The organism is Micromonospora endolithica (assembly GCF_003626595.1).
In the GTDB taxonomy this organism is placed as follows: Bacteria; Actinomycetota; Actinomycetes; order Mycobacteriales; family Micromonosporaceae; genus Micromonospora; species Micromonospora endolithica.
On sequence record NZ_RBAK01000012.1, the window covers coordinates 1 to 56764 of the forward strand.

The window sequence follows — 56764 nt, forward strand, 5'->3', positions numbered from 1 at the left end:
TCAAGCAGCCCGTCGAGTGGCTGGTGGGGGCGCTGCGGCAGCTCGGCGTGCGACCCTCGGCCCTGCCCGAGCAGCGCCGCCGGCAGGTGCTCGCCGGCCTGAACGCGATGGACCAGGTGCCGTTGCGCCCGCCGAGCGTCGGCGGGTGGCCGGCCGGCACCGCCTGGTTGACCACCTCGTCGTTGCAGGCCCGGCTCCGGCTGGCCACCCTGCTGGCCACGGTCGCGGCCCCGGCCGCCCTGGACCGGCTGGCCGCCGCGCCACCGGACGGGCGGCCGGACGCGCTGGCCCGGCTGCTCGTGGTCGACGCCTGGAGCGCGCGTACCCGGGCCGCCCTCGCGCCGCTGGCCAAGGAGCCCCGCAGGCTGCTGGCCGCCGGCCTGGTCAGTCCCGAGTACACCGTCAGCTGAGCCGGAGGAGAGCAACCGATGGACACCGTGACCCGACGGCGGTTCCTGGTGGCGAGCGGCGTGGTCGGTGCGACCGCCCTCGCGGCCGGCGCCGCCGCGTACCGCCTCGACGACCTGCTCGCCACCGCCGGCGACCGCGACCCGGACGCCCGCACCCTGGTCCTGGTCACCCTGTACGGAGGCAACGACGGGCTGAACACCGTCATCCCGTACGCCGACCCCGCCTACCGGGCCGCCCGCCCCGAACTGGCGTACCAGGGCGAGCAGGTGAAGCGCCTGGACGACCAGGTGGGCCTCAACCCGGCGCTGACCGGGTTGCACCGCCTGCACGGGGAGGGCCAGCTGGCGGTGGTCCGCGGGGTCGGCTACCCGAAGCCGGACCGCAGCCACTTCCGGTCGATGGACATCTGGCACACCGCCGACCCGGAGCGCCCCGGCACCACCGGCTGGCTCGGCCGGTGGCTGGACACCGCCGGTGGCGACCCCCGGCTCGCGGTGTCGTTCGAGCCGGCCCTGCCGCCGCTGCTGGCCGGCGAGCGCGGCGCGGGCGCCTCGGTGCCGGTGACCGAGCGGAAGACCGGCCGAGGCCTGCCCGAGCCGGCACTCGCCGCGCTCGCCGCCGCCGAGGCGGGCGAGTCGGCCGCGCGGGCCCGGGCCGCCGCCTGCTTCGCCGACCTGCGGTCCGTCGACGAGATGGTCCGGGAGGTACGCGACGCGGCCGGCGCCGACGAGCAGGAAGCGGAGGGCGAGTCGGCCCCCGCCACCGCCACCGGCGGCGCCCGCACCCCGCTGGACGCCCAACTCGACCTGGTCGCCCAGTGCGTCGAGGCCGGGGTGGCGACCCGCGCGTTCTCGGTGTCCCTCGGCGGCTTCGACACCCACGCCGACGAGAAGCAGTTGCAGGAGGTCCTGCTCGGGCAGGTGGACCGGGCGGTGACCGCCTTCGCCGACCGGATGGCCCGGACCGAGGCCGGCCGGAAGGTCGTGGTGGCCGTCTACTCCGAGTTCGGCCGGCGGGTCCGCGCCAACGCCTCGGACGGCACCGACCACGGCACCGCCTCGAACGTGCTGCTGCTCGGGCCCGGCGTGCGGGGCGGCCTGTACGGGGAGGCGCCGAGCCTGACCGACCTGGACGACGGTGACCTGAAGTTCACCACCGACTTCCGGGACGTCTACGCCACGCTGCTGGAGAAGGTGCTGGACACCGACCCGGGCGCGGTGCTGGCCGGCTGGCGCGGCCGGCTGACCGGCGTGCTGTGAGGACGGGTCAGTCCTCCTCCTCCGGATCCTGGTTGGCCTGTGCGCCCAGCACGAACGCCTGCATCGCCAGCTCGTCACCGGACGGCGAGACGAAGGCCGGCAGTTCGCGCGGCCCCAGCTCCTGCACGTAGGCCCAGAACAGCCGGACCGCCTCGGCCGGCGAGTCGGCCTCGATCGGCAGGTCCAGGCTGACCAGCCAGGACCGGCGGTGCGCCGGTGGGCCGACCTGGTCGGCGAGCGCCCGGAAGGCCGCCGGGTCCAGCGCGGTGACCGGCCCGTCGAGGGCCAGCGCGTCGGCCGGTACCGGCTCGTCGAAGACCCGCCGGGTGTACGCGACCACCAGCGTCCCGCCGAACCGGTCGGTCTGCGGGTCGTCCGGGTCCTCCCGGTGCTGCCCGCCGCCGGTCACCACCCGGCCGAGGGCCACCAGGCGGGGCGGCGCGTCGGCCAGCACGGCGACCTCGTCACCCCGCCGGGGCCGGGCCGCGCCGTCCAGCCCGGTCAGCTCCAGCGTGTCGTGGTGCACGAGTCGCTCGGCCTCGTAGCGCCCCGACGGCAGCAGCACGGCCCAGGCGCCCGGCTCTCCCGCCGGGCGGGTCGGCTCGGCCCGGTACGCGGTGTCGGTGCTCATGCCCCCATCCCATCACGCCATCTCAGGTCGCCACGACGTGGCAGCCGACAAGGTGGTCGTCCACCATCCCGGTGGCCTGCATCAGCGCGTACGCCGTGGTGGGGCCGACGAAGCGGAAACCGCGCTTCTTGAGCGCCTTGGCCATCGCGGTGGACTCCGGGGTGAGCGCCGGCACCTGTGCGAACGAGTCGGGCCGGGCCGGCCGGGGTGGCGGCGCGAAGGACCAGAGCAGTGCCGACAGCCCCTCGGGCAGTTCCCGCGCGGCGCGGGCGTTGGCCACCGCCGCCTCGATCTTGGCGCGGTTGCGCACGATGCCGGCGTCGGCGAGCAGCCGGGTGGTGTCCGCCTCGGTGTAGCCGGCCACCGTCTCGATGTGGAAGTCGTCGAAGGCGAGTCGGAACGCGGGCCGCTTGCGCAGGATGGTCAGCCAGGACAGGCCGGACTGGAACGCCTCCAGGGTCATCCGCTCGAAGAGTGCGTCGTCGCCGCGCAGCGGTCGCCCCCACTCCGTGTCGTGGTAGACCGCGTAGTCCGGGGTGCTCGCGCCCCAGGCGCAGCGGGGCAGGCCGTCGGGGCCGGTCACCAGGTCAGTCACCCCCTCACGCTAGGACACCCCACCGACAGGGCCATTGCCCCGGACCCGAACGCTGCCTAAGGTGCGTGTCACCCATCGGCAGCGGTGGCTGCCGGCACCGGACGGGGGAGGTCGTGGCATGCGGGATTTCCCGGACGTGATCGCCTGGTCCATCCCCGCCTTCCTGCTGTTGATCGTGCTGGAACGGGTGTCGTACCTGCTGCACCGCGACGACGACGAGGCCGGCTACGGCGCCGCCGACACCGCCACCAGCCTGGCGATGGGCCTGGGCAGCGTCTTCACCGACCTGCTGTGGAAGATCCCGATCGCGGCGGCGTACGCGCTGCTCTACACGCTCACCCCGCTGCGGGTGGCGGAGGTGTGGTGGAGCTGGCCGCTGGTGCTGCTGGCCCAGGACTTCTGCTACTACTGGTCGCACCGCAGTCACCACGTGGTCCGCGTCCTCTGGGCGTCGCACGTGGTGCACCACTCGTCGCAGCGGTTCAACCTGTCCACCGCGCTGCGCCAGCCGTGGACCGGGTTGACCAGCTGGGTGTTCTACGTACCGATGATCCTCGCCGGGGTGCACCCGGCGGTGGTCGCGTTCTGCGGCTCGGTCAACCTGCTCTACCAGTTCTGGATCCACACCGAGCGGATCGACCGGATGCCCCGCTGGTACGAGTTCGTCTTCAACACCCCGTCGCACCACCGGGTGCACCACGCCTCGCAGGGCGGCTACCTGGACCGCAACTTCGGCGGCATCCTCATCGTCTGGGACCGCCTCTTCGGCTCGTTCGCGCCGGAACGGGACCGCTGCGTCTACGGGCTGACCAAGAACATCGGCACGTACAACCCGGTCCGGGTGGCCTTCCACGAGTACGCCTCGATCGCCCGGGACCTCCGCGCGGCGCGGACGTGGCGGGAGCGGGCGGGCCATCTGTTCCGTGGACCCGGCTGGCAGCCCACCGGATCCACCGCCACGACGCCGGCGTCCGACCCGGCCGTCGATCGGCTCCGGGTGTCCTGACGCCGGGGTGTCAGGGGATGCGGCCCTGCTCGACCATGCGGCCGAACTTCTTCAGCGCCTGGGTGAGGCTGACCTTCGAGCCGGGCCAGAGCAACGGCCAGGCGAGCCGGCCGGCGGCACCGCCCGGCAGGTGGAACCACTCGTGCCAGACCACCTGTGTGCGGTTCCGCTCCAGCGGGGTGCAGCGCAGCACACCGGGCCCGCGCAGCAGCCTGCCGCAGTGGACCACACCGACCTCGTACGGCGCGTCGACCCGGACCACCCGCATCTCGTCCCGGAGGACGGCCGGCCCGATCGCGGTGACCGCCTCGATCAGGCTGCCCTCGCCGCCGTCGCCCTCGACGACCTTGACCGTGGTGAACGGGATCCAGTCGGACTGCCGCTCCCAGGCGACCAGGGCGGCGAAGACCCGCTCGGCCGGCGCGTCGACGATCACGGTCGCGGTGATCTCACCGGCACCCGGTTGGGCGACCTCGCCGAGGTCGTCGGCGCCCGGGCGCCCGGTCACGCCGACTCCGACCGGACGGCCGGCCCGCGCCGGGTGGCCCCGTCCACCGGGTCCGTCGAGTCGTCGCCTCCGGTGGTGACCTCGTCCCGCTCCGGGGACGTGGTGTCGGTCGGTGCGGTGCCGAGCCGCAGCGGCGGGGCGTCCGCACCCGGGGCGGTGTCGGTGCCGCCCGTCGGGGTCGAGGAGTCCTCCCGTGCGGTGTCCGCGTCGTCGGTCAGGAGCGCGCCGGTCGTGGGCACGGCGTCGGTGGCGGCGGCCGGGATGGGGGACGCCGCGTCGGTCGTACCGTTCGGGACCGACGCCGCACCCGCCGGCACCGCTTCGGCGGTCGCGTCCGGGTTGTCGGGGGCGACGGCTCCGGCCGACCGCGCGCGGGCCTCGCGGAGCGCGTCCGCGTCGGCGGTCCGTCCCTCGCGCAACGCGTTGACCTCCGCCTCCAGCACGCCGATCAGCTCCGCCTTGTAGCCGATGTCGTAGGCCGCCCGGCGCATCGCCTGGTCGACCTGGGCCATCCGGTACCCGCGCAGGGCGGTGTCGAAACGGACCCCGCCGACGTCGGACTCGCGCAGCGGACGGGCACCCGGCAGCGGTACGGCATGACCGTCCGGCTCGGCCGGCGACAGGCCGGGATCCCGGCCGGTGACCAGCACCGTCACCCCGAACACGACCGCCGCGACGGTCAACGCCACGACCAACAGGAGCAGCACCTCACCCATGCACAGATCGTGGCACGTCGAAGAGCCCAGAGCGAGCCCACCACGTCACCGCAGGTCGTCCCCGCGCGCCGGACACCGGCGCGGTTTCCCGGAAACAGTGGTCGTCCCCCCGAGAGAGGCCACTGTTTCCGGGAAACCGCCACCTCGGACGCCAGCGGGGTCGTGGCGAGCGGCCCGACCGGCAGCGGTTAGCGTTTCGGGTCGGCGGCAGCATGGGTTCGGATCTTCGGGAGGCGGCATGACCGGGGCCCTTCGGCTCGGCGGGCGGACGTTCGGCCCCGGCGAGCTGACCGTGATGGCCATCGTCAACCGCACCCCGGACTCGTTCTTCGACCGGGGGGCGACCTTCGCGCAGGACAACGCCCTGCGGGCGGTGGAGCGGGCGGTGACCGAGGGTGCCGAGATCATCGACATCGGCGGGGTCAAGGCCGGTCCGGGTGCCGACGTCGACGTGGCCGAGGAGATCCGGCGGACGGTGGACACCATCGCCGCGGTCCGGGCCGCCTTCCCCGACGTGGTCATCTCCATCGACACCTGGCGGGCGGAGGTGGCGGTGGAGGCCGTCGCGGCCGGGGCGGACCTGCTCAACGACACCTGGTCCGGCGCCGACCCGGCGCTGGCCCGGGTCGCGGCGGAGACCGGCGCCGGACTAGTCTGCTCGCACGCCGGCGGGCTGGCGCCCCGGACCCGGCCACACCGCGCCGCCTTCGACGACGTCGTCGCGGACGTGGTCGCGACGGTGACCGGGCTCGCCGAGCGCGCGGTCGCCCTGGGGGTACGCCCCGACGGCATCCTGATCGACCCGGCACACGACTTCGGCAAGAACACCCGCCACTCGCTGGAGATCACCCGCCGCCTGGACGAACTGTCCGGCACCGGTTGGCCACTGCTGGTGGCGCTGTCGAACAAGGACTTCGTCGGCGAGACGCTGGACCTGCCGGTCGCCGAGCGGCTGGAGGGCACCCTCGCGGCAACGGCCGTGTCGGCCTGGCTCGGCGCCCGGGTGTTCCGCGCCCACCAGGTGCGCCCCACCCGCCGGGTGCTGGACATGGTCGCCTCGATCCGGGGCGACCGCCCGCCGGCGGTGACCCGGCGCGGCCTGGCGTGAGCGCCTGACCCGCCCGGTCAGGTCCAGCGGAGGATGTTCTTCCGCCAGGCGTAGAGGATGCCCAGGGCGAGTACCGCCACGAAGACGGCCATCTCCACCACGGTGACCATCCCGAAGCCGGGCCGGTCGAAGACCACCGCCCACGGGAAGAGGAACACGGCTTCCACCGCGAACAACACGTAGAGGTACGCGTACACGTAGTAACGGATCTGCATCTGGGCCCAGTCGCCGCCGACCGGGTCGAGACCGCACTCGTACGCCGTCCGCTTGCCGAACGGGTCGGCCGGACGGGCCGGGCGTAACACCCGGTTGGCCGAGAACGCCGTAACGAAGAAGAGGACGCCGGCGAGCAGCAACAGCCCGAGCGTCGCGTACGAGCCCAGGTATCCGGTCACGGTCGGTCAGCCTACCGTCCCGGCCGGTGGTCCGCCCCGAACACGTTACGAAGTTGTTTCCGGTCAGGACTAGTGCACCGGGGCAACGATTACCGAATATTGGATACTCACTCTTCGTCACGGAGGACAGATGGCCCGCGTGGACCACCGAACCGGCCGCCGGGCGCGCCCCCCGCGCACCGCGCCCCTGCTGGTGTTCTCCCTGGCGATCGGGTTGGCCGTCGCCGCCGTACCCGGACTCGCCGCCGCCGCGCCCACCCTCGACCGGGTCGTGGCCACCACCGCCGACCCGGTCGAACCCGGCGGGGAACCGGGCACCGAACCGACCGGGGACCCGGGCGGCGCGCCGCCCACCACGCCCCCGATCGAGCCGGAGCCGCTACCGACCAGCCCGCCACCGACCGAGCCGGAGACGTCCCCGCCCCCGCCGCCCACCACCGATCCGGCGCCGACGACCACCGCCGCCCCGCCCGCGCCGGTGACCACCGCACCCACCACCGCCGCGCCGACCACGGCGGCGCCGGCGCCGCCGCCGCCGGCACCGCCGGTGTCCCCCGGTCCGCCGGTGCCGCCGGCCGCGCCGGTTCCCGGCGCCCCGCCGGCCAGCCCGCTCGGCGTCCAGGTGACGACCGGCGACCTGACCCTGACGCCGGCGTACTGGAACGCCCCGTCGACGGTGGCCGACCTGCGGGTCACGATCGCCAACACCGGCCGGATCGCCCAGGAGATCCGGCTCGGCTACACGCTGCCGGCCGGGGTCACCGACGCCGGCACGCCGGGCTGCGCCGCGACCGGCGGTGGCGGGTACCGCTGCGGCGCGTGGACCAGCGAGCCGGGCGCGCGGTTCAGCACCACGGTGCGGGTGCGGATCGACGGCCAGGCCTGGCGGCAGATGCCGCTCAGCGGTTCGGTACAGGTCACCGCGAACGCCCCCGGCGGCGGTGACACGGTGAGCGACAACGAGGGCTTCGCCCTCCTGTTCCCGCCCGGCCCGCCGATCCCCGGGATCCGGCTGAAGGCGGGTGAGGTCGCCTTCGACATCAGCGGCACCACCGGTGGCCTCGACGTCGAGCTGGGCAACACCGGCACGGTCGACGCCGCCGGCGGGATCGAGGTGATCCTGCCGTCCGGGGTGACCGTGGCGGCGCCCCCGGCCGGATGCGTCGTGGTCGACCCGACCCGTACCCGCTGCGACCTGGGCACGGTGGCGGCGGGACGGACCGCCGTGGTGCGTCTGCCGGTGGCCGCGACGCCGGAGGCGCAGCGCGACGCTCCGCTGGCCGGTGCGGTGGTCGGGAAGCTCGACCCGCGCAGCGGGCCGACCCGGCAGGTCCAGATGACCTTCCGCATCACCGCGGTGGCGGCCCTGGCCACCCCGGCGGCGTACGAGCCCGCGCCCACCGGCTCGCAGGGCGTGCTGGCGGCCGGTGCGCGATCGGGCGCCGGGGGTGGGATGTCGTCGGTCCAGCGCACCGCGGTCGTCCTCATCGTGGTCTCCACGCTCCTGGTGGTGCTGGCCCTCGCGCTCGCCACCACCTCGCTGCGTCGACGGATGACCGGGGGCACGACCTCGGGGCCGGCCATCGGCGACCGGTGATCTGAATTACGGCCCACGTCGCAAAGCACCACAGAAGGCTACGAAACCCCGCGGAATCCGGTCCCAGCCCGCGGACCTCCCGGCCAGTTGACCAGAAGATCCGACGTAGGCTCTCAGGTGAGTAACGACAGCGGGCCGGACAGCCACGGCGGTGCGGTACAGGGTGCGTCAAGGAGGTCACGTGGCCGGGCAAGGCGAGGTCACCATCAGGTACGGCCGCCCGTGCGACCGCGGCGGGCGAAACGGGGTGCGGGCGTGACCAAGCAGATCCGTCAACTCGACCGGGTCGTCATCCGTTTCGCCGGCGACTCCGGCGACGGCATGCAGCTGACCGGCGACCGGTTCACCTCGGAGACGGCGCAGTTGGGCAACGACATCTCCACGCTGCCCAACTTCCCGGCCGAGATCCGCGCTCCCGCCGGCACGCTGCCCGGGGTGTCGAGCTTCCAGGTGCACTTCGCCGACTACGACATCCTCACCCCGGGCGACGCACCGAACGTGCTGGTGGCGATGAACCCGGCGGCGTTGAAGGCCAACCTGGCCGACCTGCCGCGCGGCGCGGACATCATCGTCAACACCGACGAGTTCACCCGGCGCAACCTGGCCAAGGTCGGCTACCAGGCCAACCCGCTGGACGACGACTCGCTCGCCGGCTACGTCGTGCACCCGGTGGCGCTGACCTCGATGACGGTCGGCGCGCTGGCCGAGCTGGAGGTGTCCAAGAAGGACGCCGAGCGGGCCAAGAACATGTTCGCCCTCGGGCTGCTGTCCTGGATGTACTCCCGTCCGTACGAGTCGACCCTGCGGTTCCTGGAGCGCAAGTTCGCCAAGCGACCCGAGCTGGTCGCGGCGAACAAGGCGGCGTTCAAGGCCGGTTGGAACTTCGGCGAGACCACCGAGGACTTCGCGGTCCGCTACGAGGTCAAGCCGGCTCGGATGCCCTCGGGCACCTACCGCAACATCACCGGCAACGCCGCCCTGTCGCTGGGCCTGGTGGCCGCCGGGGTCCGCTCCGGCCTGCCGGTCTTCCTCGGCGCCTACCCGATCACCCCGGCGTCGGACATCCTGCACGAGCTGAGCAAGCACAAGCGGCTGGGCGTGCTGACCATGCAGGCCGAGGACGAGATCGCGGCGGTCGGCGCGGCGCTGGGCGCCTCCTACGGCGGGGCGCTGGGCATCACCACGACCAGTGGCCCGGGTGTGGCGCTGAAGAGCGAGACGATCTCCCTGGCGGTGGCGCTGGAGCTGCCGCTGCTGATCGTCGACGTGCAGCGGGCCGGCCCGTCCACCGGCATGCCGACCAAGACCGAGCAGGCCGACCTGAACATGGCCCTGTTCGGTCGGCACGGCGAGGCGCCGGTGGCGGTCATCGCCCCGAGGTCCCCGGCGGACTGCTTCCACGCGGCGCTGGAGGCGGCGCGGATCGCGCTGACCTACCGCACGCCGGTCCTCCTGCTGTCGGACAACTACGTCGCCAACGGCTCCGAGCCGTGGCTGCTGCCCGACGTCGAGTCGCTGCCGGACCTGCGGGTGGAGTTCGCGAGCGCGCCCAACGGCGAGGACGGCACCACCTTCCTGCCGTACCTGCGGGACCCGGAGACCCTGGCCCGGCCGTGGGCAATTCCGGGCACGCCGGGCCTGGAGCACCGGATCGGCGGGCTGGAGAAGGCCGACAAGACCGGGGACATCTCATACGACCCGGCGAACCACGACTTCATGGTCCGCACCCGGGCGGCCCGGATCGAGACGATCCCGGTGCCGGACATCGAGGTGGAGGACCCGGACGGTGACGCCCGGGTGCTCGTGCTCGGCTGGGGCTCGACCTACGGTCCGATCGGCGCGGCGTGCCGCGGCCTGCGGCAGCGGGGGCTGTCCGTCGCGCAGGCGCACCTGCGGCACCTCGCCCCGATGCCGGCGAACCTCGGGCAGGTCCTGGCCGCGTACGACCGGGTGGTCATCCCCGAGATGAACCTGGGCCAGCTCGCGCAGGTGATCCGGGGGCGGTTCCTGGTCGACGCGATCAGCTACAACCAGGTCCGCGGCCTGCCGTTCACGGCCGTCGAGCTGGAGACGATGCTGGAAGAGGTCCTGAAGAATGTCTGAGCCCGTCGCCCTCAAGCTCACCGCCAAGGACTTCAAGTCCGACCAGGAGGTCCGGTGGTGCCCCGGCTGCGGTGACTACGCGATCCTGGCCGCCGTCCAGCAGTTCATGCCGGAGCTGAACATCCCCCGCGAGCGGATCGTGTTCGTGTCCGGGATCGGCTGTTCGTCGCGCTTCCCGTACTACATGAACACCTACGGGATGCACTCCATCCACGGCCGCGCGCCGGCCATCGCGACCGGTCTGTCGGCCACCCGCCCGGACCTGTCGGTGTGGGTGGTGACCGGGGACGGCGACGCGCTCTCGATCGGCGGCAACCACCTGATCCACGCGCTGCGCCGCAACGTCAACCTCAAGATCCTGCTGTTCAACAACCGGATCTACGGCCTGACCAAGGGCCAGTACTCGCCCACCTCCGAGGTCGGCAAGATCACCAAATCGACCCCGGTCGGCTCGGCGGACGCGCCGTTCAACCCGCTGTCGCTGGCGCTCGGCGCGGAGGCCACCTTCGTCGGGCGGACCATCGACTCCGACCGCAAGCACCTCCAGTCGGTGCTGCGCGCGGCGGCGGAGCACCAGGGCTCGGCCTTCGTGGAGATCTACCAGAACTGCAACATCTTCAACGACGGCGCGTTCGACCAGCTCAAGGATCCGGGCATCCGGGACGACCACCTGATCCGGCTGGAGCACGGGCAACCGATCACGTTCGGCGCCGACGGCCGGTTCTGCGTCGTCCACCCGCCCGGCGGCTTCGGCCTCGAGGTCCGCGACACCGCGGCCACCCCGGCCGGGGACATCGTCGTGCACGACGCCACCGTCACCGACCCGGCGTACGCCTTCGCCCTGTCCCGGCTGCCCGGCCTGGACCTGCGGAACACGCCGATCGGGGTGTTCCGTGCGGTCGACCGCCCGTCCTACGACAGCGTGGTGCAGGAGCAGCTCGCCGCCGCCCGGTCGGGCGTCACGGAGACGCCGGAGCAGCAGCTCGCGTCCCTGCTCAACAGCGGGGACACCTGGACGATCGACTGAGCGTCGGTCCGACCGACTCGGCGAGGGGCCCGTTCCGCGCGGAACGGGCCCCTCGCCGTACCTCCGGTCCCGGGCGTCCCGCCCGGGCGTGACTCACGCGGCGGCCGAGACCGGCGTCCAGAGCGTGTCGATCTCGCGCTCGGCGGTGGCGAGGCTCGCCTCGTGCAGCGGCACCAGTTCGGCCATGGCCGGATCCACCGGGGCGAGGGTCAGCTCGGTGACGATGAATCGCGGCGCCAGTCCGGTCATCGACACACCGTGCGGGAGCCACGGTTCGGCGTGGTCCCACCCCTCGCGCGGGCTGCCCGCGCCGTAGCCGCCGCCCCGGCTGGCCAGCACGATGAACTCCCGGTCACCGAGCAGGCCGCCCCTGGTCGCCGGGTCGAACGCCAGCCCCGGCGCGATCAGGTGGTCGACCCAGGCCTTCACGCTGCTCGGCGCGCCGAAGTTGTAGAGCGGCAGGCCGAGCAGGACGGTGTCGGCCTGCTTGATCTCGTTCACCAGTCGCTCGGTCAACGTCCAGGAGGCGCGCTGTTCCGTCGTGTGCTGATCCGGCGGCGTCATCCGCGCCAGGCCGCCGGCCTCGTCGAGGTGCGGCAGCGGCTCCCGACCGAGGTCCCGGTAGGTGACCGTGCCAGCGGGATGGGCGGCTCGCCAGGCGGCGGCGGCTCGTGCGGTGAGCCGGCGGCTCACGGAGTGCTCGCCCCGGATGCTGGAGTCGATGTGCAACAGGTGTGCCATTCGCTTAACCCTCCACAGATCGTTTGTGTAGCGCTAACTATTTATAGCAGGGCGACCTTCTGTCCCCCAGGTAAAGTGGGTCACATGCAGGCCGCGCACCCCGACCAGTCGGAGCACCGGTCCGGCGCGCTGCTCGAACACCTGGCCCGCCGGATGCGGCTGCGGTCGGAGTCGCTGCTCACTCCGCTCGGTCTGCGCCCACGGCACCTGGTGGCGCTCACCGTGCTGCGGGACAGCGGCGGCACCACCCAGCAGGCGCTCGCCGGCACCCTGGAGATGGACGGCACGAACGTCGTCGGCCTGCTGAACGAACTGGAGGCGGCCGGCCTGGCCGAGCGACGGCGCTCCCCCGAGGACCGGCGTCGACACGTGGTGGCCCTCACCGCGGCGGGCGCGAAACGGCTCGGCGAGGCGGAATGCGCTCTGGCCTCCGCCGAGAACGAGGTGCTCGGCGCACTGGCCCCCGCCGAACGCGAGATGCTCTACGAGCTGCTCAAACGCGCGACCGGCGGCGCCACCACCTGCACCGAGGCCCTGACGGACGACCCCCCCACCTGCTGACCCCACCCCACCGGGGCTGGGGGCGGGGTCCTACGGGGTGGGGGTGCTGGTGGAGGGGCGGTCGTCGCGTACGTGGACGAGCATGTCGCCGGTCTCGATGATCGCGCCGGCCCGGTCGGCCAGGGTGACCACCTTGCCCCGGCGGACCAGGGCGATGACGAGGGTGTCCAGCTCCCGGGGGGACTTGCCCACCTCGCTGCGCTCGGCGGAACGCATCGCCAGGGCCATGCCCTGGCCCGGGGTCAGCAGGTCCTCCACGACGTCGATCAGCGGCGGCGCCGACGTGGACAGGCCGAGCAGCCGACCGGCGGTGGCCGAGGAGACGATCACGTGGTGGGCGCCGCTCTGCTTGAGCAGGGGGGCGTTCTCCGCCTCCCGGGCCGCCGCGATGATGCGGACCTGGCCGGCGGTCAACTGGCGTACGGTCAGGGCCACCAGCACCGAGGCGTCGTCGCTGTCGGTGGCGATGATGACCGCCTTGGCCGACCGTACGTGCGCCTGGTTGAGCACCACCGAACGGGTCGCCGACCCCTCGATCGCCACCAGTCCCGCCGAGGTCGCCTGGCGCAGGGCGGGACCGCTGCGCTCCACCACCACGATCCGGGACTTGTCCAGGCCGTTCTCCAGCAGGGCGGAGACCGCGCTGCGGCCCTTGGTGCCGTAGCCGCAGATGATGACGTGATCCTTCACGATCTTCTCCCACCGGTTCAGGCGTCGGCCGGTCCGGTACTGCTCGGTCAGGACTTCGAGGGTGGTGCCGACCAGGATGATCAGGAAGAGCACCCGGGCCGGGGTGATGTAGATGACGTTGATCAGCCGCGCGGTCGCGCTGACCGGGGTGATGTCGCCGTATCCGGTGGTGGAGAGCGACACGACCACGTAGTAGAAGCAGTCGAGCAGGGTCAGCCCGTCCTCGCCGTAGGCGTCCCGGTAGCCGTCCCGGTCGAACCAGACCACCGCCACGCTGGCGAGGATGAGTCCCAGGGCGGCGGCCAGGCGCAGGCTCAGCGCGCTCAGCGGGCCACGCCGCTGGGCCGGGAAATGGATCACCGTGGCACCTGCCCGGGCTCCGCTGTCGGCTGCACGCCCACAAGATAGCCGTTACCCGGAACGTCGCACGCCCGGGCCGCGTCCTCGACGGCCGGGGGCCACGCGAATCCGGCTCAACGGGCATGATGGTGGCAGGTGTCCGACGACGGGGGAGAGCGAGGCCGGCATGTCGTTGCTGCGACGAGTGATCGGCGGGGTGCTCCGCCGGCTGCGGCTGCGTCAGGGCCGCACCCTGCGTGAGGTGGCCGCGGCCGCCGGGGTGTCGGTGCCCTACCTGTCCGAGGTCGAACGCGGCCGCAAGGAGGCCTCCTCGGAAGTGCTCGCGGCGATCTGCCGGGCGCTCGGCATCCGCCTCTCCGACCTGCTCGAGGAGGCCCGGGACGACCTGCGCCGGGTCGAGCCGCGGGTGCCGACCGGCCCGCGGGCCGACCTGAGCGGGGCGAACCGGTTGCCGGTGGCCCGCCGGGGTGGCGCCACCGCGTCGCCGACCCGCGCCCGCACCGGGCCGCTGCTCCAGCGGGGACCGGGCGGCACCGGGCCGGTCGCCCGCGTCGGCGTGCCGGCTGGCCCGAGCCACCCGGACCCGCGGCGCCGTCGGGCGTCGGGCTCCCTGCGCCTCGGGTACGCGGGTCCGCGTACCTTCGTCGTCGCGGCGGGCCAGCGGAGCGTGGCGGGCCGGCGGGGGTCGACCGCCGTCTGACGCCGGCCGGTTCTGCCGTGGGCGGATCTGCCGCCGGCAGAATCACTGGAAGCCCACCCGCCGTGCCCCGCAGGCTGGGATGGCCGGTTCCGGGGCGCGTCGGGATCTCGCCCGCCGGCGTCGGGAGGCAATGATGATCAGCGACGGTGTACGGATGCTGGACGGCGGGCAGCCGACCTTCGGCGACCAGGTCTTCGAGCGGCTGTTGAGGGAACGGATCGTCTTCCTCGGCACCGAGGTGACCGACGCGTCGGCCAACCAGATCTGTGCGCAGATCCTGCTGCTCGCGGCGGAGGATCCCGAGCGGGACATCTTCCTCTACATCAACTCACCGGGCGGCTCGGTGAGTGCGGGGATGGCCGTCTACGACACCATGCGCTACGTCCGCAACGACGTGGCCACCCTTGCCCTGGGGTTCGCCGGCTCGATGGGGCAGTTCCTGCTGTGCGCGGGTGCGGCCGGCAAGCGCTACGCGCTGCCCCATTCGCGGATCATGATGCACCAGCCGTCCGGTGGGATGGGCGGCACCGCCGCCGACATCACCATCCAGGCCGAGAACATGCTGCACGTCAAGCACACGATGCAGGAGTTGATCGCCGGACACAGCGGCCGGACGCTGGAGGAGATCCAGCGGGACTGGGACCGGGACCGGTGGTTCACCGCCGAGCAGGCCCGGGATTACGGCCTGATCGACCAGGTCGTCACCCGGGCCGAGCAGCTTCCGTCGAGCTGAACGTGGTGTGTGGTGCGAGGGCCACTTCCTCACACCAGCACCACCTTGCCCAGGGCGCGACGGCCCTCCAGGTCGGCGTGGGCGGTGGCGGCGTCGGCCAGCGGGTAGGTCGTCACCAGCGGACGCCACCACCCTCGCCCGGCCAGCTCCAGTGACCGCGCGGCGAGACCGGGAATGCCGCCGGGCAGGGCACCCATCCGCTGCCCGAGCAGCCACCCGGCGGTGATCCCCCGCCCGGCGAGCTCGTCCTCGTCGAGGGGTGTCGCCTCGCCCGAGGACCGGCCGAACATCATGAACCGGCCGCCGGGCCGCACCAGTTCCAGCGCCGCCCGCCCCACCGCGCCGCCGACACCGTCCCACACCAGGGACAGCCCGCCGACCTGGTCGCGTACCCGCTCGGGCCACTCCGGCGTGCCGTAGTCGACGACCAGGTCGGCGTCGAGTTCACGGACCCGCCCGGTGCGGGCGGCGCCCCGTGCCGCCGCCACCACCGTGGCGCCCGCGCGCCGCGCGGCCTGGACCAGCAACCACCCCATCCCCCCGGCGGCGGACGGCACGAACACCACGTCGTCCGCCGCCGGTGGTTCCAGTTCCACGACGCCGAGGGCGGTCCGGCCGGTGCCGACCGCCGCCACCGCCTCCGGCAGGCTCAGTGCCTCCGGTACGCGGAACAGCGTCCCGACGTCGGTCACCGCCTGTTCGGCGTACCCGCCGGGGACCATGCCGAGATGCGCCACCACCCGCTCCCCCCGCCACGAGTCGTCGACGCCCCCGCCGACCTGGTCGACGACGCCGGCAACCTCGCGCCCGGGGACGGTGGGCAGCTCCGGCAACGGCATCGGGCCCGCCTCGCCCCGGCGCAGCGCGGTGTCCAGCAGGTGCACGCCGCTGGCCTCGACGGCGACGCGTACCTGGCCGGGACCGGGAATCAGGTCGGGCAGCTCGTCGAGCACCAGGTTGGTCGCCGGGCCGAAGTCGTGGAGCCGGATCGCACGCATGCCACCATCCGACATCCTCAACCCAGCGTGAGGTCAATGCCCCGTTCAGTCGAGACAGAACTCATTGCCCTCGGGATCGGTGAGCACGATGTGGCCGGCCTCCAGCGGGGCGGCGGGCTCGTGCCGCCGCACCCGGGTCGCACCGAGGGAGACCAGCCGTCCGGCCTCCGCCTCCAGGGCCGCCATCCGGGCCTCGCCGGTCAGCCCGGGGGCGGCCCGCAGATCGAGGTGTACGCGGTTCCGGACCTGCTCGTGCTCCGGCACCCGCTGGAAGAACACCCGGGGACCGGCCCCCTCCGGGTCGACCACCGCCGACGCGTCGTTGCGGCGCTCGGGCGGCACGCCGAACGCCTCCAGCGCCTGGTCCCAGGACTGGAAGCCCTCCGGCGGGCCCTGCACCCGGTAGCCGAGGGCGTCGGCCCAGAACGCCGCCAGCCCGGCCGGGTCGGCGCAACTGAAAGTGATCTGTACGTCGCGGGCCATCTCAGCTCGCCTCCTGTCGGTTCTTCGGGTGAGTGTGCCGGTAGAGATCGCGCAGCAGGCACACCTCGGCCAGGTGGTGGATCAGTTCGCGGTTGATGTGCAGCACCAGCGTCGCCAGCGGACGATCCGCGTACGGCCCCTCCGCCGGTCCACACGGGCGGGTCAGACCCTCCGCACCGAGCGACTCGACACCGGCCAGCCAGGTCGCGTACTCCGCGTCGAGCTGGGCCAGCGCTCCGGCGGCGGTCGGGGCGTACTCGAAGGAACCGTAGTCGGTGGGCGCGCGGCCGAAGTGCGCCGCGTTGCGCACCGCGAGCACGCCGACGATCACGTGCCCGAGCCGCCAGGCGATCGTCGTGAACGGTGGCGGTTCCGGCTCCGGCATCGCGAAGTCGATGGTCATCGCGCCGGACCCGACCCGCATCGGCGCGTCGCCGCTGCCCCGCGGGCGTACGTTCCAGCAGCCGGGCACCGGCTCCCAGCGGTACTCGTCGTCGGTCAGCCCGTCGAGACGACTGCGCAACTGGTGGGTCCAGTGCCAGGTGATCTGATCACGAAGCAGGGGGTTCCAGGTCAGGTCGGTCATGGGCCCAGCCTTCCGTGAATAGCGGACAGGATCGGTCCGTGATCTGTGCAACGATCGGCGGGTGAGCGTCGAGACGACGACCGAGCGGGTGCTGCGGCTGCTGGCGCTGCTGCAACGGCGGCCGTCGTGGACCGCCGCCCAGCTCGCCGCCGAGCTGGGCGTCACCGACCGCTCGGTCCGTCGCGACGTGGAACGGCTGCGCGCGCTCGGTTACCCCGTGCACGCCACGGCGGGCGTCGGCGGCGGCTACCAGCTCGGCGCGGGCACCCGGCTGCCGCCGCTGCTCCTGGACGACGAGGAGGCGATCGCGACGGCGGTGTCGCTGCGCCTGGCGGCCGGCGGCACGGTGTCCGGGGCGGGCGAGGCGGCACTGCGGGCCCTCTCGAAGCTCGACCAGGTGATGCCGTCCCGGCTGCGGGCCGAGGTGCGGGCGGTGCACGACGCCACCGACACCCTGGTCGGTCCCGGCATCGAGATCGACGCGGAGCTGCTGGTGACGCTGGCACGGGCCTGTCGCGACGCCGTCCGGGTCCGGTTCCGGTACGCCGCCCGCGACGGCGCGGAACGCGAACGCACGGTGGAACCGGTACGCATGGTCACCACCGGCCGCCGCTGGTACCTGATGGCCCGGGACGTCGACCGCGACGACTGGCGCACCTTCCGGCTGGACCGGATGCGCGCGGTGGCGGCGACGACCTGGCGTTTCCGGCCGGCCGACCACCCGGACCCGGTCGCCTACGTGCAGCGGTCCGTCGCCGAGGCGCCGTACCGGTACTCCGCCCGGGTGCGGGTGCACGCCCGCCCCGACCAGGTGAGAGAACTGGTGCCGCCCCAGGTGGGGCGCGTCGAGGACGACCGCGACGGGTGGTGCGTGCTCGTCGTCGGCGGGGACGACCTGGAATGGCTCGCCGTGCACGTGGCCCGGCTCGGCTTCGACGCGGAGGTGCTGGAGCCGCCGGAGCTGCGCGACGCCGCCGCCCGGCTCGTCCGTCGCCTCACCGCGATGGCCGGCACCGGGCTCACCAGTGGTAGGCCAGGTTGACGGCCAGTGCGGCCAGCACGGTGGAGAAGAACACCGCCCAGCCTACGAGCTGACGGGAACCCACCCGCAGGTGCGCGACGAGCGCGCCGACGAAATACAGCACGAGGCCGGCGGCGGCGAGCGTCCCCAGCAGCGGTACGAAGAAGCCGGCCACCAGTCCCAGAGAACCCGCCGCCAGCAGCAGGCCCAACACCGGCACCCACGACCTCGGCACGCGCTTCATGTCCGCCTGGGCCTTCGGATAGTCGTGGCCGATCAGATAGGTGACGGCGGCGCTGCCGGTGAAGAACGCGGCGACGACGGTGACCGTGACGTGGGCGGCGAACATGACCCTCCTCAGTGGGCTGCTGCCCTACTGACGGGCCGGCCCGGAAGGATGTGACCGCACCCCGGCTGCGAGGGTGCACGGCAACCGCGCGCGGCGGGCTCGGCTCTGGTGCCGGGCCCGCCGCGTCGGTTCTCACCCGATCGTGACCGGGGTGGTGGTGGTGTGTCCGGTCGGTCAGCGTTGCAGGGTCAGCAGACCGGGCCGGTAGGGCAGCAGGCCGTAGTCGCCACCGGAGTTCGGTGACCGGCCCTGGTACAGCAGTTGCAGGTTGCAGGCGTTGACCGTCATCGTCTGGTCGGCGTTGGTCCGGATCAACTCCCCATGACTGATGTCATTGGTCCAGGTCGCGCCACTGTTGGCCTTACCGGCGAACGGGTTGCTCTCGGTCGCCGCCTGCGGCGTCCAGGTGCCGCCGAGGCTGGTAGCGGTGAACGACCGGAAGTAACGCCCCTGCGCGCCGATGGCCTCGACGAGCATCAGGTACCGGTTCTCGCCTTCGAGCTTGTAGACCTGCACGCCTTCGAACAGGTTGTTCGTGGTGTCGGTCATGATGGTGGTGTAGTTCGAGCCGAAGCTGCCGGGGAAGTTCCCGATTGGCATGCTGGCCCGGTAGATGCGGCCGTTGTCCCCGGCGAAGAACAGGTACATGTTCGTGCCGTCACCGATGACCGCCTGGTCGATCGGCCCGGTCCCGGAGTTGGAAATGCTGCCGGAGAACAGGGTCTGCGGCGCCGACCAGCTGTTGACGTTGCTGGGGTCGGTGGAGGTGCGGTAGGAGAACGCCGGTCCACCCCACTGGTAGGCCAACACCCAGATGTTGCGGGGGGCGAAGTAGAACAGTGAGGGTGCGACGGCGGCGAAGGGCATCTGGTTCTGGCTGGCCGAGGCCATCTGCGACCAGTTGTCGAACAGGCCGAAGTTCATCGAGCCCCACGTGGTGCCGGTGTCGTGCGTGGTTCCGTACACCAACTGCCGACCGTTGTACGGCGCGTGCGTGAAGTCCTTCAACGACACCCACCCCGACCTCGGCTGCGCCAACGCACCCGTCGACGACCACCGGTACGACGACGGCAACGCACACGTACCACCCGGCGGCGGCGTCGTCGGCGGCGGAGTGGTCGGCGGCGGAGTGGTGGGTCCACCGACCCGGACCAGCTGCCACTGCTGGTTCGTCCCGTTCCAGTCGGCGTACTGCACGATGGCGCCCCCGTCCGCCGTGGACGCGCCCTGCACCTCCAGGGCCTTGTTGCTGTTGCGGTTGATCAGCTTGACGTAGCCGCTCGTGTCGACCACCCGGAACTGCTGGTTCGCCCCGTTGTGGTCGCTCCACTGCACGATCGGCGCGCCGTCCGCGGTCGACCAGTTGTTGACGTCCAGGACCTTGCCGGAGTGCCGGGCCCGGAGCCGGTAGTAGCCACCACCGGAGTCGGCGAACTGCCACTGCTGGTTCTGGCCGCCGGAGCGGCCGTACTGCTGGACGCAGGCGCCGTCCGCGGTGGACACGCCGCACACGTCGAGCGCCTTACCGCTGTTGCGGTTGACCAGCTCGTACCACGCGGTCACGTCGATCGGACCCGGGTTCGGTGGCGGGGTGGTGGCGGTGGGAGTGGGGGTGGGGTTCGGGGTGACGCTGTTCAGCGCGCTGAGCGTCGCGTCGTACGCCTGCTTCTTGTTGCCGCTGCCGTCGAAGAGCAGCGGCGTGCCGCTGGCCCGCCAGGAGTCGGTGTCCCGGATGCCCCAGACGGTGATGCCGTTGCAGCGCGCCACGGCGAGACAGTCGTTGACCACGTTCCGGAAAGCGGTGGCCTGGCTGCTGCCGGAGCCCTCGATGTCCAGCTCGGTGATCTGGACGTCGACGCCGAGCGCGGCGAAGCTCGACAGGGTGGTGCGGTAGTTGCTCGGGTACGGCGAGTTGGCGTTGAAGTGCGACTGGAAGCCGACGCAGTCGATCGGCACGCCACGGGCCTTGAAGTCGCGGACCATGTTGTAGACGGCCTGGGTCTTGGCGTGCGACCAGTTGTCGGTGTTGTAGTCGTTGTAGCAGAGCTTGGCGTTCGGGTCGGCCGCGTCGGCGGCCCGGAACGCGGCCTCGATCCAGTCGTTGCCGGTGCGCTGCAGGTTCGAGTCACGCCGGGCGCCGGTGGAGCCGTCGGCGAACGCCTCGTTCACCACGTCCCACGAATCGATCTTGCCGCGGTAGTAGGTGGCGACCCGGGTGACGTGGTTGAGCATCGCCGAACGCAGGGCGCTGCCGGACATGTTCTGCATCCAGCCCGGCTGCTGGGAATGCCAGGCCAGCGTGTGGCCGCGTACCCTCATCCCCCGGCTGATGGCGTGGTTGACGATCCGGTCCGCGTTGGTGAAGGTGAACTGGTTCTGCTGCGGCTCGGTCGCGTCGATCTTCATCTCGTTCTCGGGAGTGACGCTGTTGAACTCCCGATTCAGGATCGTCGTGTACGTACCGTCGCTGAGTCTGTTCGCCGCGACGGCGGCGCCGAAGTAGCGGCCCGACTGGGCGGCGGCCGCACCGAGGGTGGATTCGGCGGCGTGGGCGAGAGTCGGCAGCAACGACAGCACGAAGAGCGCGACAAGCGCGGCCGCGCCGGAAACCGAGAGAGTTCGACGTCGATGCCCGGGGGGACGGGTCCGGGAGATCATGCTGATCCTCCAAGGGATGGTGGTACGAAATAGGTCAGCTCGGACACGAGCCGGTGATGTCGGTCCGATCGCTCCGCTCGGCCTGGTGGTGGCTGCGGAGATGGACCTCGTGCTGGTCGGTGCGGGCACCTCCCGGGTTCGTCGGTGTGACCAGCGGTGCGGCAGGCCTTGTTAGCGCTCACACAAATCGATGAACTCAGATTTTCAGAAAATTACCGGAATCTCAAGCGAAAGTTTGTCGGGCCAGAGCCGGCTCAGCCAGAGCCCTGGGCCCGGACGGCGACGACCGGTCATCACGTGACCGCGCGGTGGCGGATGCCGACGCACCGCCGCTGATCAGGCCCCGGGCGGTGCCGTGCTCTGCCGGACCGTGAGGGTCGTCGCCAACTCCAACCCGCGTCGAGGCGTCCGCTCCCCGCGGCTCAGCGCGAGCGCCAACGTGGTGGCGACGACGGCCATCTCGACGGGAGGCTGATGGACAGTGGTCAGCGGAGGATCGACCAGGGCGGCAAGCGGCAGCTCGTCGAAGCCCACCACGCTCACATCGGTCGGGATCCGCAGCCCCAGACGCCATGCCGCCTGGTAGACGCCGAGCGCCTGCAGGTCGTTGGCCGCGAAGATCGCAGTCGGACGATCCGGCCGGCTCAACAGATCCAGCGCCCGGGTCCTGGCCTGATCCTGCGGGTCGGTTGCCTCACCCGCCGATCAGGATCGTTGCCCGTACTCTGCACGCTCACCGCGGACGGCCGCACGTTTCTGCTGCCGCTGCCCCCACCGTGGACGGCCGGCTTGCTGCGCGGACAGCCGTACGGTCGCGACAGGTTGTCGGGAACAACGGGAGGCGAGGATGATTCAACCACCTCGCGCAGTCGCGTTGACGGCGTTAGCCGACCTGTGGGATCAGGGATGTCCCATCCCCTCGCCAAGCGACCGTGAGCGACTGGTCGACGTCGGACTACGGCGTTGGCACAGTTTTCATCGGCGGCATCCTCGTAACCGTCACCCCTCGCACGAGGACAGGATTCGCGACCTGGTGCGTGGGTTGGTCCAGGCGTTCGAGGCCGATCGGCGCCTGGTCGGCCGGCTGGCCAAGGACTATGAGTGCGTCGCGGAGGCGCTCGCCACAGCCGCCACTTCCTCAACGCGGGAGGCGTGATCCCCCGCACCGGGTGCTGCGGCAATCAACGTGTGATCCGACCGGCTGCACGCGGGCCTATCGGTGCTGCCGGGCTCCGTGCGGCGAACTGGCTGCTGCACGAGATCCGGACGGGGTCAAGGCGGGCTTGACGCCCGTCCGGTACACGGCGACCCATCGGGCTGCGCAGGTTGGCCGATCGACCGGGGCAACGTACCCGCTGCTCAGATGTCGTTTGGCTGATCTTCGAGGTGCCCCCGGCAGGATTCGAACCTGCGACACACGGTTTAGGAATGGAGTACAGACCGTGCTGGGCGAAGACGGCTGACCTGCAGCGACGGGCCAATCATCGGAACGACAGGATCAAGATCAGTCCGTGAATGGTCCGTGACCGCAGCGATGGGCGCTGCGGGCTGCCCGAGGACGGCCGGAGGCCGCCCGCAGGGCGGAACCGCAAGCGCTGCAGTGCAAGCCGTATTGACCTCGGCCTCCTGATACGTAGTAGCTCCGGACAGTGCGGTTCTGGAGTGGTTGCCTCAGCTGCCAGTTGCCCCTTTGGTCGCATTGGCGCCAGTCGCGAGCGGGCCGGTTGCTGTACATCTCTGGTGTACTGGTGGGACTGGAACCCCTAAGCCGCGAGCGCCGTTCGCATCGGATGGAATCGGACCCATCGGCACCGTGCTGCGGGTGTCCGAGGACGACCGTAGGCCGCCCGCAGGGCAGGCCGGCAGCGCACTCCTTACTACCCCCAGGGAACGCCGCTGGTGAAGCAGATGACCATATGGGTAGGCATGGAATCGCGGTGCGTGGTCGTGCTGCGGCACGGTGCAGCCGTGAGTGAGACCGGGCAGACCGATCCGGCGACTAGATCACCGGAGAGTCCTGATCAGTGGCATGACTTCCGCCGTGGCATCGCGCTGCTGTCGATGGTGCAGTTCTTCTTCTGCGTCTTGGGTCTCGGGTTCCTCGTCTACCAGCTGGTTACCTCCGGCAGTGACGGGGCCTTCGACGGTTGGCGTCGTTCTTCCGTTTCCGGTCGGTGGCGGTGCCGCTGGGTACCGCTGCGGCGATGGGCCTTGGCGTCTACCGGGCGCCCAGCAACGTGGAGGCCAAGCGACGCGGCAGAGTCATGGATCTCGCGCTACTCATCGCAGCCGTCCTGCTCGTCGTGACGGGTGTGATCGGGGATCGGTTGTCTTGAGCTTCTTTGTTGAGCCCAGTGCTCTGGACCGTGCCGCCAGCCGCATGACCGAAGCCAGCGCCGACGCCCAGGCAGCGAAGGCCTACATCACCAAACACACCGACATGCCCTGGCACGGGCAAGGTCTGCTCAACGAGGCGTGGCCGGCGCATCAGAAACTCGTCGACGAGATGACCAGGCGGCTGACCCACCTGGTGCAGCTGCTGAACACGTCCCCGATGCCCTGCAACGCACAGCGGGCTACTACCGGCACACCGACGCCCGCCTCGACGCCACCTACCCCGCCGTCGACCGCGGCGAGGACGAGATGTCCGGGAATGCCCGGAACAAGGATCTACAGGTGATTGAACCAATGTTTATGCCGCCTCGTGCTGCGGGCCGCAGAACCTGGCAGCAAGGGACGTACAGCCAGGTGTTACCGACTGGGCTCGTATAGGGCGTCATCTACCTTTCTCTCGATGTCGCCAATCCGCAGCTCCACAAAGAGATCAATAAGCTTAAGGCACTCCTCTCTCATCACGCTGCCCGACTCCGTTCGAACGTATAACCCAAAGAGGATGTCCGTGACATCGTATGCCTCGGCCGCTTCTCGATTAGCCATATTGTTTGCCATTGCCGCAGATCTGTCGGCCCATTTCTGGCATAGCTTAAGGGCAGCGGGCGGCAGCTCGTCGAGTCGCTGGCTCAGGAAGTGAAACAGGCGCCCAGGGTGACTCTGAAAGGCTGCGGTGCCTGCAAGATCGCCAAGCAATGCATCGTAGTCGACAAGGGGCGTTCGCATATATCTGCCCACGTCCATGATTTGGGCCCGCACATCGTCTGATCCGTCATTGGCAAGGTCGATAAGCAATCCTTGGTCGACGTGCGCGGGGCACCCTTGGCTGGTGCCTCGTGTGGCTGGAAGGTCGTCGACGAGTTGGACGATGACGTCCGCGATACCTCGCCGGCCGGCATCATCTGCGTATGCCAACGTTAGTGGCGACTGCTCGTTTGATAATCCAACGTCGACGCCGCGCACGTCGAACAGCGTGGCGAGTTGACCTGCACGTCGCTTCGCCGTGGATTCGCTTGATGTGACCATGCGCCCGAGTAGGGACTCTGCGGCAGCCGGACTGGTAACTGCGAGTTGCCATGTCAGGCGATCTAGGTAGCGGGCCGCGAGTTCTTGATCGGTTGCCCTGGCTAGCCAACGCTCGACGAGCGAGCCCGCCAGGTCTGCGTCCTCCAAATGGACCAAAGTCAGGGCCATGGGAACCCAGACGCGAACTTGCGCGTGCTCGTCTTCAGCCGCTTTGGTAAGGAGCGCGGCCAACTGTGGAAGTCTCGCGCCTCTGCTGTACGAGTGGCTGAGTAGCCCAGCTGCTGTCGTGATAGCAGCTCCTCGCGGATGGTTGAGTCCCGCGGTCTCCAGGTCGGGATAGGGCCACTGCTCAGGCGGCGGGTTGCGGTCGAATATACGCGGCGCGGCCGCGATGATGTCTGCTGGCAAATCTTTGGCTGCCAATTTTTGAATGAGTCGAAGTACATCCAGGTCCACAGCCGCGATCGGCTGTTGGGTCAGTACGGCCCGAACCAAGTCGAAAACTGCGTCGGCGTCCTCTCCGTCCAGTTCCGAGAGGCCTTCAGCGACACCTCGCAAGATGGCGGTGAGGATCGGCGCCGGAGTGGTCATGGGCAGGCGGGTCCCAAGGCGCGCGAAGCGGACGGGTTCCTTCGCTGCCTCCTGTGACAACCCAGTCGTAGTGTCGTAGAGCTTGTCCTCGAGTCGGTAAGACACGTCTCGTTCCATGCCCGCAGTAACGCATTCGATGTGGGCAGTCCACTCGGCGTCGCTAAGACCCAAGGGCACCTCGGGTTGGCCCTGTCTCTCGAGAACTTGCACATAGGTCGCCGGACTATCCGGTGCTGGACCATGGGCCTGCGCGAGATCGTCTATCCGCACGTCAAGGTCAGCGGGCATGGAGGCGCCCAACGCTGCTTTGAGACGGGAGATGACGACGAGCTCCTCGTGCGCTAGCGCGCGCATTGTGTCTGCGTCACGTAATGATGTGGAAGCCGCACTTGTCTCCTCCGCATTGGCGGGCTCGCTGTAAGCCCCACGAACGCAAGCGAGCACACGGTCTCGCTGTTCGATCGTGCCCGCCGCCGCAACCCGCGCAGCAGCAGATCCCCATGCCCAGCCGATGGTCGCTTCATGATGTAAACCACGCACGCGCGGATCACAAACCCACTTGCATGCAGCTTCAAGAAGCGGTCCCTCTGCGACTCCGTACACATGGCCGAGCAATTCGTGGACCGGCAGAAGCTCACTACCGTGAAGCGGACCGAGGTGGGCCGCCAGCTCTGCTGGCTCCGTATTTGCAGCGGCGGCGGCCGCCTGGAAGAGCGCCGCTGTTACCTCATGCTCGATCGAATTCTCTGACAGGTTTAGCACGTAGCGGGTGTACCGCAGTCCTGACGCCTTTCCGCTGCTGCCAGTGGGGGTCCAGCGAACCTCCAACGCCGTTTCCTCCCACGCGCGCAAGATGACGGGTAGGACGGCTTCGACGAACGGTCGTGGCACCGCTTCGGCGACGCGGTTGAAGACCCCAAGGCCAGTTGCACGATGGCCGAGCACACTCTCTGAGTGAAAGAGCCCCGGGACTTCACGGGTCGCATTGATAGACGCAGCCGCCTCAAGCCACCCCCGCAACGCGAGCGGGGCTTGGGAAGGCGTGCGCTCAGCGATGGTCGCAAGCGCGAAGCGGCCTTCACCGAAAAGCACGTTGCACATGCGGTTCACGATCGCGGGACGATCGACACCCGAGCGCTGGGCCGCGACCTCGATGTCAGCCCGAAACCTGTCCTCGTCGTGGGCTGCCGATGTCACGGCGCGAGCTAGCGCAACAAACAGGTCTGAAAGTGGCGTTCCACTCGAGCTCGGCCCGGCGAGGTGGATGAGGCGGAGGAACCCAGGCAGCCAGGATGTTAAGCGGCTGCTGTTCGATGTTACGGCCAGCGCTGCGGATGCCGCCGCGTTCGGCTGGCTGGCTGCGGCTCGCACAAGTAGATGTCCGCAGTCTTCCGCACCGACTTGGCCTAGCAGCCGCCCGCCGTTGCCCTGAACAGACGAGGACATGCCGCCCAGGATCGTCGCGGCGATATCGAGCAGGCCGGAGTCCGCCAGTCGCCGGGCCATCGGCTCCGTCGTCAACGTGCCCAGGGCGTGCTTGTGCATTGGATCCGCTTGGTCGGAAGCGATCTGAAGGACGAGTTCTAGCTCCTGGTCCCAGACCTCGTCTACCTCGCTGAGCATGGAGAGAACGGCAGCCCGAATGTGGGAACGGGAGTTCGAACCGTCCAGCACACCGGAGACGTCGGCGAGGTACTCTCCCTGGCTACTCTCCTCGCGCGCGAGCGTCAGCATCGCCCGCACCTGCCCGCGGCGCAGGAGTTCTTGGGGGCCCGCGGCTAGCACGTTGGTAGCGGTTTGTCCCGTGGCCCGGAGGGAGAGTGCGGCGAGGTAGTCAAACATTGCCTCGTGGAAAAAGCGTAGCCTCCCGTGATCATCGACGATCACACCGTGGTGAATAAGAGCGTTAAGAGTATCGCTCTCCGCCGCCATGAATGCCCGCCCGACAGATAGGGTGCCTTTGTCGCTCATTTCTTTGGCGATGCGCATGGTCGCCTGTGCATAAACGTTGGGCCCGAGCGTGGGGAGCATCCGCGCCGCCATTAGTCCGTGATACTCACGCAACAACTGGAGTCGTGTACGAAGGGCCGTCAAAGCCGCGCGGGCCGTTGTGGCGGTGGCTTCATAGATTCGAACAAAGAGCGCAAGGTTTAGCACGTTCGCGGTTAACTTGAGAAGACCCGGCGTGGCCCGGGCGCCGTCAATGCCCAGCGAAGCCAGAGCTGCCTGCACCTGCTGAGAGGTTAGGTCACCGAGGTCGACCCTGGCGACTTGCGCCGGCGAAGGGTCATCCAGGTTGATCAGGCGACGAAGGTTTTGGTCGAACCGTAGATCCTCAGAGCGGCACGCAATCAACACCTTCATTCCGGCAGTCGAGCGCGCCTGCTGCAACATGTCGCGAAGAGCGCCGAAGACCGTGTGGCCCCGCCCTGACAACATGGATGCAGAGTCGGCTTGGTCGACCACGAGGACGGATCGGTTGCCGGCGCTCGCGCGTGCCAGAACCTGGACTGGCGATCCATCGAAACCAATCGCCTGTTGTGCGCCCAGCTCGGCGGCGGTCTGCGCAGGCTGAGCAACGTCGAGTCGAAGCACGCCTGTCGTGATGGCGAGCGAAGCCAGTTGGTTGCAGACGTCGGCCAGCACGTGAGACTTGCCAGAGCCTGGCTTGCCTGCCAGCACAACCACAGGCGGACCGTCCGGTCGCTGAAGCTCGTCGATGATTTGACGGGCCTCCGAACGGACCACTTGGCCGAGCGCGGCGGGTCGAGACGACCCTGCCTGGCTCACGTAGGAGACCACGGTCTCGCGCACGCGCTCGGAGAGGGCAGGACTGAAGCCGGATGTCGGGTGATGGCCCTTCGTGCGAAGAAATCCCCAGATTGCGTCTGCGGTCAGGTTTTCAGCGAAGTGGTCCTCTATGTAGCCTCGCAAAAGACCCAGTACCGAATCCGCGTCGCCGCTTATTCTGGCGTTTAGCGACGCGATGAGGACATGGCGAAGTGTGGGATCCCCAATCTGCTCAAACGTCGTCATACGTAGCCGCCTATGGACCGTTTCCGGCCCAACGGCCCACTCGCGCTGCAGCTGCGTACGAGCGATGCCTTCGTCGTCCGCGAGGTCGGCAGCCCAGGCGTCAACGTCCGCTAGGCGTCGAGCCTTCTCCGCGATCGGCCCAAGCACGGAGAGCTGTTCGGAGGCGAACACGACATTAATGCCAGCTTCAGTCATCGTGGCTAACGGGCTAAGGAAGTCCTCCCGCTTAAGTGCAAGAACGGTCCAAGTTGTCTTGTGCGTTCTTTTGCATTGGTGGGCCTCATCCGCTTTGCCGTTACGACCGCCGACGAGACGGAACTCGATGGCGTTGAAGCCCGGCTCCTCGACGCAAACGGCGTCGAAGTCACCGGAGAGTACTGGCAGGATGCCACGCCAGATCGTCCACCAAGCCTCGTACCGATCACCCAGTTTCCCTGCGACGCCACCGCCCGAGGACGTGACTCGACTGACTGCCTTCTTGGCAGCCTTCCTACTTTTTTTGGGTCGTGGCGTCATAAGCAGTCCCGGTTGGTGTCATCGTTGCCTGGTCAGACTGACTCATGGCCGCAGCGTGCTGGCGGATGGCCAAGCTGACCCAGCAATAGTTCGCCTGCCCCAGCTTCGCTTCCGCCACGGCATCAGGTCTACCGACCCCCCGCCGGGGACACAAGATGCGTTCCGCCAAGGATCTCCGACGAGACGGCCCGGTGATAGGCACGGGGCACGGCAAGACCTCTAGCCGCCGGGTGCGCTCTCCTTCTCTCGAGCAGCAGCCTGCGCTGGAATCTTGTGCTCCGGGAGTGGAGTAACAAGGACCTCAACCGGGACCGTCCACCGATCAAAGCCCCCGCGCGTGCAGCTGAGTAGGAGGCGGACGGGCTTGCCTGCGTAGTCACGCCGCCAGGAAGCCTCCGTGCCGCTGATGCTCCAGAGGGGCGGAAGCTGCCGGTCCATGGCGAAATTCGCACCCTCGCCCAACGGGAGGCTAAACGGCGCTACAGCGCGACCGTTCTCCGACCCTCCGTCGATGCCGCGTCTGAACCGGTATGGTCCCCACACATGGTTGGCGACCGTCTCGGCACTAGGGCCTCCTGCGATCTGCGACGCCCCTCGAGCGTGGTAGTCGTCCCGGATGGACAGCTGGATTTCGTCGAGACGATCGAGGCTGGCTGGGCCTACCAGCTCAACATGAAGTAGGGCATAAGTATCCGATTGAGCATGGGCCGTGACCTTGAACTGCGGGAGGGACTCGGCCCAGATGCGTCGCGCTTCAATCCTTGTCAAGGCGGTAGCCGACCTGGCGGCAGTTTGCGTTGCCCTGAAGGCCAGATAGGCAACGACGAGAGCGACGAGCCCCGCGACAGCGCTGGTGACGGTACCGATGGCGCTCCACACAGCGGCTGCATCCACGCACCAGGACGATACAGCCTCCAACCCAACCCATGGTTGCGGTCGGGCCGCATCAGAGTGGGTTGCCGTACCTACGCTGTATCCCGGGCGCCCTTTCGCCGCTGCCAGTCGTAGTGGCCAGCGCGGCTTAGCCTCCGCGGCTGTCAACTTACGTGCAAGTCACGCTGCCGGCTATGCAACGACCGCAATCGGACGGCGCCATCCCGTCCGCCGCCGACCCACACTCGGTGGAGTGGGCCAGGGCCAGGGTGACCAGGTGGAGCGCCCTACCGGACGTACGACCTGGTCACCCTGGCCCTGGTCTACTCGGCTTGCCGTGGTGGGTGGTGGACGGGATGGCAGTTCCCCACCCACCACCGCAACCGTTCGGCAACTCCATCCTGGAGTCGTCTGGCCCCCGCCGGAGGCATCGCTCTAACCCTGCCTCTCGCTCACCTCACACCCTCCCACCACCCCACGCTTTCCTCCCTGGGGACCTCAGCGAACGCCCGCGCCTTTCGGCAACTCCGTCCGCCGGTGGATGCCTTCGCCCTCCCGGTGCCTCCGGGCCTCGAGAAACAGGGTGAAGCTGTGTCCGCCTGGCCCCGGTCATCTCCAGGACTTCGCCGGGTCACTGACTGACCCAGGGTGACGCGCGGGGCGCGGCGTGGGGTTCGGGCCGGCTGATTTTCCGCCTCAGCGCCGTAGGCAGCCGGGGCGGCGGCTCCGCAGGAGCCGGTTACCGCGCCCCGGCCCGCGCCGCGCGGAGCGCCTTGATCTCTACAGAGAGCGTTTCGGCAATGTGGCGCTGAAGGCGTGAGCAGGCTCTACGTACCGACAGTGATCGACCGGCGGAGGCGTTCCACTGCTGCATAGATCGGTTGCTCGGGACCGGGCCGACTGGGGCGCCATTCCACGACCACTGGGCGGACGACGTCGGCCAGGCGGGCTACGGCTTCCTCGGTGTCTGGGTCGGGTAGCTGGCCAAGCGCGTCGATCGCGTTAACGGTGGTCTCGTGGCGATGGCTGTTGACTGGAGTGTTCCGCCAGCCCGGGTGGTTCCGCCACTCCTGCACGCGTTCCCGTACCTCGGCGGCGGCTGCTCGGATCAGGTCCGCCCGTTGTTGAGGGGTGAGCGCTGCGGGGTGCGGTTGGTCGTTGGAAAGTTCTTGCGGCGGCGTGTCGGCGTCGCGCATGGCGGCGATCGTACCGGCGCTCTGTCCAGAGTCGATCGTGACCGAGGGGCGCCGGCGAGCAGCGGTCAGCCGGCGGCGCGGTTCCACTCCTGGGCGAGGAGGGAGTAGAGCAGGGAGTCGCGCCATGCTCCATTGGTGTAGACGTGGTCGCGTAGCCGGCCCTCATACTGCATGCCGAGCCTTTCGGCAACGGCGATGGAAGCGGCGTTGTCCGGGCCGATGGCCGCGGTGATGCGGTGGAGCTTCAGCGACTGAAAGCCGTAGTCGACGATTGTGCGAGCAGCATCGCTGGCATAGCCGTGGCCCCAGTGGTCGGCGCCGATGGCGTACCCGAGCTTGGCGGCCTGGTGGCCGGTAAGGCCGAGCCGCGCGAACCCGATCATCCGGTCCGTGGCGTCGGCGACGGCTAGGTAGTACTCGGTGCGGGGGGTGTGCTGGGCGCGTTGGATGGTGCCTTCGACCATGGCGACGGCAGCGGCCTGGTCCCGGCTGTCGAAGGAGAGCCACTGGGTGACGCGGTCGTCTCCGACGATTGCCCAAGCGTCGGCCGCGTCATCGGAGCGCATGTCGCGCAGGGTGATGACGCGGCCGGGGATGGTGATCGGGTCCATGCCCCCGATGGTGCCCTATCGAGGAAGGGCGTTGGCCGGGGCGTGGGTGAAGTGTTCGATGCCGTCGATGAGGTCGCGGGCGTCGTTGGCGTGGCCGGCGCGGGTGATGGCCTGGTGGACTCGGCGAACGGAGTGAATGATGCCGTTGATGCGCTGGTCGGCGGGCAGGTTGAGCACGGGGGCCAGGGCGTCGGCGGCGGCGTCCAGGTCGCCGTTGGCGACGCGGGCGATGGCGAGGTTGGCGTGTGAGCCGGCCTGGTCGCCGAATGCCCATGCGGGATCGTTGGGGTCGGCATACGCCTGGGCGGCGCGCAGGGCGTAGCGCTCGGTGCTGGTGGCTTCGCCGGGGAGCCAGGCAAGAGCGTCGCTGGCGTAGTAGAGGGTGCGGGGCTGGTTGAAGGTGCAGATGCCGCCCATCTCGTCCATCTCGTCGGGGCGTACCCGCGACCAGGCGTCCTCGGCCTCGGTGATGGCCGCCTTGGCCTGCTCAGCGTTGCCGAGGGCGGCGTACGCGCGGGCGGCGCTGGCGGGCAGCCAGACGGCGGAAGTGCCGCCGGCCTGGGTGGCGTGCTCGCGGCCGGCTTCGGCGTAGCGGACCGCCTCGGCGTAGCGGCCGGCCCAGTAGGCCACGAGGGATTGCAAGCCGCGTAGCCACGCCTGTAGCCCGGGGTGGCCGGCCTGCTCGGCACAGAGGACAGCGGTGCGGGCCTGGAGCATGGCCGAGTGAGGGTCGGCCATGTCGTGGGAAACCTTGGCGAGGAGGCCGCTGGTTATGCCGGCGAGGAAGTGCAGGTCCCTGGACTGGTTCGGGGCCTGGCGGCGCTCCAACAGAGTGAACAGGGTGTCCTGTGTCTCGACCAGGTCGGGCAGGACGTGGCTGACGGGTCGCTGCGGGTAGGCCAGCGCGAGGCGTTGCACGTCCTCGGCGAGCTGTTCGATGGCCGCCGGGCTGGTGGACTCGGCGGCGAGCATGGCGTACTGACGGGCGCGTTGTGCGGCCATGGCGAGGAGGTTCCTTTCCGGGCCGGCGCCGGCGGTGTCGGCAACGAGGTGCCGGTCCGGCGCAGGGATCAACTGGTGGGGAGCCCAGGGGCGCTGCAGTTCATCAATGGATTTGCTGAACATGGCCTGTAGTGCCCGCCGGGTGGCGGGGGTCGATGAGGCCAGGTCGCGTTCGCCGCGTGCCAGCCGCCCGAGATGCCGGGCGCTGATCGCCGCCCGCGGGTCCATCCGGGAGAACTCGTCGGCCAGTTCCTCGTACGTGCGGTCACTCTGCTGGATCAGGTACTCCAGCATCGTGCGAGGTTCGCGGCGTTCTCGTGCCATCCGTCGCTGCCTTCCTGAGGGGCTGTCTCCACGCTCGCCCGGTTGAGGTCCTTCCGGCAATGAAGGTCCTTGTGGTGTCCGCTCGATGTCCGCCAGAGGTGTACTTGCGGGTCCTCGATCGGTCCCGCAGGTCCCGTGCAGTCTCTCCTACATGGACGGCTCACCCACCGCAATTGTGCATGTGCATTCCGCTGATGCCCATGGGCAACCGCGTCGGCGCGGACACCGGGAGGTGAGTTCAGCGAGGAGGGGCGCGGAACTCACCGGGGTCCGGGTCTTGCGATGCGTCGAGGGGTCGCGCCCGCAGCGGGGACCACACAGGTCCTCGCCGTCCGCGCCGGCTGCGTGTCCCGCGTGCGAGGGGCGGGGCTGGAAGATGGCCAGCCCTCGGCGCTCGCTCCGGGCTCCTGGCGACCCGAACCGGCTGCAACGGCGCGACTGTGCCGACTGCGCAGGCACCGGCGCACAGGGGCAGTGGGCGGGGCTGGCGGTCGTCGCCTGACGGTGACGGCCGCCGGCCCTCCAAATGATCACGCGGCGTTCCGTCGCGTCCTGAGTTGGCCCGGGGCGGGTGCTGGTGGAGACGCGGTGTCGGCCGTGCTCAGAAGCCCGCCCGCCTCGGCGCCCCGCCCCAATGCGTGGAAGGCAGGCGTTCATGGTCCCGAAGCCGGGAGACGTGCTGCACGTCAACCGGCAGGCGTCGGTGCAGTTCGGCGGTGATCGGGCGTTGATCTTCCGGGTCATCAAGGTCAGTGACCAGCCCACCTACTACGGCTGGATCTGGCTAACCGGCTACGTCCTCGATCGGGCGGGCAGGGCTCTGGATCGCCGAGAGATCTACGTCCAGGAGGCGGGCCTCCAGTTGGCGGATCCGCCGCCGGCTGTGGTCGGCCAACCCAGGAAACCAGCGGCACGCACGACGCGCAGGAACGCCCTGCGGCGATGAGTACATGCGTCGGTTCGTTTGGAGGGTTCGATGGCAGTGGGAGTCTTTCGAGCGGCTTCGCGGCTGGTCCCGCTGGGCCCCGAGCAGGTTCGCCGGCTGCGGTTCCGGCGTACGAGGTTCGGTCGTCGCGGTTTGGCCGAGGAACACGTCTACGCATTCCTGCGGCGCGTCGTCGACGAGCTGGTTGCGCGGAACGCCGTCGAGGCCAGCCTTCGCGAGGAGAACGCCCGACTGAAGAACGCCCTCCGGGACTGGCAGGCCCAGTTCGCGCCGAAGCCTGGTCACTCAGCTGACAGCTCGTGGACAGGAGCTCAGCGGCGCAGTTAGCCTGTTGACAAGCCAAGTTGCCGTCTGGGGTGAAACGGTGCCAATCGAGGTTGCGCCGCCGAAGTACGTGGTGATCGTCAACGCGGTGCAGCAGCGCATCGAGGACGGCACCTACCCGCCGGGCTCAATGCTGCCCAGCGAGACCGAACTCATCCGCGAGTTCGGCGCATCCCGTCCGGTCGTCGTCAGAGCGTTGGATCTGCTGCGGCAGGGCGCCTGGATCGAGAGTCGCCAGGGCAAGGGCCGATTCGTCCTTGGCCGTCCCGGCGGCGACGAGCAACGCTCGCGGGAACGCCGGTACGCACTCCTGGACGACGACGAGCGGGCCGGATCGACGCTGTTGGCGGCCGGCACCGTTCCCGCTCCCCCACGAGCCGCTGTCGCCCTGGGCTTGGAGCCGGGCACACCGGTCGTGGCGCGTCGGCGCCTCATCACCGTTGACGGTCTCGGCCCGGTGGAGTTGGGCACGGCGTTCCTGCCCGTAGAGCTGGCCGAGGGAACTCGCGTGGGCACCGATGACGCCATGCCGGAAGGACTGCTGCGGCATGTGGCGTCCCGCAAGCGGCTCAGGTTCGACCATGTGGCCGAACGCATCTCGGCGCGCTTGCCGAGCAAGGAAGAGGCTGCGCTGTTACGGGTCAGCGAGAGCGATGCTGTGCTCACGGCACTTCTGACCATCTGTGATCGGACCGCCAAGCCGCTGATGGCGCTGGACGTGCTCCTTCCCGCAGCGCGGCACGAGCTGGAAGACGTGTACCCGCTCGACTGACCTAAGTGGATTAGCCACTTGACAAGTCAAGTTGGCACTACTTACCTTCGATGCAACTTAACAAGTCAACTGGTCGAGTTGTCTTGTGGCTCTGGAGGTTTCTCGTGGTTCCGATGACGTTGAAGGTGCCGGTCCCGTCCGAGTACGTCTTCCCTGCCGGGGCGCTCTGCCTCGGCGTCTCGCCGCAGATCGACTTCGAGCGGCGCGGTGAGGCGGACAACCAGGCGCGGGACAAGGACACCGGCGAGCGAGTCTGGGTTGTCAGGGTGATGGACCTGGACCCGGAGGCCGGCAAGTTCGGTCGGTCGACCGAGGTGAAGGTCAAGGTGGTCGCGCCGCAGCAGCCGGTGCCGCCGCCGTCGACCGTGCCGGGCTACCCACCAGCGGTGGAGTTCGAGGGCCTGACCCTCACGCCGTACGTGGATTCGCAGCGGTGCAAGCCGGGCCGGACCTCGGGTGACTGCCGCTCCCGGATGGCGTACTCGCTGCGGGCGACCGCGCTTCGTCCGGCATCGGCTGTCCCCGGTTCGGTGGCGGCCTGACTGGTCGCTGTTTGACGCGCGGGGCGGGTCGTTTCCCCGCCAAGAGTCCCGACCCGTCCCGCGCTCTCCCATCCCTCAGCTGTCGAAGGAGGGCGTGATGCCCACCGTAGTTCCCCCTGCCCTGATCGTCCTCATACCCCTGCTCGTCGGCGCGGTCCTGCTGCTCACCCGCGCTCGCCTGGGCGGGCTGCGGCACGCCTACCGGGAGATGGAAGCCGCCCTGCGATCGGCGCTGCGACTGCCGCCGGCTTCCGGTCGGGTGTGCGCGATTCGCTGCCCGCACTGCTGCCGGTGGGTCAAGCCTCGCCGATTCGACCTGCGGCGTATGTCGTGTCACTCGTGCATCGCCACCCTGGCCCGCCCGCACCGGGACGGTGACCTGTGCCTCTGATCAACATCATTCCGGGGGACAAGATCCCCATGGCGCCGATGAACGTGCGTCTTCCGGCGTGGCGGGTTCCGGGTTGGCTACTGGTGTTCTGGTGGCTGGCCCGGGGCCTGTTCCGCCTCACGGTGCTCGCGGTCCGGTACTGGTGGCTCAGTGGCCCGGCCGTGCTCGCCCTGTGGATCCGGGCGGAGTTCGGCGGCCTGGTCCTGGCCGGCGTCGCCCTGGTCCTCGTGGCCGGTTGTGCTGGCTGGTGGCGGTGGCATCCGTCGTCGTGGCTGCGCTTCGGCTGGTACCCGCTCGTCAGCCGGGTCAGAGCGCTCTTCGTCTACCGGCGGCGGTGGGCGTCGGTCATGGCTACGTGTGGGTTGGCGACCGCGTTCGCCGGTGACCGTTACGTGCCCCAACTGCTGCGGGTGCGCAGTGACCGGTTCGGCGATGAGCTGACGGTGCGGTTGTTGCCGGGGCAGATCCCGGATGACTGGGGACAGGCCGCGGAACGTCTCGCCTACGCCTTCCGCCTCCGCACCGGGCAGGCACGCTCGACGGCTCGTCCGGATCGAGTGGTGCTGCGGCTCGTGCGCCGCGACCCGCTGGCCGGCATCGTGGCGCCGCTGCCAGTGGCCGAGGTGCCCGACGTGGACGGACTCCCCCTCGGCGTCGACGAAAACGGGCAACCGTACCGGCTGCGGCTGGCCGGGTCGCATGTGCTGATCGCTGGCGCGACGGGTTCGGGCAAGGGGTCGGGTGGGCCGCGGCGAGCGCCTGGTCGCGTTCTTCGCGTGTCTGTACTTCGCGGCGCTGCGGCCGAGTGAGGCGCTGGCGCTGCGTGAGCAGGACTGTCACCTTCCGGCGACCGGGTGGGGCCGGCTGACGCTGGTCGACAACCGGCCCCAGGCGGGCAAGCGGTGGACCGACAGCGGCGAGGTGCACGACCGGCGTGGGTTAAAGCACCGGGCGGTGGCGGAATCCCGCGTTGTGCCGGTCCCGCCGGAACTGGTGGGCATTCTGCGGCGGCACGTCGACCGGTTCGGCGTCGCCGAGGACGGCCGGCTGTTCCGCAGCAGTAAGGGCAACGTGGTGGCCGCGTCGACGTACTCGCGGGTCTGGAAGGCGGCGCGGAAGCTGGCGCTGACTCCGGTGCAGGTGGCGTCCCCGCTAGCCGGGCGCCCATACGACCTGCGGCACGCGGCGGTATCGCTCTGGCTGAACTGCGGGGTTCCGGCAACTGACGTCGCCGCCCGCGCGGGTCACTCCGTCGACGTGCTGCTGAAGGTGTACGCCAAGTGCATCGACGGCCAAGAAGCCACGGTCAACCAGCGCATCGAGAACGCGTTGGATGGCCCGAGTGTGTAGTCTCGCCAGCAGCTCTACCAGTCCGGATGGAGCAGGTGGATGATTTCACCGATAGCTCCCCCTGACGATCAGCTCGGGCATCGTGCAACACCTCTCGGCTTGTCCTCGCCGACCCAGGCGGAACAGACCTCTGGCGGCCTGGTTGACCCTGGTTTGCTTTGGCTGATGGCCCGCTGGTGACCGCGATCGCCGGCATGAGCCGCCCATCACGCGTAGACACGCTGACCGCCGTCCGGCCCGCCGCACCTTTACCTGGACCTGCTCAGAGGTCTCTCGAGCACGCTCTTAGCCCGTTGCGTCGTCGATCAGTCCATAGGGCGGCTGATCCACCCGTCGCGAGAAGCGCAGGATCACGTCGTCGTCCGCTTCAGGCGGTGGTGCGTTGTCGGCAAGGACGATTTGCGCTCCGGCGCCTGGGCCTGCGAGCCAGGTGTGCAGGTGCTTGTAGAAGTCCGCGATGGTGACCGTGTCTGCGAATTCGGCGTCGCGCTCGCCGGTCTGGCCGAGGTTCTTCTGTGGGCTGTCCAGGAACAGGAAGCCTGGGTGAGCGGCGCCAGTTTCCCACGCGACTTCGAAGATGGCGAGCTCCCAGGCCAGGGAGATTAGTGTGCGTCCGCCCGACGAGGCATCTGTATACCTGAGGTTTCGCATGAAGGGCGTCAGCTCTTCATTGAGATAGGCGTCGCCGAACTTCGGGTACTTCCACGCCTCAAGGATGGCGGCGAACCGGTCGCTGATGCGGCGCACGATGGCAGCGCGGTCGGTGCGCTCGTTGGTGGCTGTCGCCAGTTCCTCGCGCAGCGCCTTGATCGCGGTTTCCTGGCGGCTGACATCGCCGGCCCGCCGTTCGAGGCTGCTGATCATCTGCAGCCCGGTCTGTGCCCGCTGCACTACCGCGGCGGCCTCTTGTCGTCGCCGGGACAGCGCATCTCTTTCCGCGAGGAAGGGGCTGATTGCCCGGGTCGTCGCGTTGTCGACCTCTGCAGCGGCGCGAGCTTCAGCATCGCGCGTCGTCGAGGCATTCTCCTTCAGCGCCCTCACCTCTGCGTCGAGGTCATCGACGAAGCGGGTGAGCTCAGTCAGGCGCTTCTTCGTGGCTCGTAGTTCGGTACTGACGTCGAAGACCGGCTCGGGTGGCTCCCCTCGGTGCCCGTTCAGTCCTTCATGGTCATGTTGCTGTGACGCACCGTTCGCGTCTGGCTGGTCGGCCAGCACGCGTCCAGGCGCAGCTTCGCCCAGGGTAAGGCCGGCCATTCCGGCGGCGACGGGGTTCTTGCACAGCCCACAGGATCCGTCCTCGATCTCTACCGTTCGTCCGAGGGGGGCGAGACACGCAGGGCAGACGCGGACGCGTAGAGGGTCGAACAGTTGATGCGCCTCGCCCAGCATGGTCAACTTGGCGACGTCGTCCGCATACTGGGCACGCAGGGGAATCATGCGGCGCAGTTGGGTTTCGCGGTCCCGTACGAGGGCGGCAGCGCGCCGCGCCGCGGCTGCCGCCGCCTGGTGCCTGGTGCGTAGTTCCTCTGCGAAGTCGGTGGCGGCAGCGGCGCGCTGGTCGAGTACTTCGAGTGCCCGTTCCACGGCCCTTTGGTCATCGCCAGCGCGGTCGAGGGCCATCTCAAGTTCCATGCGACTGCCGAGTCGCTGTTCCTCAACGATCTGCTGGGCGGCTTCGTAGGTCGCCCTGGATCGTGCGAGGCGTGTCTCGAGTTCCTTGACGCGCCGTCCGAGGTCAGCTGCCCGGTCGTCATGGACGTCGAACACAACGTCGACCACTTGGCGCAGCTTGATTTTCTTCATGACGTGGTTCTCGAACAACAGATTTTTGCTGGCCACCTGCTCATTGGGCAGGAAGCAGAGCCACATGAGATCTCGGAAGCTAAGCGGATCGGTCCCCGAGTTGTCCTGTGTCGGGGCCTCGCGTAGCAGGACGCCTTCAAGGCCGCAGTGCGCGAGAAGGAGGCTGGACAAACTGTCCGGATTGCCGGCTGGCCTTATCGGGCGCCGCTCGGTCGGGGGGCCACCGCCGTCGTCGAGGCGGCCGGGGCGCACGAGGGCATGGCTGGACGGTTCGCCGACGCTGCGCTCTATGAGATGCGGGATGCCCGAGAGCGCAACCTCGATCGTTGCGGCTGTGACCTTGCTGATCACCTCGGGGTGGCGGGGGTGTTCGCTGGCACCGAGGCAGTAGTCGATGAACTCCAGTACAGCCGTCTTGCCGGTGCTGATGGCACCTGCAATGACGGAGAGGGAGCGTGGCTCATTCGTCTGTTCGTCGACGAAGTTGACGTCATAGTGGCGGTCGGTGCCATGCAGACGGAGTCGGCGGATGCGGACACCACGTGCGCTGCGGGCAGGTGCCGGCGCTTCGGCTGTCATGACGTGGGTCCCGTCGCAGAACTGCCGACCGTGTCATCGTCTGCTTCTTGGCCGGTCGGCTCGGTGAACAGGTCGGCAAGATCGATGCCGGTAGGAGATATCGGGAGCCGGGTCCAGTCGGTGATGCATTCCCGCAGGCGGCTATCGCTGACCTTGCGAAGTCGGTTCATGACGATGTTGGCCGCAAGGGTGTAGGAGTGTGCGTACATTGCGGTGAACCGAGAGGTCAGCTCGTGGCCGGCCGATGTGAGCCGGTACAGGACGTGCCCGCGTACCGCCGTCGTCGCTAGGTCGTAGGCAAGGAGCAGGGCGAGGTCGTGTTGCAGGCGCTCGCGCCTAGTGGCAAAGCGCTGCGCGGGGCTGGCGTACGACAGTGCCCGGTCGTCGAAGCCGGCCATCAGAAGCTCCAGCCGGTCGGGATCATCCTCGGCCGATGCCATGAGCAGCGGATTTGCGGCGATGAAGTCGTAGACCCCGAGGCGTTCAAGGGGCACACCGTCCGGATGGAACTGCGCTGCAGCGTCGAGGAGTAGCACCAGTTGCGCAAGGCGGAAGACGGTGTCGTGCTCGGGCACGACGACCGGTGTGTGAGGGGCAGCGTGGTAGACGCCGGCTCCGGTTGTCATGGCCTGTTACCGCTCGGCTGGGCCGCATCGGCCGCTCTCGGCAAGGGAATCGGTGCGGCCGGTGACTTCCCCCGGTGGTCTACTGCGATATCTTCCCAGTGCGGTACCCATCCCGCACGGCTGTCCTCGACGATGCGGTGCACCATGCCGCACTTGTGCACTGGGGTAGCCCGCAGCGACGACGGCCAAGAGACGTCCATGTCGCGGACTTCTTTCATAACGGCTGCGTGCAGGCCGGGCAGAGTCGAGCCCGTCGGGTGCCGTTCGGACACTTCGTTGAAGCCAGCTTCCCAGATGCCGTGAACCGTGGCATCCGCCTCCACCAGGGCGGCGATCTCACTGGGTACGTCCTTGTCGACGATCTCTCGCGCCAGCAGCTCGGCGTTAAAGAACTGGAGTTTGGCGGAGGTGACCTGACGGTGCCCGGCCTCTCGAAGCTGCCTGACGAACAGGGTCGTGTCCAGCGAGGCTGCGGCATCGGCGGTCACCGGCAGCACCGGCGGCCCGGCCACGACAGCTGCGGGGGCGGCGGAATGGTACGGGTCGTAGTAGGTACGACGTACGTCAGCGCTATCCGGGGAGATGAGACGCCTGCGCAGCTCCACCTCATTCCACAGTTCGATCCTCACACCGGTTTCGCGCTGCTTGCGCTGCTTCCAACCGGTCCACCACTTGTCCGTAGGCGCGTCCATGCTCGACGGAACGCAGAGGACCCACTGGCGTACGTGGTGGCCGTGCTCCTTAGCCGCCTTCAATGCGGATGTGAAGGATTCACGGATCTGTGCCTGGTGTGACTCTGTGACGAGGGGCATAAAGTACTTCGCCTGCCAGATGACGACCGCGCCAGCCAGGTCACCAACGAGAACGTCGATGGCCCAGTCGCCGGGATTCGCGGCGATCAGGCGCGCGCCTGGATGTGTGGCGCGGACCAGCATGGCGAGCATCTGTTCGAAGTCATCGCGGGCACCGGCTGAGTTGCCTGTTCGTACCTCGTGTGCACGGAAGTTGATCGGGGGCTCACCCGTAGCCAGAATCGGCCCAGCAGTCAGCATCCCGCCCCCCTCCGCGCAGCCTGGCGCAAGCATCCCAAACGATGTCACGGAAGGCAATGCAAGGGTTACTCGAGCGGTGGATGCAGCGGGTGTGCCCTCGCCCTTCTCGGGCTGACTGGCTGCAGCAATGGCGTGTGCGCGGGAGCCAGCCTTGACACCGACAGGCGGCCTCCCCGCCGGCTGGACCACCGGACGGGAGGCAGGAAGCGGTCAGCCCGTGAATCGAAGACGCGTTGGACAGCTGCGGCGACTAGGCGCGCCGACAGCCCCTACCAACCCGGATCTTGCGCCGCACAGCTAGCGCGACCCGGGAAAACTCCCCCAAGATCAGTCCGTGAATAGTCCGTGGACAGCGACAAGTAGCGACATCAGGCGACACACCACTGCATAGAGCAACGCATCAACGGGGGTGCAAACTCCCTGGCCAGTAGGTGTTTCGGCTGATCTTCGAGGTGCCCCCGGCAGGATTCGAACCTGCGACACACGGTTTAGGAAACCGATGCTCTATCCCCTGAGCTACGAGGGCGCGAGGGCCTAGTCTAGCGACCTGGGGGTTCACCTGGGGTGGCAGGGAGTGGCCCATGCTCACCCACGTTCCCCGAACCGCCGTTCGCCCAGCCCAGGACCACACCCGGAGCACACGAACCCCGGTTTGCGACCGGCGGTCGGCCGGGGTGACCCGCGTTGACACCGGTTCGCCCGGGTTGGCATCCGCTGGAGGAGTCTCTACGCGAGTTCGCATGACGCCACCTCTGCTGATCTTGGTTCTTTGGGCTGGTAGGGGGTCTTGTCGCGGATGCAGGCCCAGAGGACGTTGAGGCGTTGTCTGGACAGGGCGGCGGTGGCTTGGCGGTGGGTCTTTCCTTCGGCTCGTTTCTTGTCGTAGTAGGCGCGTGATCGTGGGCAGTGGGTCAGGGCGGTGAAGCTGGACATGCTGAACACCCGGCGCAGACCCCGGTGGTAGCGGTGAGGCCGGACCTGGTGACCCTTTCGGCGGCCGGAGTCGCGGGAGATCGGGGCGAGGCCGGCGTGCGCGGCGAGCGCTGCGGGGCTGGCGTAGGTGGTGAGGGTGCCGGCGTGGGCGAGGAACTCGGCGGCGAGGGTGGTGCCGATGCCGGGCAGGCTGGTGACGATCTCCCCCAGCTCGTGCTCGGCGACAACCGCGGCGATGGTTTCTTCGATGGCGGTGATGCGACCGTTGACCGCTTCCAGGTCGGTGGCCATCTGCGCCAGGATCCCGGCCGCGGTGGTCTCCCCCGCGACGGCGACGGTCTGCGTCCGGACGGCGGTGAGGACCTTGGCGGTGAGTGCCTTGGCGGCCCGGACGCCGTGCTGGCGCAGGTAGGCCAGGATGCGGGCTTCACCGGCGCGGCGCAGCCCGGCGGGAGTCTGCCACTGCGCGAGGAGCCTCAGGGCGCCCTTGCTGCGCAGGTTGAGTGTCTTCTCCAGGGCAGGGCTGATCATGGTCAGCAGGTCCTGGACGCGGGCGGTGATGCGGACCCGGTCGGCGACCAGGTCCAGGCGGCGGGAGACGAGCAGCTTCAGCTGCTGCTGCACCCCGTCCGCGAGGGTGAGGGTCGGTAGGTCGCCGCGCATGCGCAGGGTCTGGGCGATGACGTACGCGTCGTGAGCGTCGGTCTTGCGTTCGCCGTGGAACGCCTCCGCCATCCGCGAGCTGACGGTGCCGCTGACGTAGCGCACGTCCGCGCCCCGGTCGAACAGGACCGCCAGCAGCAGCGAGGCAGGTCCACCCCGCAGGTCGACGGCCCAGCGGATCGGCTTACGGCGCTTACCGAGCCGTCCGGCGATGCCGGAGATGGCCTGCTGGTCGTTGGGGATCTTCTCGGACAGAACGACGGTGCCGTCGTCGTCGATAACGCACAGGTGGTGGTGGGTCTTGCCGACGTCGACGCCGGCCCACAGGCTGCCCATCGGGCATCACCCTCTTCGGTTGTCTGGTCAAGGGGCGTGGACCCGCCGCGGTTCAGTAGCCACAACTTCGGAAAGGGTGATCGGTCGCAAGTCTCCATCCAGTGCTGATACAGCGGTCATCAGCGAGGGCCGGGGCGTCCTACTCCAAGCTGGCCATGACATCGGCAGCACACACCCAGACAGTCACCCGACCCTCCGGGTCCACCCCGCCAAACGACACGCTTCGATGTCCGGTTGCGGGTGCCGGCGGAACCCCTGGAGTCTGCTGCGGTCGGCATCGGCTTTCTGGGCGGCTCCGGTACGCCGCAGCCCCTCAGGTCCTTCCCGCAAATTGCGGCACCGGTCTCCGGGCGGCGAGTCGCGCGTCAGCTGTCGAGGCCGCACGGAAAAGAGAACGCCGACACGGGCGTACGGCGTGATCGGGCCGGCGGTTGACATGCGGGTCCGTAGACGCCGGCGCCTCTCGGGGGACGATCGCCCTGCGGCCAGGGTGGAGCGGCGCCCGGCCCGGCTCCGGTCGAGGACCACCCACTACACGTGCAGGTGGCCTGATCGACGGCACGCCGCAGTACTTGCGCCTGGGCCTGAGCCGGATGACCGCGGATGGCGCCGCGGTCACCCGGTCGTCGTCAGAGCGCTGCGGGTCGATGGCCGGGCGGGCGTCGGCTCAGTGTTCCTGGCGTACGCGCTGGATGAGGTCGCGGTACCAGAGCGCGCTGTCCTTGGGAACGCGGGTCTGGGTGTCGTAGTCGACCCGGACGATGCCGAAGCGTTTGGCGTACCCCTCGGCCCATTCGAAGTTGTCGAGCAGTGACCAGGCGAGGTAACCGCGGACGTCGGCCCCTTCCTGCCGGGCCCGGGCGACCGCGCGGATGTGCTCGGCGAGGAACGCCGTCCGGTCGGTGTCGTGGACGGTCCCGTCGGTGTTCGGCCGGTCGTCGAAGTACTAGTCGATCCTGGGTCGGCGCCACCACGCCGGCAGCCATGCCGCGAGACCGTGACGCGCTTGATTGCGCAGTTGCGCCGCGGTCAGCGGGGGGCGCGGATCGAGGCCCGGCGCCGGCCGCGTCGCGTCAGGTGAACCGTGGCGTGCGGCTGACAGCGACACCACGCGCTGACGCAGCCAGTCGATGGGATCGGCGGCTGAGAGCCAATTCCAGTGCCGCCATGCCTCGCGGAAGGCTGTCTGTGCGATGGCATGGGCCGACGCGGGGTCGCCGGTTGAAGTGTAGGCCAGCTGGACCAGCCGCGGATAGTAGACCTCGTAGCAGCGATCGAAGTCGTACTCATCGATCACGGTTGCCGTCCCCACCGCCAGGCCGGCGACCACCAGTTCGCCTTGCCCAGCAACGCCATGGTCGCCGGGACGAGCAGGCCGCGGATGATTGTGGCATCGACGGCGATGGCAACGGCCATGCCCAGGCCGAACATCTTCACCACCGGATTGGTGTGCAGCACGAAGCTTGCGAAGACACACACCATGATCAGGGCTGCGGAGGTTATCACCTTGCCGGTGCCGGCCAGGCCGCGCCGAACGCTGAGCCGATTGTCCCGGGTGGCCTGCCACGACTCCTGCACCGCGGTCAGCAGGAACACTTCGTAGTCCATGGAGAGTCCGAACAGGAGGGCGAATAACATCATCGGCAGGTAGGCCTCCACCGGGATCGGGCCGTCGAGGCCGGTCAGCTCCACGCCCCAGCCCCAGGTGAACACGGCCGTCAGCGCGCCGTAGGCGGCCCCGATCGACAGCAGGTTCATCAGCGCGGCCTTGACCGCGATGACGGAAGCGCGGAAAGCGATCAGCAGCAACAGCGCGGACACCAGCACTACGATGCCGATCAGCCACGGCATCCGGTCGGCGATGCGGTCGGCCAAGGCGCCGCGGATCGCGGTCTGGCCGGTCGCGTGCAGGCGCATCCCCTCGACCGGCGTATCCAAGATGGACTCCACGACGGCGATGGTGGCCGGATCGCTGGGCGCGGTCGCCGGGATCACCCGGACCGTGACCAGGGCGCCGTCCGGAGCGACGCGCGGCTGCTCCACGCGGGCGACACCGGGTGTGGCCTTCAAATGCTGGGTGAGTGAGGCAAGGCGCGGGTCGGCGGGTCCTGTGATCGGGCTGTCCGGCTCGGCGACGACGCTGATCGGCCCGTTGATTCCCGGCCCGAAGCCCTCGGCGAGGATCTCATAGCCGGTGCGGGCAGCTGTCCCCTTTGGCTGGTCGCCCGCGTCGGTTTGGCCGAGCTTCATCCCGAGCACCGGCGCCGCCAGGGCCAGCAACACGATCGACGCGGCAATCGCGTACCGCAAGGGATGACGGGTGACCCGGTCGGCGATCCGCCCCCACCGGGAGTCGTCGATCTCCCCGTCGCGTGCGCGGAACAGCCGCAACGAGTTGACCCGTGGGCCGAGCACGGCAAGCAGCGCCGGAAGCAATGTCGTCGCCGAGGCGACCGCGAGCACCACGGTGAGTCCCGCCGTCCAGCCCAGCGTGGTGAGGATTGGCACCCCGGCGATCGCCAGCCCGCCCAGGGCGACGATCACCGTGCCGCCGGCGAAGGCCACGGCGCTGCCCGACGAGGCAACGGTTTCCACGATCGCCTGTTTACCCGGCGTGCCGGCGGCGAGCAGCGCCCGGTACCGCGTCAGAAGAAACAAGGCGTAGTCGATGCCCACGCCAAGCCCGATCATCGTGGCGAGGGTGGTCGCCACGCTCGGCATGCCGGTGACGTGGCCGGCCAGTCCGATTAGGCCAAGTCCGCACACGAGCGTGACCACAGCGGTGAGCAGGGGCAATCCTGCCGCCACCAGCCCGCCGAAGGCGACCAGCAGCACGGCCAGCGCTACGGCCAGTCCCAGCAGCTCGCTGGTGCGCGTCTCGGTCTCCGGCAGGGAAAGGGCGCCGCCGGGTACGGTTTGGATGCCGGCCTCGGCGGCCGGCGACGCGGCGGCGACGACCCGATCGGACAGGTCGTGGCCCACCTCTCGCGGGCCGAGGTCGAAGTTGACCGTCGCGTATCCGATGCGGCCATCAGCGCTAATCGTGCCTAGCTGCGCGCTGGGCGGCACGACCTCGACGACGTGCTCGACCTGCCGCACCTGCGCCGCCGCGGCGGCGATCGCGGCTTGATTCGCCGGGTCATCGAGGCGTCCTTGCGGAATCTTCAGGATGATCTGCCCGGTAGCGTTGCTCGCGCCGGGAACGTGCGCTTCGACCAGATCTCGTCCCAGCTGGGCGTCGCTGCCGGGCAAAGAGACGTCCTCCTCGACCGGCCTGCCGAAGCCGGCCACGAGAGCGCCGATGGTTGCAGTCAGCAACAGCCAGCCGATGATCACCTGCCACGGCCGCCGCACGGCCAGGCGGCCGACGCACGTCATGGCGCGGCGCGTCGCCCCGGTCTCGACGGCTTTCATGCCGCGCCTCCGCAAGACTTCGCACCGTCATTGCCGCCGGCGGTTTCCAGTGCGAGATCCTCGCCACCGATCGACAGCCGCAGGCCATCGTCTGCCGCCGTGACCTGCCGGTAGCTCAAGCCGCCCGGCAGCGGGGGCAGCTCGCGGGAAATGCCGCTGGCACCAGGGATCTTGGCGGGCAGGGCATCGACGGAGGTTCGCAGACCCAGCACCTCGACCTCCAACGGCACTACCCGCAAGGTAGCGCCGGACAGCAACGCCTCAGCGAAGACGGTCACCGGGACTCGGCGGCCGAAGAGCTCCGCGGTGGTCTCGATCGCCACCAGACCGTCCGAACCCGACAGTCTTGCCCCGTCCGGCGCCTGCGTCACGAGCGAGGAATAGTCCATCACCAGGCCGGCTTCCACCCGCCCAATGCGCACCTGCCCCTCGCCGCCCGGCACGGACACGTCGTGCGCCGTCGCGCTGGCCTCGCGGACAGTCAGCTTGGCAAGGCTGATCTGCCGAGCCAGCACTGACACCGCCTCGTAGCGGCCGTCCATCGCCTGGGCGAAGAACGGCACTCCATGAATGTTCACCTCCGGCACCTGGGGCAGGCCCGCCACGCACGCCAGCCGGCTGGCGAGCTTGTCCTCCGCGAATCCCGCGGCGGCCTGATCGACGGCGACGGCCATGCCACCGCTCACCAGCACCGCTGCTGCCACCACAATCCTTCGCCGCCATGCACGCGGCATTCTCGTCCACACCCGGCCTATGCAACCAACAGCCGGCCGGAGCCAGACGCGAGCGTGATGAGAGTTTGTTAAGAAGTGGGTAAGGGCAGCATGAACCAGACGGTGGTGCCGCCGTCGGGTTCGCTCTCCACACCGGCGCTGCCGCCGTGCGCGCGGACCGCCTCGGCGACAATGGCCAGGCCAAGCCCGCTGCCGGCGCCGCTACGCGCCGGATCGGCCCGGTAGAAACGCTCGAAGATCCGGCCACGCGCCGGCTCAGGCAGCCCGGGGCCGTCGTCGCGGACCTCGACTCGCACGTCGGCGGCGTGCTTTGCCACGGCGACACAGGCTGCCGCGTCGACCGGGGTGTGCGTGCGGACGTTGGCCAGCAGGTTGGCCATCACCTGCCGCAGCATCGCTTCGTCACCGCGGACGAGCACATGCGGCGGCGAGTCCAGCGCGATCTCCCGCTCCGGCTGCGCGGCCAGGGCGTCGGCCACCGAGTCACGCACGACGACGGCCAGGTCCACCAGATCGGACCGAGCCAGCGGCTCCGCATCGAGGCGAGCATCGCCGGGCCGGGACGCGTCCAGGCGCGCCAGAAAGAGGAGGTCGTTGACGATCTTGCTCATCCGGGTGGACTCGTCCTCGATGCGGGCGAGCACGTCGGGCCGGCTCTCCATATCGATCGTGCCCGAGCGCAGCAACTGCGCGTAACCACGGATCGATGTTAGCGGGGTGCGCAGCTCATGGGAGGCGTCCGCAGCGAACCTGCGCATGCGGTCCTCTGACTCGGCCCGGGCGGCCAACGCGGAATGGATGCGTTCCAGCATCCCGTTGACCGCAGTGGTCAACCGGCCTAGCTCTGTCCTTTCCGGATGGTCTGGTTCGGCCGGGACCCGGCGCTCCAGGTCGCCGTCGGCGATGGCGGTCGCCGCGGCGGCGATCTCCTCCAGCGGGCGCAGCCTGCGCGCCACAAGGAGTCGCGACAGCAGCACCAGCAGCGCCACCACGAGCGCCGACACCACTGCCTCGACGGCGGCGAGCTTGCCCACGGTGGCCTGCACCGAGCCAATTGACTGTCCGATGAGGATTATGTTTCCGCCGGAATCGACCGTCATCACCCGGTATCGGTCGTCCAGCCCGGTCGAGGTGATCGTGGTGAGGGCGGACACACCGCCAGGCGGCGGTGAAGGCGCCAGGTCGAGCAGTGGCCGCGCCGGCAGCCGCGTGGTGCCTGCCACGCGCGAGAGCGCACCGTTGCGCTGGCGCACCTCCACCAGGAATTCGGTCGGCGCTACGGCGGTGCGCACGGCTTGGTCCCAGTCGCCGGAGCCGGCCAGCGCCTGTCCGCGCTCGGACACCAGCGCCGCCGCCGCGACCAGCTGGCTGTCGATGCGGTCCAGCAGGTACGCACGCAAGGCCAGGAGGCTGGCCACACCGGCCACGAGCAACGCACCGATGGTTAGCCCGGCCACGGCGAAGGTCAGCGAACCCCGCAGGGACCAGCGCTTCATCCCCGGTCCAACCGCAGCGCGTAGCCGAAGCCGCGATGGGTCACGAAAAGCGGTTCGCCCAGCCGATCCAGTTTGCGGCGCAGATACCCGACGTAGGTGTCGACAACATTCGAGTCGCCGCCGAAGTCATAGCTCCAGACCGCCTCCAGGATCTGCGTGCGCGACAGCACACGCCCGGCGTTGAGCATGAGGTAGCGCAGCAGCTTGAACTCGGTCGGCGACAACGAGACCGGCTGGCCGGCCCGGCGTACCAGAAGGGTTTCCTCGTCAAGCTCCAGGTCCGCGTAGCGCAGGACCGGCGATGGCGTCTCCTGCACGCCGTTGACGCGGCGTAACACTGCCCTGATCCGGGCCAGTAATTCCTCCACGGCGAACGGCTTGGCCACATAGTCATCGGCGCCGTAGGTGAGCCCGGACACGAGATCCTGCCGGGTGTCTTTGGCGGTGAGGAAAACGATCCCGAACCGATGGCCGCGGGCGCGCAGTTGCCGGCAGACCTCGAAACCGTCGCCATCGGGAAGCATCACATCGAGCACGACCAGGTCTGGCTGGTCCTCCTCAGCACGCGCCTGCGCCTGCGCGGCAGTCGACGCCGAGGTGACCGTGAACCCGTGAAAGGTCAACACGGTGATCAACATGTCGACGATGTTCGGCTGATCGTCGACGACGAGGATTCGCGCACCGGTACTCATAGCCACACCAGGAGATCACACCCACATGTGAGTTTGATGAGAATTGCCGCTGACCGGGGTTTCCGCTCAGTGAAAGTGCCCGGTGGGCTCTGCGCGCGCCGGGCCGCAGGCTGGTGTGGTGCGCACGCAGGTGGCGATCGTGTGGGGCCAGGCCGGGTGTGCTGAGGCTGTCGGATCTGCCGCATCGCGCTGGCACCGAACTCGGTCGTGGTGGAGATCCCCAGTTGCGACTACGGCGTTCCTGGCAACACCATCGGTGGTTACCACATGGCGGAGATTTAGCCCGGTAAGGAACGGTAATCCGGGCCCGGTTGCTTGGGCTCGGCATCTAATTTCCCCTGGGCACGGGACCGCAATAGTGCGCCATGCTCTGGCTGCTCGGGTCTTTACGTCTGGGCGTCTGGGGATGACGCGCCAGGAGTTCGCTACCTTCTTGCGGTAGATTTCCTGGGTGGTGCTGTCCCAGGTGCGTAGCTGCGCGGCGGTCAGTTCACCGGAGGCGGCCGGCGACGACCCGGCCGCCGCGGCGTAGCGGTGGACCCCTTCCACGAACAGGCTCGCCCGCATGGCCCGCAGATCGAACATCAAATGACCGCGTACCGAACGCAGATGTTCCCGCAGATCGAAAGCCAAGGTCCTCGCAGATCGAAAACGCGGCCGTTATGATGACGCCGTGCCCACACCGCACCTAGTCCCCCGCCGCGCCGCCGCGCAGGTCAATGCTGCCCTAGCGGACACCCGCGTCGTCTTGATCAGCGGAGCACGCCAAGCAGGCAAGAGCACCCTGGTTCGCCTCGTTGCCGGCGATCGTCTAGCCGAGCGCCGCGATCTTGATCGGGCGCAGGACCGGGCAGCGGCGATCGCCGACCCGGTCGGATTCGTGGACTCCTCCGAACTCTTGGTCATAGACGAGATTCAGCGCGCTCCGGAACTACTGCTGGCCATCAAGGCAGCAGTCGACCAGGACCCCCGCCCGGGCCGTTATCTGCTCACCGGCTCGTCACGGTTGTTCGGCATGGTTGCCGCCCCGGACGCGTTGCCCGGCCGGATGGAGACCGTGGAACTCTGGCCGTTCTCCCAAGGAGAACTCGACGCTGAGCCGGACGGATTCATCGACGCCGTCTTCACGCTCGGCCCGGACCTGCGACACGAGTCGGAGGTGACCCGCGCCGACTACGCGGCCAGGATAATGCGCGGCGGCCTACCCGAGGCCACCACCCGTACCGACCCGCGCCGCCGCCAACGGTTCCTCGACGCCTACGTCCAGGCGCTCATCGACCGCGATGTCCGGCAGCTGTCCGACATCCAGCACAAGGGCGAGCTACGCAAACTGGTACGCCTGCTTGCGGCCCGATCCGCGACCATCATCGCCGCCAACTCCCTCGAATCCGCACTCGGGCTCAGTCGACCGACGATCGCCCGCTACCTCCAGGCCCTGGAAGAGATCTTCCTGATCAAACGGATCCCGGGCTGGTCCCGCAACCTGGGCACCCGGGCCACCGCCGCGTCGAAACTGATCTTCGTCGACTCGGGCATCGCCGCCAACGAGATCGCGACCGACGGCCGGGCACTGCTCCGGCCGGGCGCACCGTTCGGCCCGCTGCTCGAATCATTTGTCCTGTCCGAGCTATCCCGGCAGCTCACCTGGTCCGAGCAGTTCGTCGACCTGTCCCACTACCGCGACCAGAGCAGGTACGAAGTCGACGCGGTGCTGGAGAATAGAACCGGCCAGGTGGTCGGGATCGAAGTCAAAGCAGCCACCACCGTCGGACCCGACGACTTCCGCGGGCTACGCCGGCTCGCCGAGCGCCTCGGCAATGACTTCGTCGCCGGCATCGTCCTCTATACCGGAACCTCCACGCTGCCGTTCGGCGACAGACTCCGCGCCATGCCGGTCAGCACCCTGTGGCAGGCTCCCGCCCCGACAGCAGACTGACCTCGCCCGCAGGTCGCTCCTCAGCCGGTCAGGGCCACCGAGGACCGAAGAGCGTGGTCTGCTGATCTTCGGCAAGCGATCGCAGCGAGGCCCCGCGAAGCGATCGGCACGCACCAGGCAAAAAGCAGAAAGCCGCAGGTCGTCGGCCTGCGGACACCGGCGGAGCGTCGGGTTATGAGTCTCCATGCGACTCCGGGTGATCTTGACAGGCAGGGTGGATCGGCCGGCACGATGGGGTTGCGTCGGCCGGGAGCGCGCTGGTTCAGACTGCGGCGTGGATCGCTGGCGCCGGTCGGATAAAGGACCTGAATTGACGGCCGACGAGGACAGGGGCGCCGTTAGCGAATCACGCAGCGGCGCCTGGCCAGGTCATTGGTCGGGGTGAAGCTTCAGCAGGCGGTCGACGAGGGTGGCTGGATTGGCTGGCGTGGTGCCGAACAGTAGGGCTGTGTACAGCGGTGCCACGACGATGTCGACGACCTGTTGGAGCGTGGGTGGATTCTCGCCGCGTGCGCGGGCCCGATCGAGTAGTGCCTGCATCTCGTCGAACCGTCGGGTGAGGGCGGGTGGTAGTTCCGCCTTGGTTCCGAGACGGACGGCGACCAGTGTGCGCAGCAGTAGTTGTCCATCTGGGCCGGAGAGGTCTTCGGCGACGCGGTGGGCGTAGTCCTCCAGGTCGGCGTGGAGGTTGCCGGTGTCGCGTATTGGCGAGCCGGTGGTGAGGCGTTCGGCGACCGCGTCGAGTAGTAGGCCGTCGAGGGTGCCCCAGCGCCGGTAGAGGGTGCCCAGGTGCACTCCCGAGCGCTCCGCCACCTGGGCCAGGGTGAGTTGGGTCAGCGGTTGTTCGGTGGTCAGGTCGTCGACTGCGCGTAGGACGTCGGCGCGGACTCGTGCGGTGCGTCCGCCGGGGCGGGACTGGTGGTTACTCACGGGGGCAAGCCTAACGCGAGAAGTTTGGCGTTTGACCGTGTCCGGGCTATGGTTTGACGCGAAGATGTTCGCGTTAGGCGGCCGACCCGCCGACCCGGGCCCCTTCAGCACCCATCGGAAACACCAAGGAAGAGGACAAGCACCATGAACGTTCGCGAAACCGCCCAGCAAGCCTTCAAGAACCACCTGGAGTACCTGTCGTCCGGGCGGATCGAGGAGTGGGTGGACCTGTTCACCGAGGACGGAGTCCTGGAGTTCCCGTACGGCCCGGCCGGCTTCCCGAAGAAGGTCGAAGGCAAGCAGGCCCTGTTCGGCTACATGCAGAACTTCCCCGAGCACTTCAAGGTGGAGTTCATCGACCTGCGTTTCCACGAGACCGTAGACCCCACCCTGGTCATCGCCGAGTTCAAGTCCGTGGGCCGGGCGTTGAGCACCGGCAAGCCGTACAACCAGACCTACATCTCCGTCGTGGAGACGGTGGAGGGAAAGATCAGCCGCTACGTCGACTTCTGGAACCCGCTGGTCGCATCCGAAGCACTCAACGTGGCGAGCGACGAAAGCATGTACGCGGCGTTCGACGCCAAGTAACCCAGTGGTGATGGGGCGCCTCGAGTCGAGGCGCCCCTCCGCCACCACCTTCAGCCACCACGAAGAGGAGTTGCGACATGCGTCAACAGGATCTGATCGACCAGTTCGCCATCCAGCGGGTGATCAACGAGTACGCCTGGTTCGTGGACCGCCGGGACTGGGACGCTCTGGTGGCGACGTTCGCCGACACCGTGGTCGTCGACTACACCGCGATGAGCGGCGGCGACGCAGAGACTCTCCCCGGCCCCGAGCAGGTAGATCGGTGGCGACGGGAGCTTGGCGTGTTGGATGGCACCCAGCACGTGGTCACCGGGGTGATCGCCGACGTGACGGGCGATACCGCCACCGCGACCGCGAACGTGCTGGCCTGGCTACGACGTGACAACGTGCCGGGCGGGCGGCTGTGGCACAACGGCGGCACGTACGAGTTCGAGCTGCGGCGCGTAGGCGAGCGATGGCGAATCAGCAGGTTGGTAGCCCGACCGATCTGGATCGAGGGAAACATCGGTGTCTTCGCACAGGGACCCGAGTAATCACGGTTTCCTAAGCCGACCAGCAAAGCAAACCGCTCACCTGCGCGCCCGCAGAACCGAGGCGTGCAGCCCGAGCAAAGCCGGTCAGGACGCCCACCGTTGGGCCGAAGGATCCGAAGGCGGCCGGCCGCCCGCGTTCGATCCGGTCGTCTAGCGGCAGCGTCACCTAGCGGACGCGAAGTCCGGTGACAAGGAGGTCGACCAGGCGGCGTGCGTCGTAACGGGGATCGTTGCCCGCGCCGACGCAGACATTGCCGACGCCGCGCAGCAGTCCGTAGCCGTTCGTGTCGGGGCGGATCTCGCCGGCGGCGACGGCGGCGTCGAGGAGCTGGTCGCAGACCGGGACGAGCCGGTCGAGGAAGTAGGCGTGCAGGGTCTGGAAGGCGGCGGCGTCGGACTGTAGCGCTGCGGCGGACACGATGTGCGAGATGCGGCGTTAGGTCCCGGCTCTGATTTGTTGGTCCAGACCTGTTCGAGCAGATCGAGGATCTTGGGCAAGGAACGGTTGGTAGTCGACTCCACATCGCTCCTCTGCATCGGATCGTTGCCGGTTGGCCGCGGGCGACTAGTGTGCCGACCATGGCCCGGCCGGTGCAGGAGTCGCCGCTGATCGGCCGTGAGCTGGAGCTGGCCACGGCGGTCGAGTCGCTGCGTGCCTCGGACGGACCGGGCGCGCTGATCGTCGGATCAGCCGGCGTCGGCAAGAGCCGGCTCGCCCGCGAGGCGGTCGGACACGAGGCCATCACACGGGTACGCGGCGCGCGAACCCTCGCTGTCCATGGCGCCGCCGACTCCGCCGAGCTGGTGCTCGGCGCGCTGGCCGGTCTGCTCGGCCCGCCGGGGTCTGACCAGACCAGCCTCAGCCCGGTGCAGGTCGGCCTGCTCGGGCTACGCCGGATCGCCGCGCAGGAGCAGGGCCGGGTGATCCTCTCAGTCGACGACGCGCACCTGCTGGATCCGGTCTCTCTCGCGGTGTTGCACCACGCCGCTGTCGACCGGACTCTCACCCTGCTGGCGACCGTACGCAACGATCAGTCGGTCCCGGATGCGGTCACGGCCCTGTGGAAAGACGCCGGAGTGGTCCGGATCGACCTCGCGCCGCTGAACCCGTTGGCGTCCGAGGCGCTGCTGACCGCCATGCTCGGCGGCCCGGTGGAGGGTCGGACTCTGCGCCAGTTGCGGGACACCGCCGCCGGCAACCCGCTCTTCCTACGCGAGCTCGTCATCTCTGCCGATGAGGCCGGGTTGCTCGACCAGACCGGTGGGCTGTGGCGGCTTACCGGCCCGATGACCGCCGTACCCCGGCTGACCGAGCTGCTGACCAACCGCCTCGCCGCCACCAGTTCGGCCGAACGCGACGCGCTGGAACTGCTTGCCGCCGGCGAGCCGGTCCCACTGCGGCTGGCGGTCGCCCTCGTCGCCGAGGACACCCTGGAGGCCCTGGAACGCCGAGGTCTCCTCTCCGTCAGCCTCGCCGACCCGCCGGTGGTCCGGCTCAGCCATCCGCTCTACGGCGAACTGCTGCGTGCCGGCACTCCGGCGTTCGGCCGCCTGCGGCACCTGCGGCGGCTCGCCGACGCGGCCGAGCCGGAGACGCCCTGTTCGGCATCGGCCGGGTGCGGGGAGGATCGGCTGCGGGTCGCCCGCTGGCGGCTCGACGCCGGCGGCCCGGTCAACCCGCAGGTGATGCTGGCCGCCGCGGAACAGGCGACCAGAAACCGGGAGTACGCCCTGGCGTACCGGCTGGCCGACCGGGCCTTCCAGGCACACCGTGACGTCGCCGCCGGGCTGGTTTCGGTACGGGCGCTGGTGCAGCTCGGCCGCGTCGACGAGGCACTCGCCCGCTGCGCCGAGCTGACGAAGCTGGCCCGGTTGGCCGAGACCGATCTGGACCGGCTGCTGGTCGCCGTCGAACACGCCGAGATCCTGGTACACGCGATGGACGACGTACCCGCTGCACGCAGCGTCGTCGAGCGTGCCCGCCAAGACCGAGCACGGGTGACCGGCGCGGACCCGACCGCCGCCGGCGACCCGGCGGCCTGCCCACTGGCCGCGTTCGACCTGTACCTTCGCTCGGTGCAACTGGACTGCACGGTGATCGAACCGTCCTTGGCGGTGATCGGCAGCGATGCACCGATGCCGGCCCGTTTAGCGGCCAGCGGCGCGGCTGGCGGTGCTCTGCTGGTCGCCGGCCGGTACGCCGAGGCGGAGGCACTGATAGCGCATACCATGCCACTGACCAGCGGGAACATCGGCGGTAGCCAGCTGCAGGCCGCCGGCGCGTCACCCGCCGCTGCCGCGTTGCGCTGTTACCGGCCCGACCCGGCCGCTGCCCTGGAGTTCGCCGAACACGGCTACCAGGCCAGTCTGCATCCGACCAACCCGGTCAGCCAGGCGCTGCACGCACTGGTGCTCGGCCAGATCGCTCTGGTCCGCGGCCGGCCACGCACCGCGTTGCGCTGGGCGCGGGAAGCCCAGTTGGTCGCCGAAGAGATCAGCCTACGTCCGGTGTGCCGCTGGTCCGTCGCCGTTGGACTGCAAGCCGCCGCGCAACTCGGCACCGACGCCGACATCGAGGGTCTCACCGCCGATCTGCACCGCTACGCGGGCGGACCACGTTCGATGCGGCTGTTCGACATCGACGTCGCCCGCGCGTACGCCTGGCGGGGTGCGGTCGTCGGGGACGGTGGCGTCGGTATCGGCGTGCTGGCGGCGTCGGTCGCCGAACACGGCCGGCTCGGCGCGGTAGGTGCGGGGGCACTGGGCGCACTCGATCTGGTGCGGCTCGGTGCCGGCGCGCGAGCGGTGACGCTACTCGCCGCGTATCCGCCGCCTCCTGGCTGGCTGCTCGGTCACACCGTGGTCCGGTACGCCGCCGCCGCGCAGGCCGCCGATCCGGCCGGACTACTGAATGTGGCCCAGCAGTTCGCCGGGTACGGGATGCCGTTGCACGCCGCCGAGGCCGCCGCTCTGGCTGAGGCCGCCGCCCGAACCGGCGTCGCCACCCGCGACAGGGCTCCCGGGTCGGCCGGCGGCGATCCGGCGGTGGCAGCCGGCGCGCACCTGCTCGCCGAGGCGCAGTTGGTGTCGACCGGCGAGCCGGCCAGCACTCCGGCGCTGCGGCGCCGCGGCCCGGTCAGCCAGTTGACCACACGCGAGTGGGAGGTGGCGTTGGCGGCTGCCCGTGGTGAATCCGCTCGGGGCATCGCCAGCCGGCTGCATCTGTCGGAACGTACCGTGGAGAACCACCTGCATCGGGCGTACGCCAAGCTCGGTGTCTCTGGCCGTGCGGAGCTCCGGGCAGCCCTCGGCCCGCATGGAG

The 56764-nt window shown here is 69.4% G+C and carries 50 protein-coding genes, 1 tRNA gene and 3 pseudogenes (1 of these 54 cut by a window edge); 24 read left to right on the top strand and 30 right to left on the bottom strand.

The genetic code is table 11. The features are described from left to right. Together D7223_RS24790 and D7223_RS24795 are read left to right on the top strand one after the other, a co-directional pair. A partial coding sequence (locus D7223_RS24790; protein WP_120730859.1) for a DUF1800 family protein occupies positions 1 to 410 on the top strand: 410 nt, incomplete at its 5' end. A gap of 18 nt (positions 411 to 428) precedes the next feature. Next, on the top strand, positions 429 to 1670 hold the full coding sequence (locus tag D7223_RS24795; protein ID WP_120730860.1) for a DUF1501 domain-containing protein: 1242 nt from the start codon (positions 429 to 431) through the stop codon (positions 1668 to 1670). 7 nt (positions 1671 to 1677) lie between these two features. Here D7223_RS24795 and D7223_RS24800 read toward each other — a convergent pair whose 3' ends face one another. Continuing rightward, positions 1678 to 2301 (bottom strand): hypothetical protein, encoded by a 624-nt coding sequence (locus D7223_RS24800; RefSeq protein WP_120730861.1) that lies wholly within the window; start codon positions 2299 to 2301, stop codon positions 1678 to 1680. A 22-nt stretch (positions 2302 to 2323) separates the two neighbouring features. Continuing rightward, complete coding sequence (locus tag D7223_RS24805) at positions 2324 to 2896, bottom strand: DNA-3-methyladenine glycosylase I (RefSeq protein WP_120730862.1); 573 nt, start codon at positions 2894 to 2896, stop codon at positions 2324 to 2326. A gap of 118 nt (positions 2897 to 3014) precedes the next feature. Here D7223_RS24805 and D7223_RS24810 point away from each other — a divergent pair, with 118 nt between their 5' ends. Then, positions 3015 to 3902 carry a sterol desaturase family protein gene (locus D7223_RS24810; protein ID WP_120730863.1) on the top strand — a complete coding sequence of 296 codons (888 nt, stop codon included), beginning with the start codon at positions 3015 to 3017 and terminating at the stop codon, positions 3900 to 3902. Between the two features lie 10 nt (positions 3903 to 3912). Here D7223_RS24810 and D7223_RS24815 read toward each other — a convergent pair whose 3' ends face one another. After that, entirely contained in the window at positions 3913 to 4410 is a 498-nt protein-coding gene (locus D7223_RS24815) for an SRPBCC family protein (protein ID WP_120730864.1), read from the bottom strand. Further along, a complete protein-coding gene (locus D7223_RS33715) occupies positions 4407 to 5126 on the bottom strand; it encodes a DivIVA domain-containing protein (RefSeq protein ID WP_238162197.1) in 720 nt (239 codons plus the stop codon). Before D7223_RS33715 ends, D7223_RS24815 begins: the two co-directional genes overlap by 4 nt. Positions 5127 to 5364: 238 nt before the next feature. On the opposite strand from D7223_RS33715, the gene folP reads away from it, so the two are divergent. After that, on the top strand, positions 5365 to 6234 hold the full coding sequence (folP, locus tag D7223_RS24825) for a dihydropteroate synthase (RefSeq protein WP_120730865.1): 870 nt from the start codon (positions 5365 to 5367) through the stop codon (positions 6232 to 6234). 17 nt (positions 6235 to 6251) lie between these two features. Here folP and ndhC read toward each other — a convergent pair whose 3' ends face one another. Further along, positions 6252 to 6629, bottom strand: coding sequence for an NADH-quinone oxidoreductase subunit A (gene ndhC, locus D7223_RS24830; protein WP_120730866.1), 378 nt, complete (start codon positions 6627 to 6629; stop codon positions 6252 to 6254). A gap of 130 nt (positions 6630 to 6759) precedes the next feature. Here ndhC and D7223_RS24835 point away from each other — a divergent pair, with 130 nt between their 5' ends. From D7223_RS24835 to D7223_RS24845, 3 genes are all read left to right on the top strand, one after another. After that, a complete protein-coding gene (locus tag D7223_RS24835; RefSeq protein WP_120730867.1) occupies positions 6760 to 8226 on the top strand; it encodes a hypothetical protein in 1467 nt (488 codons plus the stop codon). A 255-nt stretch (positions 8227 to 8481) separates the two neighbouring features. Then, positions 8482 to 10329, top strand: coding sequence for a 2-oxoacid:acceptor oxidoreductase subunit alpha (locus D7223_RS24840; protein WP_120730868.1), 1848 nt, complete (start codon positions 8482 to 8484; stop codon positions 10327 to 10329). Further along, complete coding sequence (locus D7223_RS24845; protein WP_120730869.1) at positions 10322 to 11356, top strand: 2-oxoacid:ferredoxin oxidoreductase subunit beta; 1035 nt, start codon at positions 10322 to 10324, stop codon at positions 11354 to 11356. Before D7223_RS24840 ends, D7223_RS24845 begins: the two co-directional genes overlap by 8 nt. Positions 11357 to 11449: 93 nt before the next feature. Here the strand turns inward: D7223_RS24845 and D7223_RS24850 are convergent, their stop codons facing one another. Further along, positions 11450 to 12097, bottom strand: a complete 648-nt coding sequence (locus D7223_RS24850) for an FMN-dependent NADH-azoreductase (RefSeq protein ID WP_120730870.1) — start codon at positions 12095 to 12097, stop codon at positions 11450 to 11452. An 84-nt stretch (positions 12098 to 12181) separates the two neighbouring features. On the opposite strand from D7223_RS24850, the gene D7223_RS24855 reads away from it, so the two are divergent. Beyond that, the gene (locus D7223_RS24855; RefSeq protein WP_120730871.1) at positions 12182 to 12658 is read left to right on the top strand and encodes a MarR family winged helix-turn-helix transcriptional regulator; all 477 of its coding nucleotides are present in this window, start codon (positions 12182 to 12184) and stop codon (positions 12656 to 12658) included. A 30-nt stretch (positions 12659 to 12688) separates the two neighbouring features. On the opposite strand, the gene D7223_RS24860 is transcribed toward D7223_RS24855, so the two are convergent. Continuing rightward, positions 12689 to 13708, bottom strand: coding sequence for a potassium channel family protein (locus D7223_RS24860; protein WP_120730872.1), 1020 nt, complete (start codon positions 13706 to 13708; stop codon positions 12689 to 12691). Positions 13709 to 13874: 166 nt separating this feature from the next. Here D7223_RS24860 and D7223_RS24865 point away from each other — a divergent pair, with 166 nt between their 5' ends. Beyond that, positions 13875 to 14408 (top strand): helix-turn-helix domain-containing protein, encoded by a 534-nt coding sequence (locus D7223_RS24865; RefSeq protein ID WP_120730873.1) that lies wholly within the window; start codon positions 13875 to 13877, stop codon positions 14406 to 14408. A gap of 133 nt (positions 14409 to 14541) precedes the next feature. Continuing rightward, a complete protein-coding gene (locus tag D7223_RS24870; protein ID WP_120731015.1) occupies positions 14542 to 15141 on the top strand; it encodes an ATP-dependent Clp protease proteolytic subunit in 600 nt (199 codons plus the stop codon). Between the two features lie 29 nt (positions 15142 to 15170). On the opposite strand, the gene D7223_RS24875 is transcribed toward D7223_RS24870, so the two are convergent. The 3 genes from D7223_RS24875 to D7223_RS24885 are packed head-to-tail and all read right to left on the bottom strand — an operon-like array spanning position 15171 to position 17208. Beyond that, positions 15171 to 16139 carry a zinc-binding dehydrogenase gene (locus D7223_RS24875; protein ID WP_120730874.1) on the bottom strand — a complete coding sequence of 323 codons (969 nt, stop codon included), beginning with the start codon at positions 16137 to 16139 and terminating at the stop codon, positions 15171 to 15173. 45 nt (positions 16140 to 16184) lie between these two features. After that, positions 16185 to 16622, bottom strand: a complete 438-nt coding sequence (locus tag D7223_RS24880; protein ID WP_120730875.1) for a VOC family protein — start codon at positions 16620 to 16622, stop codon at positions 16185 to 16187. 1 nt (position 16623) lies between these two features. Continuing rightward, the gene (locus tag D7223_RS24885; protein ID WP_120730876.1) at positions 16624 to 17208 is read right to left on the bottom strand and encodes a DinB family protein; all 585 of its coding nucleotides are present in this window, start codon (positions 17206 to 17208) and stop codon (positions 16624 to 16626) included. 61 nt (positions 17209 to 17269) lie between these two features. On the opposite strand from D7223_RS24885, the gene D7223_RS24890 reads away from it, so the two are divergent. Continuing rightward, a complete protein-coding gene (locus tag D7223_RS24890; RefSeq protein ID WP_120730877.1) occupies positions 17270 to 18250 on the top strand; it encodes a helix-turn-helix transcriptional regulator in 981 nt (326 codons plus the stop codon). Here D7223_RS24890 and D7223_RS24895 read toward each other — a convergent pair. From D7223_RS24895 to D7223_RS24905, 3 genes and pseudogenes are all read right to left on the bottom strand, one after another. Next, on the bottom strand, positions 18228 to 18578 hold the full coding sequence (locus D7223_RS24895) for a DoxX family protein (protein WP_120730878.1): 351 nt from the start codon (positions 18576 to 18578) through the stop codon (positions 18228 to 18230). The two genes, D7223_RS24890 and D7223_RS24895, sit on opposite strands and share 23 nt — an antisense overlap. 174 nt (positions 18579 to 18752) lie before the next feature. Next, on the bottom strand, positions 18753 to 21236 hold the full coding sequence (locus tag D7223_RS24900; RefSeq protein WP_120730879.1) for a non-reducing end alpha-L-arabinofuranosidase family hydrolase: 2484 nt from the start codon (positions 21234 to 21236) through the stop codon (positions 18753 to 18755). 336 nt (positions 21237 to 21572) lie between these two features. After that, positions 21573 to 21914 (bottom strand): annotated as a pseudogene (locus tag D7223_RS24905) (LacI family DNA-binding transcriptional regulator); the annotation flags it as partial. Positions 21915 to 23383: 1469 nt separating this feature from the next. Here D7223_RS24905 and D7223_RS24915 point away from each other — a divergent pair. Beyond that, positions 23384 to 23572 (top strand): hypothetical protein, encoded by a 189-nt coding sequence (locus D7223_RS24915; RefSeq protein WP_238162199.1) that lies wholly within the window; start codon positions 23384 to 23386, stop codon positions 23570 to 23572. Beyond that, a complete protein-coding gene (locus D7223_RS32580) occupies positions 23569 to 23916 on the top strand; it encodes a hypothetical protein (protein ID WP_147252601.1) in 348 nt (115 codons plus the stop codon). Before D7223_RS24915 ends, D7223_RS32580 begins: the two co-directional genes overlap by 4 nt. A gap of 71 nt (positions 23917 to 23987) precedes the next feature. Here the strand turns inward: D7223_RS32580 and D7223_RS24920 are convergent, their stop codons facing one another. The 4 genes from D7223_RS24920 to D7223_RS24930 all read right to left on the bottom strand — a co-directional run bounded on the left by D7223_RS24920 (position 23988) and on the right by D7223_RS24930 (position 32772). Continuing rightward, the gene (locus D7223_RS24920; RefSeq protein ID WP_147252602.1) at positions 23988 to 28796 is read right to left on the bottom strand and encodes an ATP-binding protein; all 4809 of its coding nucleotides are present in this window, start codon (positions 28794 to 28796) and stop codon (positions 23988 to 23990) included. Positions 28797 to 30496: 1700 nt separating this feature from the next. Further along, positions 30497 to 30865: a hypothetical protein gene (locus D7223_RS32585; protein ID WP_147252603.1), complete on the bottom strand. Its 369-nt coding sequence runs from the start codon at positions 30863 to 30865 to the stop codon at positions 30497 to 30499. A gap of 65 nt (positions 30866 to 30930) precedes the next feature. After that, positions 30931 to 31476: a GNAT family N-acetyltransferase gene (locus D7223_RS24925; RefSeq protein WP_120730883.1), complete on the bottom strand. Its 546-nt coding sequence runs from the start codon at positions 31474 to 31476 to the stop codon at positions 30931 to 30933. Between the two features lie 15 nt (positions 31477 to 31491). After that, positions 31492 to 32772, bottom strand: coding sequence for an NsdA family TPR-like regulatory protein (locus D7223_RS24930; protein WP_238162200.1), 1281 nt, complete (start codon positions 32770 to 32772; stop codon positions 31492 to 31494). 685 nt (positions 32773 to 33457) lie between these two features. Between D7223_RS24930 and D7223_RS24935 the strand changes: the two genes are divergently transcribed. The 7 genes from D7223_RS24935 to D7223_RS24965 all read left to right on the top strand — a co-directional run bounded on the left by D7223_RS24935 (position 33458) and on the right by D7223_RS24965 (position 37127). Continuing rightward, positions 33458 to 33748: a hypothetical protein gene (locus D7223_RS24935; RefSeq protein ID WP_120731017.1), complete on the top strand. Its 291-nt coding sequence runs from the start codon at positions 33458 to 33460 to the stop codon at positions 33746 to 33748. 30 nt (positions 33749 to 33778) lie between these two features. Beyond that, positions 33779 to 34075 carry a DivIVA domain-containing protein gene (locus D7223_RS24940; protein WP_120730884.1) on the top strand — a complete coding sequence of 99 codons (297 nt, stop codon included), beginning with the start codon at positions 33779 to 33781 and terminating at the stop codon, positions 34073 to 34075. Positions 34076 to 34112: 37 nt separating this feature from the next. Beyond that, on the top strand, positions 34113 to 34844 hold the full coding sequence (locus tag D7223_RS24945; protein ID WP_120730885.1) for a GntR family transcriptional regulator: 732 nt from the start codon (positions 34113 to 34115) through the stop codon (positions 34842 to 34844). 113 nt (positions 34845 to 34957) lie between these two features. Next, on the top strand, positions 34958 to 35386 hold the full coding sequence (locus D7223_RS24950; protein WP_186832284.1) for a hypothetical protein: 429 nt from the start codon (positions 34958 to 34960) through the stop codon (positions 35384 to 35386). Positions 35387 to 35483: 97 nt separating this feature from the next. Continuing rightward, positions 35484 to 35777, top strand: coding sequence for a hypothetical protein (locus D7223_RS24955; RefSeq protein WP_120730887.1), 294 nt, complete (start codon positions 35484 to 35486; stop codon positions 35775 to 35777). Between the two features lie 38 nt (positions 35778 to 35815). Beyond that, positions 35816 to 36586: a hypothetical protein gene (locus D7223_RS24960; RefSeq protein ID WP_238162201.1), complete on the top strand. Its 771-nt coding sequence runs from the start codon at positions 35816 to 35818 to the stop codon at positions 36584 to 36586. Further along, complete coding sequence (locus D7223_RS24965) at positions 36519 to 37127, top strand: tyrosine-type recombinase/integrase (RefSeq protein ID WP_238162202.1); 609 nt, start codon at positions 36519 to 36521, stop codon at positions 37125 to 37127. The genes D7223_RS24960 and D7223_RS24965 overlap by 68 nt, the downstream gene beginning before the upstream one ends. A gap of 285 nt (positions 37128 to 37412) precedes the next feature. Here D7223_RS24965 and D7223_RS24970 read toward each other — a convergent pair whose 3' ends face one another. The 11 genes and pseudogenes from D7223_RS24970 to D7223_RS25020 all read right to left on the bottom strand — a co-directional run bounded on the left by D7223_RS24970 (position 37413) and on the right by D7223_RS25020 (position 49455). Further along, positions 37413 to 39509 carry a DNA recombination protein RecN gene (locus D7223_RS24970; protein WP_120730889.1) on the bottom strand — a complete coding sequence of 699 codons (2097 nt, stop codon included), beginning with the start codon at positions 39507 to 39509 and terminating at the stop codon, positions 37413 to 37415. Then, positions 39506 to 40084 carry an ABC-three component system middle component 2 gene (locus D7223_RS24975; protein WP_238162203.1) on the bottom strand — a complete coding sequence of 193 codons (579 nt, stop codon included), beginning with the start codon at positions 40082 to 40084 and terminating at the stop codon, positions 39506 to 39508. The genes D7223_RS24970 and D7223_RS24975 overlap by 4 nt, the downstream gene beginning before the upstream one ends. A gap of 47 nt (positions 40085 to 40131) precedes the next feature. Beyond that, a complete protein-coding gene (locus tag D7223_RS24980) occupies positions 40132 to 41187 on the bottom strand; it encodes a serine/threonine protein kinase (RefSeq protein ID WP_186832285.1) in 1056 nt (351 codons plus the stop codon). Positions 41188 to 41640: 453 nt separating this feature from the next. Beyond that, positions 41641 to 41713 (bottom strand) — tRNA-Arg (locus D7223_RS24985). A 200-nt stretch (positions 41714 to 41913) separates the two neighbouring features. Next, the gene (locus D7223_RS24990) at positions 41914 to 43119 is read right to left on the bottom strand and encodes an IS110 family RNA-guided transposase (protein ID WP_120730891.1); all 1206 of its coding nucleotides are present in this window, start codon (positions 43117 to 43119) and stop codon (positions 41914 to 41916) included. Positions 43120 to 43786: 667 nt separating this feature from the next. Then, positions 43787 to 44062, bottom strand: a pseudogene (locus D7223_RS24995) (family 1 glycosylhydrolase); the annotation flags it as partial. A 3-nt stretch (positions 44063 to 44065) separates the two neighbouring features. Further along, a complete protein-coding gene (locus D7223_RS25000; protein ID WP_158610930.1) occupies positions 44066 to 44416 on the bottom strand; it encodes a SigE family RNA polymerase sigma factor in 351 nt (116 codons plus the stop codon). Continuing rightward, positions 44413 to 46533, bottom strand: coding sequence for an MMPL family transporter (locus D7223_RS25005; RefSeq protein WP_120730893.1), 2121 nt, complete (start codon positions 46531 to 46533; stop codon positions 44413 to 44415). The genes D7223_RS25000 and D7223_RS25005 overlap by 4 nt, the downstream gene beginning before the upstream one ends. Further along, positions 46530 to 47237, bottom strand: a complete 708-nt coding sequence (locus tag D7223_RS25010) for an LmeA family phospholipid-binding protein (RefSeq protein ID WP_158610931.1) — start codon at positions 47235 to 47237, stop codon at positions 46530 to 46532. The genes D7223_RS25005 and D7223_RS25010 overlap by 4 nt, the downstream gene beginning before the upstream one ends. Before the next feature lie 98 nt (positions 47238 to 47335). Continuing rightward, a complete protein-coding gene (locus D7223_RS25015; RefSeq protein ID WP_120730895.1) occupies positions 47336 to 48763 on the bottom strand; it encodes a sensor histidine kinase in 1428 nt (475 codons plus the stop codon). Continuing rightward, positions 48760 to 49455 carry a response regulator transcription factor gene (locus D7223_RS25020; RefSeq protein WP_120730896.1) on the bottom strand — a complete coding sequence of 232 codons (696 nt, stop codon included), beginning with the start codon at positions 49453 to 49455 and terminating at the stop codon, positions 48760 to 48762. Before D7223_RS25020 ends, D7223_RS25015 begins: the two co-directional genes overlap by 4 nt. Positions 49456 to 50128: 673 nt before the next feature. Here D7223_RS25020 and D7223_RS25025 point away from each other — a divergent pair. Further along, positions 50129 to 51391, top strand: coding sequence for an ATP-binding protein (locus D7223_RS25025; RefSeq protein WP_120730897.1), 1263 nt, complete (start codon positions 50129 to 50131; stop codon positions 51389 to 51391). Positions 51392 to 51760: 369 nt separating this feature from the next. Here the strand turns inward: D7223_RS25025 and D7223_RS25030 are convergent, their stop codons facing one another. Next, positions 51761 to 52321, bottom strand: a complete 561-nt coding sequence (locus D7223_RS25030; RefSeq protein WP_120730898.1) for a TetR-like C-terminal domain-containing protein — start codon at positions 52319 to 52321, stop codon at positions 51761 to 51763. 144 nt (positions 52322 to 52465) lie between these two features. Between D7223_RS25030 and D7223_RS25035 the strand changes: the two genes are divergently transcribed. Together D7223_RS25035 and D7223_RS25040 are read left to right on the top strand one after the other, a co-directional pair. Further along, on the top strand, positions 52466 to 52909 hold the full coding sequence (locus tag D7223_RS25035; RefSeq protein WP_120730899.1) for a nuclear transport factor 2 family protein: 444 nt from the start codon (positions 52466 to 52468) through the stop codon (positions 52907 to 52909). Between the two features lie 77 nt (positions 52910 to 52986). Beyond that, positions 52987 to 53442, top strand: coding sequence for a nuclear transport factor 2 family protein (locus D7223_RS25040; protein WP_120730900.1), 456 nt, complete (start codon positions 52987 to 52989; stop codon positions 53440 to 53442). Positions 53443 to 53608: 166 nt separating this feature from the next. Here the strand turns inward: D7223_RS25040 and D7223_RS25050 are convergent. Then, positions 53609 to 53854: pseudogene (locus D7223_RS25050) on the bottom strand (SbtR family transcriptional regulator); the annotation flags it as partial. 167 nt (positions 53855 to 54021) lie between these two features. Here D7223_RS25050 and D7223_RS25055 point away from each other — a divergent pair. Further along, positions 54022 to 56764: the 5' portion of a helix-turn-helix transcriptional regulator gene (locus D7223_RS25055; RefSeq protein WP_120730901.1), read on the top strand. It continues 20 nt past the right edge of the window; 2743 of the gene's 2763 nt are visible here — the first part of the coding sequence; the start codon lies at positions 54022 to 54024; its stop codon lies beyond the right edge, outside the window.

What these genes read in the sequence shown, in the direction of transcription:
- D7223_RS24795 (WP_120730860.1), top strand. Translation starts at nt 429, where the DNA reads ATGGACACCGTGACCCGACGGCGGTTCCTGGTGGCGAGCGGCGTGGTC.
- D7223_RS24800 (WP_120730861.1), bottom strand. Translation starts at nt 2,301, where the DNA reads ATGAGCACCGACACCGCGTACCGGGCCGAGCCGACCCGCCCGGCGGGA.
- D7223_RS24810 (WP_120730863.1), top strand. Translation starts at nt 3,015, where the DNA reads ATGCGGGATTTCCCGGACGTGATCGCCTGGTCCATCCCCGCCTTCCTG.
- D7223_RS33715 (WP_238162197.1), bottom strand. Translation starts at nt 5,126, where the DNA reads ATGGGTGAGGTGCTGCTCCTGTTGGTCGTGGCGTTGACCGTCGCGGCG.
- folP (WP_120730865.1), top strand. Translation starts at nt 5,365, where the DNA reads ATGACCGGGGCCCTTCGGCTCGGCGGGCGGACGTTCGGCCCCGGCGAG.
- D7223_RS24835 (WP_120730867.1), top strand. Translation starts at nt 6,760, where the DNA reads ATGGCCCGCGTGGACCACCGAACCGGCCGCCGGGCGCGCCCCCCGCGC.
- D7223_RS24845 (WP_120730869.1), top strand. Translation starts at nt 10,322, where the DNA reads ATGTCTGAGCCCGTCGCCCTCAAGCTCACCGCCAAGGACTTCAAGTCC.
- D7223_RS24850 (WP_120730870.1), bottom strand. Translation starts at nt 12,097, where the DNA reads ATGGCACACCTGTTGCACATCGACTCCAGCATCCGGGGCGAGCACTCC.
- D7223_RS24855 (WP_120730871.1), top strand. Translation starts at nt 12,182, where the DNA reads ATGCAGGCCGCGCACCCCGACCAGTCGGAGCACCGGTCCGGCGCGCTG.
- D7223_RS24865 (WP_120730873.1), top strand. Translation starts at nt 13,875, where the DNA reads ATGTCGTTGCTGCGACGAGTGATCGGCGGGGTGCTCCGCCGGCTGCGG.
- D7223_RS24870 (WP_120731015.1), top strand. Translation starts at nt 14,542, where the DNA reads ATGATCAGCGACGGTGTACGGATGCTGGACGGCGGGCAGCCGACCTTC.
- D7223_RS24875 (WP_120730874.1), bottom strand. Translation starts at nt 16,139, where the DNA reads ATGCGTGCGATCCGGCTCCACGACTTCGGCCCGGCGACCAACCTGGTG.
- D7223_RS24880 (WP_120730875.1), bottom strand. Translation starts at nt 16,622, where the DNA reads ATGGCCCGCGACGTACAGATCACTTTCAGTTGCGCCGACCCGGCCGGG.
- D7223_RS24885 (WP_120730876.1), bottom strand. Translation starts at nt 17,208, where the DNA reads ATGACCGACCTGACCTGGAACCCCCTGCTTCGTGATCAGATCACCTGG.
- D7223_RS24895 (WP_120730878.1), bottom strand. Translation starts at nt 18,578, where the DNA reads ATGTTCGCCGCCCACGTCACGGTCACCGTCGTCGCCGCGTTCTTCACC.
- D7223_RS24900 (WP_120730879.1), bottom strand. Translation starts at nt 21,236, where the DNA reads ATGATCTCCCGGACCCGTCCCCCCGGGCATCGACGTCGAACTCTCTCG.
- D7223_RS24920 (WP_147252602.1), bottom strand. Translation starts at nt 28,796, where the DNA reads ATGACGCCACGACCCAAAAAAAGTAGGAAGGCTGCCAAGAAGGCAGTC.
- D7223_RS32585 (WP_147252603.1), bottom strand. Translation starts at nt 30,865, where the DNA reads ATGCGCGACGCCGACACGCCGCCGCAAGAACTTTCCAACGACCAACCG.
- D7223_RS24925 (WP_120730883.1), bottom strand. Translation starts at nt 31,476, where the DNA reads ATGGACCCGATCACCATCCCCGGCCGCGTCATCACCCTGCGCGACATG.
- D7223_RS24930 (WP_238162200.1), bottom strand. Translation starts at nt 32,772, where the DNA reads ATGCTGGAGTACCTGATCCAGCAGAGTGACCGCACGTACGAGGAACTG.
- D7223_RS24935 (WP_120731017.1), top strand. Translation starts at nt 33,458, where the DNA reads ATGGTCCCGAAGCCGGGAGACGTGCTGCACGTCAACCGGCAGGCGTCG.
- D7223_RS24940 (WP_120730884.1), top strand. Translation starts at nt 33,779, where the DNA reads ATGGCAGTGGGAGTCTTTCGAGCGGCTTCGCGGCTGGTCCCGCTGGGC.
- D7223_RS24950 (WP_186832284.1), top strand. Translation starts at nt 34,958, where the DNA reads ATGACGTTGAAGGTGCCGGTCCCGTCCGAGTACGTCTTCCCTGCCGGG.
- D7223_RS24955 (WP_120730887.1), top strand. Translation starts at nt 35,484, where the DNA reads ATGCCCACCGTAGTTCCCCCTGCCCTGATCGTCCTCATACCCCTGCTC.
- D7223_RS24960 (WP_238162201.1), top strand. Translation starts at nt 35,816, where the DNA reads ATGAACGTGCGTCTTCCGGCGTGGCGGGTTCCGGGTTGGCTACTGGTG.
- D7223_RS24970 (WP_120730889.1), bottom strand. Translation starts at nt 39,509, where the DNA reads ATGACAGCCGAAGCGCCGGCACCTGCCCGCAGCGCACGTGGTGTCCGC.
- D7223_RS24980 (WP_186832285.1), bottom strand. Translation starts at nt 41,187, where the DNA reads ATGCTGACTGCTGGGCCGATTCTGGCTACGGGTGAGCCCCCGATCAAC.
- D7223_RS24990 (WP_120730891.1), bottom strand. Translation starts at nt 43,119, where the DNA reads ATGGGCAGCCTGTGGGCCGGCGTCGACGTCGGCAAGACCCACCACCAC.
- D7223_RS25005 (WP_120730893.1), bottom strand. Translation starts at nt 46,533, where the DNA reads ATGAAAGCCGTCGAGACCGGGGCGACGCGCCGCGCCATGACGTGCGTC.
- D7223_RS25015 (WP_120730895.1), bottom strand. Translation starts at nt 48,763, where the DNA reads ATGAAGCGCTGGTCCCTGCGGGGTTCGCTGACCTTCGCCGTGGCCGGG.
- D7223_RS25020 (WP_120730896.1), bottom strand. Translation starts at nt 49,455, where the DNA reads ATGAGTACCGGTGCGCGAATCCTCGTCGTCGACGATCAGCCGAACATC.
- D7223_RS25035 (WP_120730899.1), top strand. Translation starts at nt 52,466, where the DNA reads ATGAACGTTCGCGAAACCGCCCAGCAAGCCTTCAAGAACCACCTGGAG.
- D7223_RS25040 (WP_120730900.1), top strand. Translation starts at nt 52,987, where the DNA reads ATGCGTCAACAGGATCTGATCGACCAGTTCGCCATCCAGCGGGTGATC.